54 protein-coding genes and 3 pseudogenes (1 of these 57 only partly in view) are annotated in these 57,671 nt (G+C 46.5%); 36 read left to right on the top strand and 21 right to left on the bottom strand.

Going from position 1 to position 57,671, the window contains the following annotated elements; all coding sequences use genetic code 11:
- Positions 1-325: 325 nt before the first annotated feature.
- Positions 326-448 carry a hypothetical protein gene (locus J07HQW2_RS18635; protein WP_021055744.1) on the top strand — a complete coding sequence of 41 codons (123 nt, stop codon included), beginning with the start codon at positions 326-328 and terminating at the stop codon, positions 446-448.
- Between the two features lie 237 nt (positions 449-685).
- Here J07HQW2_RS18635 and J07HQW2_RS11710 read toward each other — a convergent pair whose 3' ends face one another.
- Positions 686-1,207, bottom strand: coding sequence for an archaemetzincin family Zn-dependent metalloprotease (locus J07HQW2_RS11710; RefSeq protein ID WP_021055743.1), 522 nt, complete (start codon positions 1,205-1,207; stop codon positions 686-688).
- A gap of 39 nt (positions 1,208-1,246) precedes the next feature.
- Here J07HQW2_RS11710 and J07HQW2_RS11705 point away from each other — a divergent pair, with 39 nt between their 5' ends.
- Positions 1,247-1,681, top strand: a complete 435-nt coding sequence (locus J07HQW2_RS11705; RefSeq protein ID WP_021055742.1) for a UPF0146 family protein — start codon at positions 1,247-1,249, stop codon at positions 1,679-1,681.
- Positions 1,682-1,842: 161 nt separating this feature from the next.
- Positions 1,843-2,703: a TIGR01548 family HAD-type hydrolase gene (locus J07HQW2_RS11700; protein WP_021055741.1), complete on the top strand. Its 861-nt coding sequence runs from the start codon at positions 1,843-1,845 to the stop codon at positions 2,701-2,703.
- A gap of 295 nt (positions 2,704-2,998) precedes the next feature.
- On the opposite strand, the gene J07HQW2_RS11695 is transcribed toward J07HQW2_RS11700, so the two are convergent.
- Positions 2,999-3,634 carry an MBL fold metallo-hydrolase gene (locus J07HQW2_RS11695; RefSeq protein WP_021055740.1) on the bottom strand — a complete coding sequence of 212 codons (636 nt, stop codon included), beginning with the start codon at positions 3,632-3,634 and terminating at the stop codon, positions 2,999-3,001.
- A 173-nt stretch (positions 3,635-3,807) separates the two neighbouring features.
- On the opposite strand from J07HQW2_RS11695, the gene J07HQW2_RS11690 reads away from it, so the two are divergent.
- The 3 genes from J07HQW2_RS11690 to J07HQW2_RS11680 all read left to right on the top strand — a co-directional run bounded on the left by J07HQW2_RS11690 (position 3,808) and on the right by J07HQW2_RS11680 (position 5,626).
- On the top strand, positions 3,808-3,984 hold the full coding sequence (locus J07HQW2_RS11690) for a DUF5786 family protein (protein ID WP_021055739.1): 177 nt from the start codon (positions 3,808-3,810) through the stop codon (positions 3,982-3,984).
- 265 nt (positions 3,985-4,249) lie between these two features.
- Complete coding sequence (locus J07HQW2_RS11685) at positions 4,250-4,870, top strand: endonuclease dU (protein ID WP_021055738.1); 621 nt, start codon at positions 4,250-4,252, stop codon at positions 4,868-4,870.
- Between the two features lie 138 nt (positions 4,871-5,008).
- Positions 5,009-5,626, top strand: coding sequence for a uracil-DNA glycosylase (locus J07HQW2_RS11680; protein WP_048075660.1), 618 nt, complete (start codon positions 5,009-5,011; stop codon positions 5,624-5,626).
- 1 nt (position 5,627) lies between these two features.
- On the opposite strand, the gene J07HQW2_RS11675 is transcribed toward J07HQW2_RS11680, so the two are convergent.
- From J07HQW2_RS11675 to J07HQW2_RS11665, 3 genes are read right to left on the bottom strand one after another with little or no spacing between them, the layout of a single operon-like run.
- Entirely contained in the window at positions 5,628-6,629 is a 1,002-nt protein-coding gene (locus tag J07HQW2_RS11675) for a PhnE/PtxC family ABC transporter permease (protein ID WP_021055736.1), read from the bottom strand.
- Positions 6,626-7,498 (bottom strand): phosphonate ABC transporter ATP-binding protein, encoded by an 873-nt coding sequence (locus J07HQW2_RS11670; RefSeq protein ID WP_021055735.1) that lies wholly within the window; start codon positions 7,496-7,498, stop codon positions 6,626-6,628. The genes J07HQW2_RS11675 and J07HQW2_RS11670 overlap by 4 nt, the downstream gene beginning before the upstream one ends.
- Positions 7,499-7,532: 34 nt before the next feature.
- Positions 7,533-8,519 carry a phosphate/phosphite/phosphonate ABC transporter substrate-binding protein gene (locus J07HQW2_RS11665; protein ID WP_021055734.1) on the bottom strand — a complete coding sequence of 329 codons (987 nt, stop codon included), beginning with the start codon at positions 8,517-8,519 and terminating at the stop codon, positions 7,533-7,535.
- A 225-nt stretch (positions 8,520-8,744) separates the two neighbouring features.
- Here J07HQW2_RS11665 and hisH point away from each other — a divergent pair, with 225 nt between their 5' ends.
- Both hisH and pheA read left to right on the top strand, forming a co-directional pair.
- Complete coding sequence (gene hisH / locus J07HQW2_RS11660) at positions 8,745-9,380, top strand: imidazole glycerol phosphate synthase subunit HisH (protein WP_021055733.1); 636 nt, start codon at positions 8,745-8,747, stop codon at positions 9,378-9,380.
- 48 nt (positions 9,381-9,428) lie between these two features.
- Positions 9,429-10,235, top strand: a complete 807-nt coding sequence (gene pheA, locus J07HQW2_RS11655; RefSeq protein WP_021055732.1) for a prephenate dehydratase — start codon at positions 9,429-9,431, stop codon at positions 10,233-10,235.
- Between the two features lie 758 nt (positions 10,236-10,993).
- Here the strand turns inward: pheA and J07HQW2_RS11650 are convergent.
- Both J07HQW2_RS11650 and thsB read right to left on the bottom strand, forming a co-directional pair.
- Positions 10,994-12,004 (bottom strand): alanine dehydrogenase, encoded by a 1,011-nt coding sequence (locus J07HQW2_RS11650; RefSeq protein ID WP_021055730.1) that lies wholly within the window; start codon positions 12,002-12,004, stop codon positions 10,994-10,996.
- Between the two features lie 341 nt (positions 12,005-12,345).
- Positions 12,346-13,992: a thermosome subunit beta gene (gene thsB / locus J07HQW2_RS11645; protein WP_303704327.1), complete on the bottom strand. Its 1,647-nt coding sequence runs from the start codon at positions 13,990-13,992 to the stop codon at positions 12,346-12,348.
- 308 nt (positions 13,993-14,300) lie between these two features.
- On the opposite strand from thsB, the gene J07HQW2_RS11640 reads away from it, so the two are divergent.
- The 5 genes from J07HQW2_RS11640 to J07HQW2_RS11620 all read left to right on the top strand — a co-directional run bounded on the left by J07HQW2_RS11640 (position 14,301) and on the right by J07HQW2_RS11620 (position 17,483).
- On the top strand, positions 14,301-14,495 hold the full coding sequence (locus tag J07HQW2_RS11640) for a cold-shock protein (protein ID WP_014555275.1): 195 nt from the start codon (positions 14,301-14,303) through the stop codon (positions 14,493-14,495).
- A gap of 122 nt (positions 14,496-14,617) precedes the next feature.
- Positions 14,618-15,028: a VanZ family protein gene (locus J07HQW2_RS19605; protein WP_021055727.1), complete on the top strand. Its 411-nt coding sequence runs from the start codon at positions 14,618-14,620 to the stop codon at positions 15,026-15,028.
- Between the two features lie 7 nt (positions 15,029-15,035).
- Positions 15,036-15,749 carry an endonuclease NucS gene (gene nucS, locus J07HQW2_RS11630; protein WP_021055726.1) on the top strand — a complete coding sequence of 238 codons (714 nt, stop codon included), beginning with the start codon at positions 15,036-15,038 and terminating at the stop codon, positions 15,747-15,749.
- Positions 15,750-15,820: 71 nt separating this feature from the next.
- Positions 15,821-16,351: a 50S ribosomal protein L16 gene (locus tag J07HQW2_RS11625; protein ID WP_021055725.1), complete on the top strand. Its 531-nt coding sequence runs from the start codon at positions 15,821-15,823 to the stop codon at positions 16,349-16,351.
- A 262-nt stretch (positions 16,352-16,613) separates the two neighbouring features.
- Positions 16,614-17,483 carry an ATP-grasp domain-containing protein gene (locus tag J07HQW2_RS11620; RefSeq protein WP_048075659.1) on the top strand — a complete coding sequence of 290 codons (870 nt, stop codon included), beginning with the start codon at positions 16,614-16,616 and terminating at the stop codon, positions 17,481-17,483.
- 371 nt (positions 17,484-17,854) lie between these two features.
- Here J07HQW2_RS11620 and J07HQW2_RS11615 read toward each other — a convergent pair whose 3' ends face one another.
- On the bottom strand, positions 17,855-18,217 hold the full coding sequence (locus J07HQW2_RS11615) for an Hsp20/alpha crystallin family protein (RefSeq protein ID WP_021055723.1): 363 nt from the start codon (positions 18,215-18,217) through the stop codon (positions 17,855-17,857).
- Between the two features lie 214 nt (positions 18,218-18,431).
- On the opposite strand from J07HQW2_RS11615, the gene gap reads away from it, so the two are divergent.
- From gap to J07HQW2_RS11600, 3 genes are all read left to right on the top strand, one after another.
- A complete protein-coding gene (gene gap, locus J07HQW2_RS11610; protein WP_021055722.1) occupies positions 18,432-19,481 on the top strand; it encodes a type I glyceraldehyde-3-phosphate dehydrogenase in 1,050 nt (349 codons plus the stop codon).
- A 103-nt stretch (positions 19,482-19,584) separates the two neighbouring features.
- Complete coding sequence (locus J07HQW2_RS11605; protein ID WP_021055721.1) at positions 19,585-20,820, top strand: phosphoglycerate kinase; 1,236 nt, start codon at positions 19,585-19,587, stop codon at positions 20,818-20,820.
- Positions 20,821-20,982: 162 nt separating this feature from the next.
- Positions 20,983-21,612, top strand: a complete 630-nt coding sequence (locus tag J07HQW2_RS11600; RefSeq protein ID WP_021055720.1) for a riboflavin synthase — start codon at positions 20,983-20,985, stop codon at positions 21,610-21,612.
- Between the two features lie 85 nt (positions 21,613-21,697).
- On the opposite strand, the gene J07HQW2_RS11595 is transcribed toward J07HQW2_RS11600, so the two are convergent.
- Positions 21,698-22,702 (bottom strand): PrsW family intramembrane metalloprotease, encoded by a 1,005-nt coding sequence (locus J07HQW2_RS11595; protein WP_021055718.1) that lies wholly within the window; start codon positions 22,700-22,702, stop codon positions 21,698-21,700.
- Between the two features lie 436 nt (positions 22,703-23,138).
- On the opposite strand from J07HQW2_RS11595, the gene J07HQW2_RS11590 reads away from it, so the two are divergent.
- Positions 23,139-24,641 (top strand): ribonuclease FAU-1 family protein, encoded by a 1,503-nt coding sequence (locus J07HQW2_RS11590; RefSeq protein ID WP_021055717.1) that lies wholly within the window; start codon positions 23,139-23,141, stop codon positions 24,639-24,641.
- Between the two features lie 164 nt (positions 24,642-24,805).
- On the opposite strand, the gene J07HQW2_RS11585 is transcribed toward J07HQW2_RS11590, so the two are convergent.
- A complete protein-coding gene (locus J07HQW2_RS11585; protein ID WP_021055716.1) occupies positions 24,806-25,255 on the bottom strand; it encodes an acyl-CoA thioesterase in 450 nt (149 codons plus the stop codon).
- A gap of 285 nt (positions 25,256-25,540) precedes the next feature.
- Positions 25,541-25,702, bottom strand: coding sequence for a hypothetical protein (locus tag J07HQW2_RS18625; RefSeq protein WP_021055714.1), 162 nt, complete (start codon positions 25,700-25,702; stop codon positions 25,541-25,543).
- A 151-nt stretch (positions 25,703-25,853) separates the two neighbouring features.
- Here J07HQW2_RS18625 and J07HQW2_RS11580 point away from each other — a divergent pair, with 151 nt between their 5' ends.
- Complete coding sequence (locus tag J07HQW2_RS11580; RefSeq protein WP_303704101.1) at positions 25,854-26,165, top strand: hypothetical protein; 312 nt, start codon at positions 25,854-25,856, stop codon at positions 26,163-26,165.
- A 569-nt stretch (positions 26,166-26,734) separates the two neighbouring features.
- Here J07HQW2_RS11580 and J07HQW2_RS11575 read toward each other — a convergent pair.
- The gene (locus tag J07HQW2_RS11575; protein ID WP_021055712.1) at positions 26,735-26,950 is read right to left on the bottom strand and encodes a hypothetical protein; all 216 of its coding nucleotides are present in this window, start codon (positions 26,948-26,950) and stop codon (positions 26,735-26,737) included.
- 79 nt (positions 26,951-27,029) lie between these two features.
- Between J07HQW2_RS11575 and J07HQW2_RS11570 the strand changes: the two are divergent.
- A pseudogene (locus tag J07HQW2_RS11570) lies at positions 27,030-28,271 on the top strand (RNA-guided endonuclease InsQ/TnpB family protein).
- 261 nt (positions 28,272-28,532) lie between these two features.
- Here J07HQW2_RS11570 and J07HQW2_RS11565 read toward each other — a convergent pair.
- Positions 28,533-29,072 (bottom strand): annotated as a pseudogene (locus tag J07HQW2_RS11565) (MinD/ParA family protein).
- A 219-nt stretch (positions 29,073-29,291) separates the two neighbouring features.
- Between J07HQW2_RS11565 and J07HQW2_RS11560 the strand changes: the two are divergent.
- From J07HQW2_RS11560 to ftsZ, 3 genes are all read left to right on the top strand, one after another.
- Complete coding sequence (locus J07HQW2_RS11560; RefSeq protein ID WP_021055707.1) at positions 29,292-29,873, top strand: double zinc ribbon domain-containing protein; 582 nt, start codon at positions 29,292-29,294, stop codon at positions 29,871-29,873.
- Between the two features lie 207 nt (positions 29,874-30,080).
- On the top strand, positions 30,081-30,260 hold the full coding sequence (locus J07HQW2_RS11555; RefSeq protein WP_048075267.1) for a ribbon-helix-helix domain-containing protein: 180 nt from the start codon (positions 30,081-30,083) through the stop codon (positions 30,258-30,260).
- A 4-nt stretch (positions 30,261-30,264) separates the two neighbouring features.
- Positions 30,265-31,467, top strand: a complete 1,203-nt coding sequence (ftsZ, locus tag J07HQW2_RS11550; RefSeq protein ID WP_021055705.1) for a cell division protein FtsZ — start codon at positions 30,265-30,267, stop codon at positions 31,465-31,467.
- Positions 31,468-32,447: 980 nt separating this feature from the next.
- Here the strand turns inward: ftsZ and J07HQW2_RS11540 are convergent.
- The 3 genes from J07HQW2_RS11540 to J07HQW2_RS11530 form a co-directional block, all read right to left on the bottom strand.
- Positions 32,448-33,260: a class I SAM-dependent methyltransferase gene (locus J07HQW2_RS11540; RefSeq protein WP_048075658.1), complete on the bottom strand. Its 813-nt coding sequence runs from the start codon at positions 33,258-33,260 to the stop codon at positions 32,448-32,450.
- 7 nt (positions 33,261-33,267) lie between these two features.
- Complete coding sequence (locus J07HQW2_RS11535; protein WP_021055702.1) at positions 33,268-34,104, bottom strand: deoxyribonuclease IV; 837 nt, start codon at positions 34,102-34,104, stop codon at positions 33,268-33,270.
- Between the two features lie 209 nt (positions 34,105-34,313).
- Positions 34,314-35,675 carry an NAD-dependent succinate-semialdehyde dehydrogenase gene (locus J07HQW2_RS11530; RefSeq protein WP_021055701.1) on the bottom strand — a complete coding sequence of 454 codons (1,362 nt, stop codon included), beginning with the start codon at positions 35,673-35,675 and terminating at the stop codon, positions 34,314-34,316.
- Positions 35,676-36,019: 344 nt separating this feature from the next.
- On the opposite strand from J07HQW2_RS11530, the gene J07HQW2_RS11525 reads away from it, so the two are divergent.
- The 10 genes and pseudogenes from J07HQW2_RS11525 to kdgK1 all read left to right on the top strand — a co-directional run bounded on the left by J07HQW2_RS11525 (position 36,020) and on the right by kdgK1 (position 49,211).
- The gene (locus tag J07HQW2_RS11525) at positions 36,020-36,937 is read left to right on the top strand and encodes a serine/threonine-protein kinase RIO2 (RefSeq protein ID WP_021055700.1); all 918 of its coding nucleotides are present in this window, start codon (positions 36,020-36,022) and stop codon (positions 36,935-36,937) included.
- Positions 36,938-37,497: 560 nt separating this feature from the next.
- On the top strand, positions 37,498-38,088 hold the full coding sequence (locus J07HQW2_RS11515; RefSeq protein ID WP_021055699.1) for a 50S ribosomal protein L15e: 591 nt from the start codon (positions 37,498-37,500) through the stop codon (positions 38,086-38,088).
- Between the two features lie 67 nt (positions 38,089-38,155).
- Positions 38,156-39,043, top strand: coding sequence for an SAMP-activating enzyme E1 (locus J07HQW2_RS11510; RefSeq protein ID WP_021055698.1), 888 nt, complete (start codon positions 38,156-38,158; stop codon positions 39,041-39,043).
- 356 nt (positions 39,044-39,399) lie between these two features.
- Positions 39,400-40,383: an alpha/beta hydrolase gene (locus J07HQW2_RS11505; protein WP_021055697.1), complete on the top strand. Its 984-nt coding sequence runs from the start codon at positions 39,400-39,402 to the stop codon at positions 40,381-40,383.
- 204 nt (positions 40,384-40,587) lie between these two features.
- Positions 40,588-43,403, top strand: a pseudogene (gene mutS / locus J07HQW2_RS11500) (DNA mismatch repair protein MutS).
- 236 nt (positions 43,404-43,639) lie between these two features.
- Complete coding sequence (locus J07HQW2_RS11495; protein ID WP_021055694.1) at positions 43,640-43,915, top strand: hypothetical protein; 276 nt, start codon at positions 43,640-43,642, stop codon at positions 43,913-43,915.
- Positions 43,912-44,796 (top strand): hypothetical protein, encoded by an 885-nt coding sequence (locus J07HQW2_RS11490; RefSeq protein ID WP_021055693.1) that lies wholly within the window; start codon positions 43,912-43,914, stop codon positions 44,794-44,796. The genes J07HQW2_RS11495 and J07HQW2_RS11490 overlap by 4 nt, the downstream gene beginning before the upstream one ends.
- A gap of 427 nt (positions 44,797-45,223) precedes the next feature.
- Entirely contained in the window at positions 45,224-45,745 is a 522-nt protein-coding gene (locus J07HQW2_RS11485; RefSeq protein WP_021055692.1) for an NUDIX hydrolase, read from the top strand.
- The gene (gene mutL, locus J07HQW2_RS11480) at positions 45,738-48,056 is read left to right on the top strand and encodes a DNA mismatch repair endonuclease MutL (RefSeq protein WP_048075263.1); all 2,319 of its coding nucleotides are present in this window, start codon (positions 45,738-45,740) and stop codon (positions 48,054-48,056) included. The genes J07HQW2_RS11485 and mutL overlap by 8 nt, the downstream gene beginning before the upstream one ends.
- A gap of 75 nt (positions 48,057-48,131) precedes the next feature.
- Positions 48,132-49,211: a bifunctional 2-dehydro-3-deoxygluconokinase/2-dehydro-3-deoxygalactonokinase gene (gene kdgK1, locus J07HQW2_RS11475; RefSeq protein WP_021055690.1), complete on the top strand. Its 1,080-nt coding sequence runs from the start codon at positions 48,132-48,134 to the stop codon at positions 49,209-49,211.
- A gap of 36 nt (positions 49,212-49,247) precedes the next feature.
- On the opposite strand, the gene J07HQW2_RS11470 is transcribed toward kdgK1, so the two are convergent.
- Positions 49,248-49,736, bottom strand: coding sequence for a phosphate-starvation-inducible PsiE family protein (locus tag J07HQW2_RS11470; RefSeq protein ID WP_048075655.1), 489 nt, complete (start codon positions 49,734-49,736; stop codon positions 49,248-49,250).
- Between the two features lie 345 nt (positions 49,737-50,081).
- On the opposite strand from J07HQW2_RS11470, the gene J07HQW2_RS11465 reads away from it, so the two are divergent.
- On the top strand, positions 50,082-50,900 hold the full coding sequence (locus J07HQW2_RS11465) for a DUF6663 family protein (RefSeq protein WP_021055688.1): 819 nt from the start codon (positions 50,082-50,084) through the stop codon (positions 50,898-50,900).
- Positions 50,901-50,915: 15 nt separating this feature from the next.
- Here J07HQW2_RS11465 and J07HQW2_RS11460 read toward each other — a convergent pair whose 3' ends face one another.
- Positions 50,916-51,356: a zinc ribbon domain-containing protein gene (locus J07HQW2_RS11460; RefSeq protein WP_021055687.1), complete on the bottom strand. Its 441-nt coding sequence runs from the start codon at positions 51,354-51,356 to the stop codon at positions 50,916-50,918.
- A 108-nt stretch (positions 51,357-51,464) separates the two neighbouring features.
- Positions 51,465-53,273, bottom strand: coding sequence for a formate/nitrite transporter family protein (locus tag J07HQW2_RS11455; protein WP_021055686.1), 1,809 nt, complete (start codon positions 53,271-53,273; stop codon positions 51,465-51,467).
- Positions 53,274-53,906: 633 nt separating this feature from the next.
- Between J07HQW2_RS11455 and J07HQW2_RS11450 the strand changes: the two genes are divergently transcribed.
- From J07HQW2_RS11450 to J07HQW2_RS11440, 3 genes are read left to right on the top strand one after another with little or no spacing between them, the layout of a single operon-like run.
- Positions 53,907-54,197, top strand: coding sequence for a DUF5789 family protein (locus J07HQW2_RS11450; RefSeq protein WP_021055685.1), 291 nt, complete (start codon positions 53,907-53,909; stop codon positions 54,195-54,197).
- A gap of 12 nt (positions 54,198-54,209) precedes the next feature.
- The gene (locus J07HQW2_RS11445) at positions 54,210-54,764 is read left to right on the top strand and encodes an adenylate kinase (RefSeq protein WP_021055684.1); all 555 of its coding nucleotides are present in this window, start codon (positions 54,210-54,212) and stop codon (positions 54,762-54,764) included.
- An 11-nt stretch (positions 54,765-54,775) separates the two neighbouring features.
- Entirely contained in the window at positions 54,776-55,198 is a 423-nt protein-coding gene (locus J07HQW2_RS11440; protein WP_021055683.1) for a secondary thiamine-phosphate synthase enzyme YjbQ, read from the top strand.
- 141 nt (positions 55,199-55,339) lie between these two features.
- Here J07HQW2_RS11440 and J07HQW2_RS11435 read toward each other — a convergent pair whose 3' ends face one another.
- On the bottom strand, positions 55,340-55,738 hold the full coding sequence (locus tag J07HQW2_RS11435; protein ID WP_021055682.1) for a hypothetical protein: 399 nt from the start codon (positions 55,736-55,738) through the stop codon (positions 55,340-55,342).
- A gap of 320 nt (positions 55,739-56,058) precedes the next feature.
- Positions 56,059-57,671: the 3' portion of a cryptochrome/deoxyribodipyrimidine photo-lyase family protein gene (locus tag J07HQW2_RS11430; protein WP_021055680.1), read on the bottom strand. The gene runs 559 nt beyond the window's last position; 1,613 of the gene's 2,172 nt are visible here — the last part of the coding sequence; the start codon falls outside the window, past its right edge; its stop codon occupies positions 56,059-56,061.

Raw genomic sequence — 57,671 nt, 5'->3', positions numbered from 1 at the left:
TTGATATTGGATGCTGTGAGTCCTGGGGTGTGGGTAACATATCAGATACTAATTTACAGAAATGTCATGAGATCAGTGTGTGATCACAGGAATGAGTGCGACAGATGCAACAAGGGTAGCACAAGCGTCATTCGTAATTATTCGTTGCGTTTCGGAGTGAAGATATTATTAGACAGGCTGGTGGATCATCATTGATTGCACATGCCGTTAACCCACGTGTGCTTGTTGATGATGCTGAGAGTGTGGGAGCAGCCCCGACGAAACCGAAGTTGGTGAGCGGATATATACAGAGGGTATTACGGATGCTGAAGCGCGTGGAAAGTCAGTGTTAGCGGATGTAAAAGAAGAAGTTGATGTTGAAGATAATGTTGATATCGAAATAACACTACTGTACGGTGACCCGGTCGAGTGTATCAGCACTCATGTAACGGAGATTGCTGTTGACTGAATTATTGTCGGTCATCGATCACTTTCAGGTCGACTTGAAGGACTTGTTGGGATTGCTGCATAAGGACTCGTTGAACGTGCTTCCATGCGCCCGTTACTGTGGTGAGAGAATTAGTCGGTATCATATGAGTTGTGATTGATGAATATTCTCTGATAGGAGTGTTAAAGCTGATCTCTTAGGTGTCTTCGGTCAAGCTATCACAGAAAAAGAGTTCAGCTATATAAATGTAAGATAGACTCAGTATAGTAGGCGATTGCAACTGCCACAGAGGTTCTCTTCTTTCACGTCGACCTCACGGACAGTTGGTGAGAATGACATTACGCATTTATTATTATCACAATGTTCTAATCCAAATGTATGACCAATTTCATGCACAACCTCTTTTCGAACGCGGTCTGCGAACACTGCATCTGGTGATTTAGATTTGAGTCCACCATCAGATGAGGTCTGGAGTCGATATGTTGAGATAACCGACCCGTTACCATTCAGATATGCAAGTCCAAATACGTAATTCCGCCGTCGGTAATAAAGATCTTCAGCGGTAATTCCAATATTTTTTTTACCACTCCCGATACGACTCGCTAATTCAATGAACTGTTCAGCACGGTATTGGCTTCGACTATGGTCGAACGCGCCGTCAGGGATTGATTGCTCTTCATGCACCGTCACGTCGCACTCGTAGACACCTCGCAGCGCCGCGGATGCTTCCCGCTTCACCTGCGCCGGAAGGTCCCCGATCGGCACGATATCGACAAGCATAGAGATAAGTAGGTGCGGTGGTATAATAAATATCCCGCCGTGTGTTCACTGGCACAAGACGCTCTGGTTAAGCGATTTTCGCGGTATGAATCCGCTGTTGAAGTCGGTATTGGAAACCGACCGGCTGTCGCTGTAGAGCTTGCCTCACGTGGAATCGATATCGTAGCCACGGATATTGTCTCGTGTCCAGTCCCAGATTCAGTAACATTTGTTCGTGATGATATTGTCGCCACAAGTAAACAGCATGTGCCGAAGTCACTGTACGATGTTGAACTACTGTATGCATTGAACCTCCCACCAGAACTGCATCGACCGTTTCGGGATGTTGCAGATGCTGTCGGGGCAGATTGCCGACTCACAACACTTGGATATGACGTCCCAGTTATTTCCTGTCATCCGGTTTCACTTCCTGGTGGCGAGACTGTATATATTGTTGAATCTACAGATACAGAAGGTGAGTGCCTCGGGGCTTAAGCCCGGGGTACTTCACATCTAATCGCTAATCTGATGATCCACCTGATCAATAATGATTATATTTAGATAATGCTAACCGGAGTCGTATCTATTTCCAGAACTGTTTCTACCTGCACGTTGGAACAAACAGCGCTAAGTCTACTCCTCATACGAACTATAGTATGGATGTAGACGCGGTCGTCCTGGATATTGACGGCGTGCTCATTGACGTTTCACGATCGTATCGGCGAGCAATTGTTGATACCGTCGATCAATGTTATGATCAAACAATCGAACGAACAGATATACAGGATTTTAAAAACGCTGGTGGATTTAATAATGACTGGGATGTGACTGACGCCGTTGCTTTATATATTTTAACTGCACGTCACGAATCAGTTAGCATCGACCAATTCACTACGCAAATCGCTGCCCAAGGGGGTGGTCTTGAATCAGCAAAAGAAGTTGTTGCTAATTATCTGAGCACCACCGATTATGAAATCGTAATGCAGACATGGAATAGTGAGCGTCTCCGTGATGTATTCCAAGCACTTTATCTTGGAAGCGACCGGTATCGTGAACTCGAAGGTGGCGATCCACCTGTTCACAGAAAGGGATATATTGCCGATGAGCCTGTTCTCATCGACGATACAACGATACATATGCTGGTTGAAACCACCAAAATCGGTATTCTTACTGGTCGCCCAGCAGCTGAAGCCTCAATTGCTCTTGACCGTGTACAATTCTCAATTCCACCGTCACATCGATTCACTATGGATGATTGGAATGAAGGGAAGCCACATCCGCGAGCGTTGCAGATACTCGCAGACCGGCTTGAGGCAGATACAATTGTGTTTGCCGGAGACACCCTTGATGATGTAAAAACAGCTGTTAACGCCGATATGACCGATGATAATCGGACATATCACGGAGTCGGAGTTCTCACTGGCGGGCTTGACGGCGATGCTGGACGAGACGCATTTAATTCTGCTGGTGCACGTGCTGTCATCGATTCAATAAATGGCATCTCTGAGCTCATTTAACATGATTTGATACATGTAATATATTAGTACCAAATTCTGTCAATAACTGTTCTCTGATACTGAATTAGTCTGTATATGGATAATGACTATTTACCGTGGAGATTGGTCAGTGAGTATTATTGATATGAGCAAAGCCCGTTCACCGGATTTTGGCATTCGACGACATTTCATTCTAACATGTGTTCGGAGGTATAATTCGAGCAGTCTTATGCATCAGGTTCTGTATCAATAATAAGACTGCGAGTTGCAGTTCAGTTGCAGTGAGGATTCTTTCGCGTTAATATAGACGAAATCATCAATTATTGGAATATTTCGGCTCACGACGCTCAGCACGTGTGAGCGCGCGCTCAATAACAGTCTGAATACTGTCTGTGGTATCATCGTTGCTTAATCCGCGGTAGACATCACCATGTCCTGGATACAATCGTTCGACTGTCCGCGGAAGTCGTTCAAGAAGTCGGTGTAAGCTTTCAATAAGTTGTTCACGCGACTGACCAGTCATATCCGTTCGTCCAAAGCTCCCGTCGTTGAAAGCGCCATCATTATATACGACGACATCACCACTAAATATGCGTTTGTTACCGACAAGTGTGATATGGTCTGACGCATGACCAGGTGTATAAACCACCTCAAATGACTCATCTTCAATTTCAATAATATCACCGTCCGCAAGATTGCCATCTCGACGAGGATGGTCACCATACGCATACAGCTCTGCGTCAAACTTATTCAGAACAGCATCGAGTTCAGCAACATGATCAGTGTGTTGATGCGTTAAATAAACAGCCGCAAGATTGTCTACTGTCTCAGTAATAATATCGACGACACCTGGCATTGCACCAGCATCAATCAAGACCGGTCGATTGCCGGAAATAAGATATGCATTGCATGTGAATCCCTCAGCATCCGCTGTAACTTCATGCACGTTCATAATATATACTGCTTTGAGAGGAGATAGTGTTCAATTCTTCGCCCTGGTATCAGATCTTATCAGGAGTAAGCAGATTTTTCGTGTCCGTTGTCGCCAGTGTGTAGCTACATGCAAAAATCAGAGACTAGAGGTTGCAGTCCATTTTTATACCTTCATATTGTAGTACTTAATGTATGGGATTTGGGAGCTACGACGAGTCCGAGCAAGAAAATCAAGATTTTGAGACTGATCTCGAAGATGATGACGGTGTCTCGACCTCCCAATCAGATCATAGCGGTGAGGTCGAATATGAGATTGGTGCATCGAATGATGAGCTGCTCAATCGTCTTAAAGATATTAAAGACAGCTAACTGGCAGTCGGGAGCATAGACACACAGACCACGCTACGAAGATCCTGAGCACGATCCACTGTTTTTTATTTACAATCTGTATATTAAAATTAGTTGATAGTATGAATCATATGCGAGAGGATACATCATGTACTATATTTTATTGCATAATGTGCGTGCTCATAATTTCTCCGTAAGTATTCATTAACAAATATATTACATATAGCTAATCGGTATACCATTGTCAGTAAGTGCATAACAAACTGGATAATAAACGAGAAGAGAGATGACGGATATTAAACCCGGGACGCGTGCGCTCGGTATTGCTGAATCGACTGCTAAAGGTACCGGTGAGTGTACTATCTGTGGTGCAGTTGTTCGTCGAGACCGAGTTACAGATGGATTTGCATTTGCTACGGCAACAGTCGGAGGAATTGATGCGACATCAGCAATACAGACGGTAATTAATGATCTCTGTCGTCCGGATGTCCAGTATATATTAATTTCTGGGGTTGCTCCAGCGTGGTTTAATCTGATTGATATTTCCTCACTCGCACACACAGCAGAGCGTCCGGTGATTGCAGTCTCGTATGAACAGAGTGCTGGACTTGAATCGGCATTGCGAGAGCACTTTGCGGGCGATGCGTTGGAACAACGACTAACTCAATATCAGGAACTTCCAGATCGTGAACAGTTGATGATAGCAGCCGATGACTCTGCGGACGGCGACAACGGCGATGATAATACACTATTTTTTAGATCAGCCAGAGTTGATACGACAACTACTGAGACGATTATTCGGGCATACACACCAGTTGGAGGACGTCCCGAACCGGTCCGAGTTGCTCGACTTGCTGCCCGAGGTGCTCGTCAGTGGGACCAGCGAGTCGGCACAACTAACGGTTAATTATTTGATTGATCGTTTATTGACCGTTATGTGTAAGTTTCTACCGTTCACGTCTGTAGTATGACTGCTGATGATGGCAATCACGTTGCCAGCAATGATGATAATGAGGTAAGTAATATATCAGGACCAAGTTCAACGATGGATGGACTTGACGTCACTGCATGCAAACGATGTCAAAATCTTGTTGAATCACGTTCACAGATTGTCAACGGGGTCGGTCCTGCTGATGCCGAATTAGTATTTGTTGGCGAGGCGCCAGGTGCAAATGAAGATGAGCACGGTGAACCATTTGTTGGGCGTTCAGGAGACGTTCTTGATGATGCTCTCAATGAAGTTGGTGTCAGTCGAGATACAATCCGCATCACTAATTGTGTGCGATGTCGACCCCCGGAGAATCGAAATCCAAAGACTGAGGAACTATCGAACTGCCGCAGATATCTTGAACATGAGCTTTCGGTTATCGACCCAGCAGTAATCGTCACACTCGGAAAGGTCCCGTCAGAGCATTTACTTGACCGTCAGGTCGCCGTAACGACAGCTGCTGGTGATGTTGTTGATATTCGATTAGGCGATGAGTCACATCGAGTTATTATATCTGTTCACCCCGCAGCAACGCTGTATGACCAAAGCCACTCAGACACGTTTGTCAATACAATTAAGAGCGCAGCTTCACTGGCTGGTGTGCAGAGTGATACAGACAGTGCAAATAATGCAGAATCGGGAGGTCAGTCCCGACTTGGTGAGTATGAAGATTAATTCATTCCACTGTTCGTCCAAGCCACCGGTCAGGATCACCAAGTTCGCGAATTGACTGGAGCAGCCCCTTCGCATCATGTTCTGATGGACGAAGCCGAGCTCGGAGCCGTGATGATAGTAGTTCGATTGAGAGGACAAGCGCGAGGAGTGTTACAAGCCCAGCTCCAGCTCGGAATGAATTGAACAGATTGAGATTTTGCTGTATATACTGTCCAAGTCCACCGGCTCCAACAACACCTAATGAGATTGCGATTCGGGTATTGATCTCAAGAATGTACAGCGTCCAGGCGACAAACGATGATGACACCTGTGATAACATTCCAAAGTTTATTATCTGAACTCGTGAGGCGCCAGTGGACCGGATTGCCTCAATGGGACCGTCATCAATTTCTTCAAGTTCATCTGTAAAGAGCCGACCAAGATTACCGATTGTGTCTGTTGCGACTGCAAGCATCGCTGTTAATGGTGAAAGTGGTACAAGCGCTGCGTAAATAAACACCCAGACAAGTGCCGGAATGGCTCGAATCGCTGACATCACTCCTCGAAATATAAAATTGAGTGGGAATGGAGTGACACGTTCAGACCCAAGAACGCCAAAGAAAAGCGCAAATGGGAACCCAAGAACTGTTCCGACCGTACCAATTGTTACTGTCATCACGACCGCAGAGATAATCAGACTACTTCGGAGTGAAAGAACCGTCGTGATGATCGACTCAGGATGTGTTATACTCGCAATAATCGCATCGAAACCATTGATATCGTTATTCTGCGTATAAAACGTAAGATCGATAAAATTTGGTTGTGCATACTTGATAAATTCAGCAGCGAAGAACTCAAACTGCGCAAAGCGAATAATCTCAGGCACTGGACGAGCCCCAAGGAATCCAGTCCCAAAGTAAACAGCAGCGGCAGCGAGTGTCACTGCAATAACCCAGAGCATCCGACGAATGAGAACGACGCGTTCAATCCGAGAAAGAATTTCATCGACTGTATCCGTGCTCATAACTGCGCCTCTCCAGTATCAATATCGGTGTCAGCACTACTATCACGATCAGAGGTATTCTCGGCGTGGGGGGCTGTGCTGGTCTCACTCACTGCGGTCGATTCATCAGCCAGACTTTCCGCTTGTCCACGATTGAGAGGAGTATTTTCAGAATCGGTATAATATAGATCATCGATAATATCCATCGACAATTCTGCACGGGATCCATCAAATACAACCATCCCATCGCGGATGCCAATAAACCGATCTCCAAACTCCCGAGCAATATTGACCTGATGAAGACTTGCGATTGTCGTGAGATCACGCTCACGCGCTGCTTGTTTCATATATCTCATTACGTCCCGAGCTGCTTTCGGATCGAGACTTGAAACAGGCTCATCAGCTAACAGTAGCGATGGATTTTGGACGAGCGCCCGGGCAATCCCAACGCGCTGTTTCTGTCCCCCGGACATCGTTCCTGCCCGCTGTTCTGCGTCTGCAAGAAGTCCAACTGTATCAAGCGCACGAAGGGCAGCACGCTTGTCATCTGTTTGATTAAGCGTGAGAATGCTCTTTAGATTGGCTGTCCGGGCAAGTGCGCCCGTAAGTGCGTTCCGATATGCGGACAGCGACTCGATAAGATAATGCATCTGAAACACCATGCCGACATCGCTACCTGATTCTGAAACAGGAGCTTCGCCAATTTTCGCGGTCCCTGTTGATGGCTCCGTCAGCCCATTTAGAATCCGCAGCAACGTCGATTTTCCAGCGCCAGAGGGTCCAAGAATAACAACAAACTCACCTGCGGTAATCTCGATTGAGACGTCATCGAGTGCAACAGTATCTTTACCAAACACTTTCGTAACGTTCTGTAAGGAAACATGTGGCATAATGAATTAATCTAAGCTATCAGCCGTGATGATATCAGGAATCAAGAAGATCAGTCGTGACACCAAGTTCATTTGCCACATCAACGACTGGTTGGTATGTCTCATCATCTGCTTCACGAACATCACTGAACCAAAGATCATCATCGGTGTCCGGCTCACCATCTTCACCGACGTATATTGACTCATTGGCGGTGAGTAATGCATCTTTGATGGCTGTTTGCTCATCTGCTGAGAGTTCCGGACTCACGACAATTGGTGCTCGGGGAATACTAGTTGTTGTCTCAATATATTGAAATCCATTCTTCAGTTCACGGTTATCATCAAGCGTGATGAACTTTCCAACACCAGCAGCAGCAACTTGTCCTCGCTCCAAGGCAGCGAACGCCTCCGCATGACTAGAAAATTGTGCGGTGAATGATGTATCCCCGCTGTCGGTCGGGAGGTTCCCAATATTCAATCCTGCTTGCTTAAGCATGAACAACGGATACAGTGCACCAGAAGCTGATAGTCGATCTGCAAATGCAACTCGCTCGCCTTCAAGATCGGCGAGTGACTCTATTGAAGAATCCTCACGTGTGGCGATGACTGATGCATATGTCCATGACCCATACCCATACCGTTGTAGAATGATATTGCAGCGATTGTTATCGACGCCAAGTGCTGCAGCGAACGGTCCGGTCTCAGCAATATCTCCGGTCCCACCGGCAAGACTCTGCAGGACAGCACTATATCCGGCTGCATATCGGAGAGTTGCAGTTTCAACTGGGAGTTCACGCTGGAGAATAGTCTTCACTGGGGCATACTGTGCTTCCATCAATTGCTGTGGTTCACTTGGCGACATATAGAATGTCGCTCGATTGTCACCAAAAGGAACTGAGTCTGATGTCGCTATCGTTGTAGTGGCTGTTGTTTGGTCGCCACTTCCGGCATTACTACTGTCAGTTGACCCGGTACATCCTGCTAAAACACCGACTGTGCTGACTGCGCCGATACCTTGGAGGAATCTACGTCGAGATGACATCAGTATTGATCATTCGACAATACATATGATTAAATATGTCGGATGAATTACGGGACTGGCGGGTAAGATTCAGACAGTTTGCATCTCAATGGAATCATATATTATAGAATACAAGGAGAATACCCGCGTCTTCAGCTGCGGGAGGATGTCAATAATGAAGGCGTGATGATTGAATTCTATCGAGCTGTCAGAAACAATTTTAGCGGTGTGTGTAGACGTTTCTATATGAGTGTTCAGACGACCGCAGATATCATGCTCGTTGACTATGGGCTTGGAAATCTCCGGTCAGTGACACGAGGACTGGAGCGCGCTGGAGCATCGGTAACACTTTCAGCCGATCCAGAGAGCCTTGCTGATGCGGACGGGATTGTTCTTCCAGGTGTCGGAGCTTTTAGCGAAGGAATGGAAAATGCAGGTCCATTCCGGGAGTCACTTGCCGCTGCTGTTGATCGCGACCAACCAGTTTTTGGAATCTGTCTTGGAATGCAGATGCTTCTGACAAGCAGTCAAGAAGCCGACCACGCCGGTGAAGAGGATGTTAAGGGACTTGATTTTATTTCTGGACGGAATCGTCGGTTCGATGGTAATCAGAAGGTTCCGCATATGGGATGGAATGAACTCTCGATTACCCGGGAACATCCATTAGTTGACGGTGTCGATGGGCAGTATGCATATTTTGTGCATTCATACTACGCTGATCCTAATAACACAGATGCAGTTGTCGCAACAGCCGATTATGGAGATACATTTCCTGCAGTTATTGCTGATGAATCAGGATCCGTCTTTGGAACGCAGTTCCACCCTGAGAAATCTGGAGAAACAGGACTACAGATCCTGCAAAATTTCGTAGAATTTTGTTAAACTACGTGAGCCCGAGAATTTTTCTGACCCCCTCAAGTAGACGTTGCTATGCAAATAGTCACGCTGGGACCAGCAGGAACATATTCACACCGAGCTGCCAGCGCTATCGATGAAAATGTTGTATTTCAGGAATCGGTCTCTGCAATCGTCGCTGCTGTTGATACTGAAGAGTATGAACGAGGTGTCGTCCCGATTGAGAATAGTATTGAAGGAAGTGTCACTGAAACGCTTGATTCAATTGCTGACAGTGACGTAGCAGTCACACAAGAAATTGTTACGCCAATTCGACATGCACTCCTTGCACAGTCATCACAGTTTGATGTGATTGCGTCGCATTCACAGGCACTTGCGCAGTGTCGATCATATCTCGAAGATAATTATCCTGACGTGCGCGCTGAGGCAGTCGCAAGCACAGCGCGTGGTGTTGAGCGCGCTCGTGAGGATCCAACTGTTGCGGGAATTGGTCATCCGGACAATGCGGGTGATGTATTGACTGTTATTACAGAAGACATCCAAGATAGGTCATCAAATGCAACACGATTCTTTGTTGTCGCCCCTGAGAATGAACGCGTAACAGCTGGTGGGCGTTCCACAGTTGTTGTCTATCCGAATGCCAATTACCCAGGATTGTTGTTGGAGCTACTGGAGGCATTTGCTGACCGTAATATCAATCTCTCACGTATTGAGTCCCGACCAAGCGGGAATCGATTAGGCGATTATCTATTTCATATTGACTTTGAGGCTGGACTGTATGAATCGCGAGCTCAAGAGGCACTGAACGTAATTGAATCAATTGCAACTAATGGATGGGTCAAACGACTTGGGTCATATGATCGCCGACATGTCGTTAACTGATAATTTAATTATAGTAGGTTATGGAAAGTCGAGGAGAAAACCCGTCCTTTAGGACGGAGATGAATCCGACAGAGATATGATAATGGAGAAACATGGTACCGCAACCGAAGCGGTCTCCCCGCCTGTCCCGTGTAATCGGTCAATATCGGGGTCCCTGATTGCACGCAGAAACACCCTTCCTGTTCTGTGCTGACACTCAGGCTTGTCGTCAGCACAAGCACAGATAACTCCGAGTCCTCATGCCGAGGAGAGGAGTAACGGTTGGTTGGCACAGCCAGTCGCCGTCGATGTCGGACGGCGGCAAGCCACACTAACCCAACTCAACTCAACTCAACTCAACTCAACTCAACTCAACTCAACTCAACTCAACTCAACTCACTAACTCACTCAACTCAACTCAACTCAACTCAAGCGCAGCGACATGGTGTCGTGGGAATCCTCGCCGACGGGCGGGGGAGGATGTCAAACGTGCAACTTCAGCTATGAGTATGATCAACGAATGAACTTGATATAGTGAAGAATAGTCTCGTGTTCGACTGGAATATGAAAGGCTTCACTTGGACGGTGATTTTTGACCCTTCCAATATCATAGTATAATAGTGCTGAAATAAACGCTGCATAGTGCACACAATCATGATTGGACATTAGATACTGACTACCATACAAAAAGATATCTACAAGCGTTAAGATATGAAGGAGTCCACAGATTTGAGTTTTGTTACTGTATTACACACCATGCCTGATAGAAGCGCAGAAACTCAGTGTGTTTCCGCAAACCCAAGAAGATCAAAATCATATCCATTATTATTCGCACGTGCATGCTTATAGACGATATGCGCAGCCGCGACATCCTGAATTGCGAGACCAGTCGAGTCAAACACTGAAATACCCGTTTTGTCCTTTCTCCCTGAATGTTGATCAACTACCACCTCGCCGACTGAGGCGTTGATATCATTTTCATCTAACTGATTCGCCTGCCATGGGACGTTAATTTCACCCGAATGAGTCGTTTGCTCGTAATCATCGATAATAATCATCGCATCAGATAAAATCTCATCTGCAAGTTCATGTTTGCCTGGTGCGTCTGCTCCCATTGCATTGATATGCGTATCATCGCCGACTGCTTCTCGGGGAACAATCGGGTCCTCAACTGGTGTTACAGTCGAGAGAATATCACATCCAGCAGCATCACCGATTGATCCTGCATGGACATCAAATTCGGTTTCGGTATCAAATGTTTCAATAAATTTCGTAACACGTTTTTCATTACGATCAGCAACAAAAACCGTCTCAATCGGTCGAATCTGAGAAATCGCCTCCAACTGGGTATACGATTGAACACCAGCACCCACAATCCCGAGTGAGGATGCATCAGAAACGGCAAGATGATCGGTGGCAACAGCTGCAGCAGCACCGGTTCGCTGCATTGTCAACTCTCGTCCATCGAGTATCGCAAGTGGGAATGCAGTCTCAGGATCGGAGTATATCATTGTCCCGAGAACCGTTGGTAAATCAAACTGGTCATGATTATCTGGGTGGACATTCACCCATTTGATTCCCGCTGCATCCCAACTCCCAGCATCAAGATACGCTGGCATTGAGCGGAAATCACCATTATACTGTGGTAACTCGATATAAGATTTCGCTGGCATCTGTGCATCTCCGCGTTGGAAGGCAGCGAACGCGTCCTCAACAGCAGGAACAACCTCTGACATCGGAGCATTCTGCTTGACGTCCGTGGCATTCAATAAGAGGGTCTCACGTTGCATAATATATAATTTGCCGCTCAGGTGTATATACTGCCTGCTCGTTGTCTCTTCGGTACGCCGATTTAATTGGCAACAGGAGCTTTGAGACATCCATATTTGTTTTTGCGTATGTCAGAAACTAATCATTGAAGCAGAATTAATACTAATAAAAGTTCGGCGTTCGTCTTGATAGATAAGCTAATTCAACCGCAAATCATCGGTATCGTTGCTCATCGAACACGTGGGTTACTGCAAATAATTGACGTGAGTATAACGTGTTTATCTTGAATAGGTCATCAGAGTATGAACTCTCTCAGAGATATAAAGAGGCTCTGAGAGAATTATATTAACCTAATTGTGAGTTACATCGCACCGCCCATACCGCCCATGCCACCCATGCCGCCCATACCGCCGGCACCTGGGGCACCGCCTTCGTCATCATCGCCGCTGGTGCTCAGTTCATCAGCGGCGATAATATCGTCAATCTTGAGCACAAGATTTGCAGCTTCAGCGGCTGAAGCGATTGCCTGTTCTTTTGAGTGTGCTGGCTCAACGACACCAGCGTCGAATGAGTCCTCAACATCACTGCTGAATACATTCAGACCAGCGCCTGTGTCACCATTCTCATGAGCTTTTCGCAGATCGACGAGCGTATCTATCGAATCAAGCCCGGCATTCTCTGCAAGCACTCGGGGAACAAGTTCGAGTGCGTCTGCGAAGGCTTCAACGGCTAACTGTTCACGTCCGCTGACAGAGTCAGCATAATCACGAAGACGACGAGCGACCTCAACCTCGATAGCTCCACCACCAGCAACAACGCGACCATCTGAGACAGTTGTTGAAACGACATCAATAGCGTCGTTGATACCACGCTCAAGCTCATCAACGACGTGATCGGTTGACCCACGGAGCAATAGCGTTACGCCGTGAGTCTCTGAGCCGAGTCCTTCGACATAGAATAGCTCATCTTCACCATCGCGTCGAACCGACCCGTATCCAAGGTCATCTTCAGTAACACTGTCAAGATCGGAGACAACATTAGCCTCAAGAACGTTTTTCAAGAAACCAATGTCTGACTTCTTTGCTCGACGGACTGCGATGATATCTTCCTTCGCAAGATAGTGCTGTGCAAGGTCATCGATACCCTTCTGGCAGAACACAACGTCAGCACCAGAATCTGCGATTTTGTCAACCTTCTCCTTGAGTTGCTTTTCTTCTTGATCAAGGAACTGTTGTAGTTGATCCGGGGACTCGATGTTTACTTGCGTATCGACATCCGTTTCTTCAACCTCGATAGGCTCATTCAGCAGCAAGATATTTGCCTCCGCAGCAGCAGTCGGCATATCGTCATGAACTGGATCCTTATCAATCGCTGCCCCATTGAGCAACTCAGACTCAGACGCTGCTCGTCCGGTTTGAGTCTCAATATTGAGATTCTCAAGATCAACAACGTAGGAGCCATCGTTGGCTTCGACCGTGATTGCCTCAACCGTCTCAACGACTAATTCAGCCAAAATCTCTTTATCAAGTTCAGAACTTTTTCCGGTCATCGAGGTTTCAGCGACCTTCTGTAGAAGTTCTGTCTCGCCAGGTTCGACAGCCTGTGTTACCTCGTCAATTTCTGATCGTGCTTCTTCGCTTGCGAGATTAAATCCACGAATTGCGGCTGTTGGATGAATGTCCTGTTCAAGAAGCTCCTCGGCATTCTTCAGGAGTTCACCAGCAATAGCAACTGCAGTTGTTGTTCCGTCGCCAGCTTCATCTTCCTGTGTCTCGGCGACTTCAACGATCATTTCTGCTGTTGGGTTATCGATGTCCATCTCTTGTAGGATGGTTACACCATCGTTTGTGATTGTAACATCACCCATTGAGTCGACAAGCATCTTATCCATGCCTTTTGGTCCGAGTGTTGACTGTACAGCTTCAGATACGGCTCGCGCCGCCTGAATATTGTACTCTTGAGCATCTTGGTCCTTGACGCGCTGTGCGTCGTCGCCCATGATGATCATCGGCTGACCTTGCTGCATTCGCTGACTCATATTCACTCGGTGATTGTTTGCGATTCTATATAAATATTTTGTTGGCATTACACAGTGGCGTGTGATGTCTTATCACATAATTCGACTAAGAGTGGGTCAATGTCCTGATTTCGACAAAGTGAATCAAAAACTGTATCGACATATCAGCCCCTGATTTTCCTATCAATGTATGGGTTTATACGATATTAAGATTGTGTAGTGCGTAGACACAGATGTCTCGCCGTGGTATCACACATCGCACAACAGTTATGTGTAGCCAGGGAAATATTGTACTTGCAATGGCGCAAGGTACTGTCGACTTCTTTAACGACACAGGCGGTTACGGATTCATATCCACCGAGGATGCAGACGAGGATGTTTTCTTCCATATGGAAGATATTGGCGGTCCAGACCTCGAAGAAGGCCAAGATCTCGAGTTTGAAATTGTGCAAGCGGACAAGGGTCCGCGTGCGAAGAACGTCGAGCGCCTGTAACCCGGCATTGAAGTCGACACACACGTAGCGGACGGAGGCTGGCGGTCCGGCGGGCGGCAGAGTCCACTTCGGTTGCGACAGTTCTCTGAACCACTTTCTTCGATCAATAACCACGAATAGCCATGGGGTCGCCTCTGTGGATACTACAAACTAATCATCACAAGCAGTGGATAGCTCCTCTATGTTGTGCAGTTATTATCCTCATTGCATCTATTATTCCACTACGAGGTGGGGGTCATGCGGTCGGGATCGATACGATGTTTGAGATTCGCATGGATGTTGTTTTACATATAATTGGGTACGCCGTATTGGCATGGACAATTGTCAATACACAAAGATTCACTCCGAAAAACGGTCGAGATATGTTTATTGTGATCATTTTTGTAATCGCATACGGCATTGGAATAGAAGGACTCCAGATAATGATTCCGGCGCGGCAATTATCTTTCACTGATATACTTGCAAACACTGTGGGTGCTACCTCTATCTACACACGTTCGGTTTTTGATGTTGTAACACAACGATATCACTAGGTGGCCGATGTCCACAACAAGACTTTATCGACCCACACATCGAGATGCATTCGAGCTACTAGAGTCTGCATTCGAGAATGGACGTCTCCTAACAATGTTTGGTCGATGTGAGGTTCATTATGAGGGACGGGCAGCCTCGACATTAGGACCAGGACAACGACTTGTCATATACAAGCCTGATGGAACTGCACTTGTTCATACGAACGAGAGCCGTGAACCGGTCAATTGGCAACCCCCTGGGTCGACACACAATGCAAGTGTTCGTGACGGGCAACTTCAGATTCAAAGCACACGGAGTAATCCTACAGAGCAGCTTGATGTTTTATTTGAGCGCGTCGAGACAATATCTGCGTACGCGGTCACTGACCGAAGTGATCTTACATTAATTGGAAGTGAGGAGGATCTTCGACAGCGAATTCTAGATTCCCCAGATGTTATTGAAGACGGGTTTGATCCAATTGCGACTGAAAGACAGACAACAGCAGGTCCAATCGATATCTTTGGAAAAGATGCTGCTGGTCGACCTGTCGTTGTTGAATTAAAACGGCGGCGGGTTGGACCATCAGCTGCAAGCCAACTAAAACGATACGTCGAGGCAATCACAACAGAACTTTCGAATACTTCTACACGTGGAATACTCGTTGCCCCCTCAATTACTGATCGAACAGCTTCGCTACTTGATGAGTGGGACTTTGAGTACTGCTCGGTCGATATTGAATAATATGAGTGTCTCTCTTTGCTTCGAAGCGTTTTTAGCCTGTATAGCCGTGTGAGTATATAAGAACATACACAATGTCCGATAAGCCTGCCTCCATGTACCGGAAGCTCTCAAAGCCGTCTTACACGCGACGTGACTACGTCACTGGGATCCCCGGTTCGAAAATTGCACAGCACAATATGGGAAATCTTCAGACGGGACCACAAGATTACCCCGTCCAGATTAGTTTACGGATTGAAGAAGAATGTCAAATCCGTCACGGATCTCTTGAGTCTGCCCGCCTTTCAGCAAACCGAACGATGCTCAAACAGGTTGGGCAGGATAATTATAAGATGGTTCTTCGAAAATTCCCACATCAGATCCTCCGTGAGAACAAGCAAGCAACTGGTGCTGGCGCAGACCGAGTCTCAGATGGGATGCGACAAGCCTTCGGAAAGCCTGTCGGGACGGCTGCTCGTATTCAACAGAATGAGCGTGTATTCACTATTTATTGTGGGGTTGATGATGCCTCTGTTGCCAAGGATGGTCTTCGTCGAGCATATAATAAGATATCACCACCATGTCGAGTCGATGTTGAAAAAGGACAAAAACTGCTTATTTCCTAAGTTGATATCGTCAGCGACCGGGTTACAGTAAAAATTAATCATATCCCTACCCACAAATGCTGGAAGTTTTTATTTGTAATATATCTAAGTGCCTGTCAGCTCAAGGCTACTTCTTTCAGACCGTCTTTGTTACTCGAGGTGAGATCTGTATGTGGCGTTTTATTATACACAAAAGCGTCATCTAATAGCTATGATTTTCCCAGTTGTTGGCTCGTTCGAATTATTTATAGATGGTGTCACGCTTACTATACTGACATACGCGATGCTCACACTTGCTGTCACGACAGCTTCAACAACATTCACTCGAATGAAAGAGCCACTCGCTGATCGTGATATCACCGTTGAACACCTACAGGCGACTCAGCGAACAGTCGATCTTACGCAGTCACCAGCAGCTGAGTATGATGTTGGATTTGTGTATCCAGGGCGATTGATGGAAGGTGGGGTTATCTCGGCACGGCATAATATTCCATGGGTTAACGGTCGAGATGCAATAGTTACCTCGCGAAACAAAGCCGCTGTTCTCGCAACGCTTGCACAGACAAATATTCCAGTTCCTGAAACGCGCGTTATTTCAAACCCAATTGATCATGACGCAGTTATCGAAGCTGTTGATACGCTTTCATTTCCAGTTGTAATAAAGCCAAATTCAGCAACGCGTGGCATTGGGGTCACAACAGCGAGTGATATCGACTCATTGCTTGGTATCATCGACTATCTTGATCTTGTTCATGACTATCAAGCAACAGGTGATAAATCATATTTGATTCAAGAGTTTCTCCCAAATGCGCGAGATTATCGAGTGATGGTTGTCAACGGTAATGTCGTTGGTGGCGTTGAACGTCGGATATCCAATTCGCATGCTGATGTGGATAATGAACAGTGGAAACATAATGTTCACCGCGGAGCAACAGCTCATGGTGTTCAGATTCCAGATCAGTATCAAGAGTTAGCAATAAAAACCGCAGCAGTACTCGATATTAATTATCTTGGTGTTGATATTCTCGTCACTGACCAGCGAGCAGTTGTCTCTGAAACAAACGCACGACCAACAATCGATGATACAGAGAAATACGATGCTGATTTTTGGGATCAGCTCTCCACATTAATTCGTCAGACTGCGGAGGCATAAATTGATGATATCAATTCAGCATATCCCAACTGTTTCATTATACTTTACTTGAGACAATTGCCCAATCGCTACGCTGAGTCTCAGTATGGAGCCTAGCGGACTTGTCAATGATATTTCTATTCTGTATGTTTAACAGCTGCATACTACATGTCGATGTTTTTACACTGAGTTAGGACGTGTCGAACGATATTTTCATAGGTAGCATGCGAATTCACCCGGGGGGTTGTCATTGCGTGCGCAGACATACGCTTGGTGCATATCTTCGGTATAGTCCTACAGGAAGTTCAAGCTGATCACAACTAGTCAAAATTGATAACAGCGGAAGACAACCACCGAGAATTCAGAGGCAAAGAGTATGCTTCTTGTAGGAATTATTCGACATCAATTGCCGCTGAGTCATCTGATTTCTGAAATGATACCTGGAGAATACCATTATTGAACGACGCATCTGCGCTGTGTTCATCAACGCGTGTCGGCAGCTGAATTCGTTCATCATACTCACGACGATCACCCGCAGCTGAGATTGTCAATACGGTTCCATCGCATTGAAGCGTAATTGCGTCCTTTGTGACGCCTGGGAGATCAGCAACAACTCGAAGTTGATCATCGTCATTGTAAACATCAACGTGTGTCTCAGACGCAAATCCAGCAGCGCCATCGTCTGTCATCTCATTCATCATCCGCTCGATCCCATCGAAGAAGTCATCAAACGGATCGTCGGGGTCATCTCTCATTCATACGAATGTAAGTTATGTTCGATAAAAAGACTTCTCCTCAACTACATAGACTACGTGCTAAATTATTATTTACTTGTGATTCTAGCCGAAAATAACTGTGTATAATTGCTTGTCGAAGAGGTGGATTTCTATGAGCGTGAATGCTAGGTGTGGTTTAGTCACTATCATCGGAACATAGGGATTCAAGTATGTGTATGAAGTGTACTCACATATGAGTGAAAAATCAAATCTGTTCGCTGACCCCAGCAATGATGCCATTCGGGTTGGGTTAAACGGCTTTGGTCGAATCGGACGAAGCGTCCTCCGAGCAATCACTAACAACCCATCAATTGAGCTTGTCGGGATTAATGACGTTATGGAATTCGATGATATGGGTTATTTGGCAAAGTATGATACGGTTATGGGTCGGGGAGATGATATCTCACAAGATGGGGACGTGCTCACCATCGGCGATACGACTGTGCCATTATATAACATTCAAGATCCCACAGAATTGCCGTGGGATCAACTTGATGTCGATGTAACACTCGAGTGCACTGGCATTTTTCGAACTCGATCAGACGCTGCTGCACATCTAGAGGCAGGAGCAAATAAGGTGATTATTTCTGCACCACCAAAGGGTGATGAGCCAGTTAAGCAGATTGTGTATGGTGTCAATCATAACGAGTACGCCGGTGAGGATATCCTTTCGAATGCGTCCTGTACAACCAACTCTGTTACTCCAGTCGCAAAGGTCCTCAATGATGAATTTGGGATTGAGAGTGGTCTTTTGACGACCGTTCATGCATACACTGGAAGTCAGGCACTTATCGACAGTCCAATGTCAAAAACACGACGAGGACGGGCAGCCGCAGAGAACATTGTTCCGACCTCAACAGGAGCTGCACAGGCAACCACCGAGATACTTCCACAGCTTGATGGAAAACTCGATGGAATGGCAATGCGGGTTCCAGTACCGAATGGGTCAATTACAGAATTAGTTGTCGACTTATCGGCTGCACCAAGTGTCGAAGGTGTGAATAGTGCATTCCGCAATGCTGCTGACGACGGTCCACTTGCTGGTGTCTTAGGCTATACTGATGATGAGGTTGTTTCCTCAGATATCATTGGACTCCCATTTTCATCGATGGTTGATCTTAATTCGACTAATCAGGTGAACGCAGGAGGACTATACAAGATTTTAACCTGGTATGACAACGAGTTTGGATTCTCAAACCGGATGCTTGATCTTGCACAGTACATTACGAATACAAATACATAATTACGTACGTAATTGTGACCGTTAATCCGTCATGATATGACAGCACTTCAGTATCTTTCACCCAATAACCAACAGTCAATACCGAGAATTAACACTATCTTACATGTCTTCATTCGATACTATTGATACTCTCAATGCCGATACAGATATAGCCAGTGAAAAACGGGTTCTTGTCCGAGTTGACCTAAACTCACCTATCAGTGATGGCGCGGTTCAAGATAATCGTCGTTTTGAGCGTCATGCACAGACAGTGCAAGAATTATCGGACGCTGGATATCATGTTATTCTCCTCGCACATCAGGGTCGTCCTGGGGATGATGATTTTGTCTCACTTGAGGGACATGCATCAGTACTTGAAACATATCTTGACTGTGACGTCAAATTTATCGATGACACTTACGGCAGCCGGGTTGGCGAGTCAATCGGTGTAACTGAGCCTGGAGATGTATTATTACTAGAAAACACACGTATGTGTGAAGACGAACTCCCCGAGGCAGACCCAGAAACAAAAGCTGACACAACATTCGTGCAGTCATTGTCTGGTCATGTAGACGCATATGTAAATGACGCATACTCGGCTGCCCATCGCTCACATGCGTCTCTTGTTGGGTTTCCTAGCGTACTTCCCTCATATGCTGGTCGTGTGATGGAGACCGAATATGAAGCTAATACTGCTATTGCGAAGAAAGAATTTGATGGCACCGTCATCATGGCTGTTGGCGGGACGAAAGCGACTGACGTTATTGATGTAATAGATAATCTTGGCGAGAGTGTTGATTCATTTTTATTGGGTGGGGTTGTAGGTGAGTTATTCCTCCGTGCCTCAGATATTCCAGTTGGTTTTGATATTTCCTCTGAAACTGACCGGTATGATACACAGTGGGAACGCAATAGCGAGGTGATTAATTCAATCCTTACAGATCACGCTGATCAGATAACGCTTGCAAACGATCTTGCATATGATGATGCGGGTGAGCGTGCAGAGGTCGCCGTCGATTCAATCACTGATAAGAGTGTTTCCTTCATGGATATCGGAACTGCGACAGCAGAACTGTACGCCGATATGATTCGCGATGCTGATGCAGCCTTTGTCAAAGGTGCTCTTGGTGTGTTCGAAAATAAAGACTTTGCTGTTGGAACAGTGCAAGTATTGGAAGCGATTGCAGAGACTGAGTGTTTTTCTGTTGTCGGTGGAGGCGATACGTCTCGAGCGATTGAGATGTATGATATGAATAAAACAGACTTTGATCACGTTTCAATTGCCGGTGGAGCGTATATTCGTGCCCTGACTGGAGAACCCCTCGCTGGTATAGAAGCATTAGAATCTGAGACTGTGTGAGGTCTAACGTTCAGATTGTTTTTATTCTGAGTTCCCCTCTAGTTAGAGCGAGAGTGTTTCGGGGCTTGCCCCCGAGGTTGTTCACTGTAAGGTAATCTGGATAAGCCAGTCATCCATCCAGTGATTCGGGAGTTTTTTTCGCGTCCGTCCCAACCCTATTGTATGTTTACTGGTATTGTCGAAGGAACTGGGGTAGTCACCGCAGCAACGACAGATGAGGGTGGTCGACGGCTTCGTATTGAGCCGCCCACAGCGATTGATGCAGCACAGCTCCAACATGGGCAGTCTATTGCCGTGAGTGGTGCATGCCTCACCGTCGAGTCGTCTGAATCGGCGGCAGCAGATACGGACGGTTGGTTTGAGGTATTCCTTGCGGCTGAGACTGTCGATAAAACATACCTAGGTGAAGTCAATGTTGGTGATCGCGTGAATATTGAGCGCGCGCTCGCAGCCAATGATCGATTTGATGGACACCTTGTCCAAGGTCACGTTGACATGACGGCTCAGGTAACATCGATTGATCGTGTTGGTGATGATTGGACCTTTGGGTTTGATCTACCCACATCGATTGCGCCGTATGTTGTCCAGAAAGGATCAATCACTATCGATGGGATTAGTCTCACAATTGCTGAGCGTGACGCAGAAGAATTCAGTGTAGCAATTATTCCAACAACGTATGAGGTGACAACGCTTTCAGATAAGGCTGTAGGCGACCCTGTTCATCTTGAGGTCGATGTCGTTGCAAAATATGTTGAACAACTAACGAGCGGGTATCGTGAAGCCGATATATAACGATCCTTTATGTTCAATTTAATTGCACGGTCATGGCTTCCGATCCGTGGAGTCGGGGTGGATATGTATCATATAACTTCATCAGTTACTGAGTCACGTCGCTTTCATCTGGGGAAATCTCAGCTTCTCTATCTGTAGAATGCACACGCTGGTAGCTGTTGCAGTATCGCCGTATCTTAATAAATAACATTAGACCGAATACGCTATCGTAGGAAATAACATAAATAAGATATGGGATAATCCCGCTAAACCCGGTGACTGACGCGATAAGTCCAGATCCAACTCCAACAGTCGCGTTATACATTGCATGAATCACTGCTGCGAGCAATATTCCCTTCATGATGATTGGTCCTCGTTGACCAGGATTAAATTTTGCAAGACCAAGATAGTAACCAGCAATTGCTGAGTATATTACATGACCAGGACCAGCAAGTGCTCTAACAGCCGTTATGCCGCCACCAGCACCAATAAGCCCTAAACCAATGTCAAGTCCACTATTTGGTAGTTGTCGAGCAATATACAGTGCATTTTCGATAACCGCAAATCCTAATCCAGCCATCGCACCGTAAACGGCGCCATCAAGAACAGAATCAAACCGATCATCACTATATGCATACAGTCTGACAGCTAAAAGTTTAACAGATTCCTCAATTGGACCAACGACGACGAAGAAGAATATAATTGAGCTAATAAATCCAAGTCCAACGAAGTATGGTCTTAAAACTGTATTAAGAACAGCTGCAAAGTTTGCTGTAAGGACGCCAAGTAAAAATGTAGCAACAAGCAATGATATTGGTTCAGTTTCTGTGATGTCTGTCAGTGACACATACACAGCAAGTCCAACGGCTGGGATTGCTGATAGAGCGGTTAATATTCCTGTTTGTGGATCCGTGAGCGCAGCAAGACCACCAACAGCAAGCAACAGTATCAATGCTATGAGGATAATGACGACGCGGGCAGACCCTGCAAGAAGCCACCAAAGCACAGAGGCAACTCGATCAGTGTTGCTACGAACTTCCCATGTTGCAATGTCATAGAGGTCGAGTGAATCATCAGCCGCCTCCTCGATGGGGTCTTCAGGTTTGACCATCGTATACACGTCAATTATTACTAATTGAACATATCAGTTGTCGTGAGTCCTCTTGTGGTCGAGCCTGAGATATTCCTTGTGTCGCGTGAACGGTCCGTTACTCAACCCCAAAGAGCGCGAGTCCGTGTACTCATTCGATGAGCGAAACCAACTAGCTAGAAAGAGAGTACACCCAGGAAATCTGATTGAGTCCTTTTGATAAATGAGATTTCAGCATCTACGTGAGTCGAATCCATACAAAGGCTTAGCGATAGTATCAATGTTTATCAATTTTCATAATAGTTGAATTGGGTATGGTATTTGCTAAAAATTAATTATAGTCCTTAATTCTGTAAGCCAGTCATGGCTGATACTGACTGCATTCTGGTTAATTAAAAAGTCAGCAAAGCAAGTTAGGACCGATAGTATTCAAAATCGTCCATGCATATGTGCTGTTATGGGAACTGACGATCATACCGCTCGTGTTAGTGTACGTGGCATATACGCCACGGCGGTAACAAAGCGTCTTCTTGACGCTGATTACGACATAGTTCAGGCTTCATCAGTGATTCGGGAACGATTTGAGAATGACTTCGATGATGTATATCACACCGTAAGGGTCAGTACAACAGATGATTCTCAGGGGGTAGGTATACATGGGGCGGAGTCTGGGGTGAAATCGGTTACGGATGTGCTCACTGCATGCGGACGGGATTCGCTTGCGTGGGATGATATAACGCCACCAGGAACTGTGTTCACCGCGCAAATTACAGAAACACAAGGCTCTGGTGCGATCTGTGCACTCATCCCGAAAGCAGAAATTGACACTAACACTGACTTTGATGATGTAGACATAGCAGATGAGAGTATCGCCAAAGGGTATCTACCGTATGACAATACTGAAGAATACATTGAACAGGGTGAGGTAGTGACCGTTCAAGTTCATGATAGTATGCCACCATGGAATAAAACCGATTATGAGACAGATGCAGTAGTCGGAACAACATTACGAGCGGATGGTGGACTTGCAATGCTCATAAAGGGTCATGACGGTATTACAGTTGATTCATACGATAGTGAGGCAGCGCGGGAACTCGCTGGGATGGTTGAGCTTATAGATATTGATCTGCCGGAAGGATGGGGAGTTGAATGGACTCATGCGGCAACACAGGCATCACTCACAGCATTAGAGTCGGGACTTGAGCGAGCTATCGAACGTGCTGAGGCAGTATCCGAAAGAGTGGGGACTGAAGAAGCGACACCGACAGGGCGGTGGCTCTGGTTCGGTCGTGAATCGCGGTTTGCGTTGGATGAAATCAGACGAGATGTTCTGACCACAATGCAGGGTCATCATCGAATAAAGGCTGCAGGAGAAGCCGCAAGTGCTGGTGTCGACCTTGCTGAGGCGCTATGTGGGAGTGCTAAAGATATTAATTCAGGGAACGATAGTGAATTTCCGTTTGGAGTAGTGACGCAACAATTTGGACCAACAAAAGGGGAGCGAGTCGAACTCTACCATGGAAAGCCGGAGGGTCATGCATTCTCGTTGGGTGAAGGAGAAGTCACTGATTGGGACGCTGATGGGACTATCGAAGTAACACGAAGGATAACCGGGCATGGAAGTGGCACGTACGATGCACTTGGGACCCCTCGTGAATCCGGTGATACAGCCGTCACGAAAGTCCGAGAGGGGCGATGGTGGTATCCAACGGTGTACCGGAGTCGTGACGGTGATCATAAAGGAACGTATGTGAATATATGTACGCCTGTAGAGTGCTTTCCCGAGTCAGTCCGATATGTTGATCTTCATGTTGATGTCATTAAATATCCGGATGGAACGGTGGAACGTGTTGATGATAATGAACTTAATACAGCAGTTGCCGCAGGACACATTCCATCACCGCTCGCTGAAAAAACACGGAATGTTGCTAGCAGTCTCGAACGAGCACTTGAGAAATGACGACCGGTCAATTATGAGTTAGTTATTGAACAGACACCAACATATGAATAAGTGATATCGAGTGTTGCAAATATGAGGGCTTGTCATGAGTGATCTCATGAAGAGATAATAGGGACATTTGATATATCTAACAGTAATCTGAAACTTACGTACGGTGATTGCTCTTAGGAACTCATATCACGTTCGCCTTCAAGTGCATCTTCGCGGAGTTTACGACAGCGCTCTGATTCAACAGAGAGATCTGTGACCGTCGTTGGGTTCATATCCTCGTCGACAGCGACAAACACAAAATATGATTCGGTTGTTCGTTCGCGAGTGCCAGTCTGTGGATTTTCTCGGTATGCTCGAAGTCGAACACGAATTGAGGTCTCTCCGGTTGCGTACGCATATGACTCAATAATACAGGTATCACCTTGTGGAATTGGGCGTTCAAAATCCAATCGGTCGATACGAGCGGTGACACATGTATTGCCCGCATGGCGCATTGCTGACATCGCGCCGACCTCATCCATCCACTTGGCAACATTCCCTCCATGTGCGGTACCGTAATTATTTACATCGTCTGGTTGAACTCGCTCGCGATTTTCAATATATGTCGCAGTAACACTACTCATACGTACAATAGTTCATCATGACAATTGAGGGTTCTGACGGTGGAGATACTGTTTTAAACGTCAAGAAAGTGGATGCTTCGGGGATAAGCTCCGAGGTACTTCATCAGTAAGCCTGTCGGGTTCACTCATAGCAGTATTATAATAGTATAAAATACAGTTCAGTGATTTATATCAGCATATGAATATATGTATATTTGTAATGTATTCACTTGTTGGCAATGGGATCCTCAAAAAAGTGGTAGCTCTATGCGACGTGTGTCGCGTGCGACAGTCAACAGTATCCAGCTACTCGTCGTCGTCGCCGCCGTCAGTGACAATACGGACGTCTTCAGCTTCGTCCATATCGGCAAATGGCGACTCAGGTTCGTCTATCTCTTCTTTTGCTTCCTCATCTTCATTTGTTGACTCATACGCCCAATCGTCCGTGTAGTCACCAAAGTGGCACATTGTTGTAATCCAACTGAACGAAAGAAATCTAAACCTTTAAACTTTAATTATGTCCAAATATTTACACTACGTCATACACCGAAAGCACAGTCTCAGTTGCCGGGGCATACAAGTACGACAAGACCATATTGTGTTTCGTATGAAAAGTCCGATGTGCTCATCTGATGATAATGAATCGGAGGATAAGAATGCAAAGCGTGGAGCAAAATTTGGGAGTCAAGTTGGTGCTGCTGCAGGCGCTCGTGTCGGTCCATTTGTGACCGGACTTTCATCTGGACTTGGAGGCGCAGTTGGTTACCTCGTCGGTAGTGTCGTTGATGATGTTGCTGATACTGCAAAGCCGATGACTGATGGTGGACAGCAGCCATCGGACGATTATTCTCGCGAGGGGTCGTGCGCTGGTGAGGAAGTCACCATTCCAGTGCAGACAGAGACAACGAAATCAACAGACCAAAGTGACTGATTACAGTAATAACGACGGGTATGACATAATAATACCATCGGTACCGTATATTTGGATCACATTTGTCAAGTTTCTATGATTTGTCTTGCTCATGAATATGACATGCTATTCACCAGATGAACCACCCAAATCCGTCACAGGGTCGTCGCTGCTTGTTTCAGTATCAGGAGTTTTCAACTCAGACTCACTCTCGTGTGCATTGTTTGTCCTCTGTTGAGTGGCATTATTGACTGTCCGGTTTACACAGAGTGAACTACCCCGCTCACTCGCTCAGTTTGTTCGTTTCTTAACGAAGGGAGCTTAGTTCCCTAGTTTTCAATTAAATTATGTTTTTAGAGGTCTCAGATGAGCCTAATTGGTCAGTGAATCCCCACTCGGCTGCCCGTGCTTCCTTCATGATTGACTCAATTCGGTCGGTATCTGCGAGGAATGCCTCAGCCGCAGTCTGTATATCGATATCATCAACCCATGTTTGCGGAGCAGTATCACGAATCTAATCGATAATTGTGGCGTCATCAGTGAGTTGAGAAACCGGTGCCGTCGGAGTTACGGCGAATGAATTGGTTATATTATGATGAAGACTCATCAGAACCGTCGCAGGAAGTATACATATCAACATGAGGGGTAGCGCTATCTGATACGGCATCAATTGCATCAGAACCAACAACATGATTATAGAAAGACAAGGTGAATACACCCGCCTTACCGTGAGCAGAGAGTGTTCCGACAACCGTCGGAATCGAGTGACGAACAGGTGGGTGATGAAACCGATATGAGTGAGTCATATCCACACCATCGTAGTATGACCGAATATTCCACCGACGCTTTGTAATATGAAAACTCCATAACATGTTATGCAGCCTGATGCTGGACACAACCTGCACATACGTCGCCAAGATCACGAACCACCAACAGGTTCGGGACGATCTCGACGCTTGCGGGTTCTCCGCGTCGAAACTGTGGAACGTCGGACGCTACTATATCCAAGAGCAATGGGATGAGACGGGTGAAATTCCTGAAGAGGATGAGCTAAAATCGACATTGAAAAACCACGAACGCTATACTGACCTCCACTCACACTCAACTCAGCGAGAGTTCTTGAAGAACTTGCTGAGGCGTTCAGCGGATGGTACAATTCCGATGCCGATGACGGCAACAACCCACCGGGATACCGAAAACGTGGTGACGACCACCCACGCTCAACAGTCACATGGAAAAAAAGTATCAGACACGACGCAAAACACGGGCAGATCCGACTGTCTAAGGGGTTCTGAAGCATAGTCGATCAGATTTCATACTCGTTGAATACGAGACACGCCCCGATGTGACTGTTGAGAACATCCAGCAGGCACGGGCGGTTTGGAATGGCAACTGCTGGGAAATCCATCTTGTCTGTAATAATCAAATCTCCGTTGAGGATGCTCCCGGCGACAACACAGCTGAGATCGACCTCGGAATTAGTAACTACCTCGCTATTGACTATGAAGACGGTGCGAGCGAGTTGTACCCGGGGAATAAGCTCAAAGAAGACAAACACTATTTCACTCAAAATGAATACCAGACCGAAGGTGAGAACGGCCCTCAGACCGGGCACTGAAAGCCCGCCGAACACTCTCAGGTCGGAAAGACCACTTCCTGCATACACTGTCGAAACATATCGTTGAGCAGTGTGTCGCTAACGATATTGGCGAGATAGCTGTTGGTGATCTCAGTCTCAGTGATATTCGTGAGGACAGTGGTGAGTCCCGCAACCGGGGGCACGCAGGCAACAAGGAGTTACACGGTTGGGAGTTCGCACGATTCACCGATCTGTTGGAGTACAAGGCTGAAGAACACGGCATACTGGTGACACGGACTGATGAGGAACACACCAGTAAGACGTGCTCGTGTTGTGGTCAAATCAGCGATAGCAACCGTGTTGAGCGTGGGCTGTACGTCTGTGATTCGTGCGGTGTACCGATGAACGCAGATGTGAACGGTGCGGTGAATATCCGCCGAAAGATAACTCAGAGTCCCCCAACGAGGGATATGAGTAACGGCCGTTTGGCACGGCCCGGAGTCTTCCTGTTCGACCGCGAGAGCGGGTCGTTCAACACGAGAGAATAGGGAGTCTGCAAACCCTAATCTCCCACCGCTCGGGATTCACCCGTGTTTACGCGGGCGAGGATGTCAATAGTGTGATATGCAGTCATCGGGACTCCCTGCTCAAACGTAATCACTGCTCGGTCATCATCGGCAGTGAGGATTGAGCTCTGTGGTTCAAAAGCGATGTATCCAGTCAGCGATTGAGTAAGTGTCTCAGCAATATCTGCATCAGTGCTAGATTAACGCAGGTCACCAGTTGGAATCTGTTCATAAAGTGCCACTTTACGGACGCTCGGGGATTACAACATCTTGAAATCGGTCAGCAACGCCGATTGCATCATCATCAGCATCTCCATCACAGATATCAACTGCAACTGCTGCACGTTGGAAAGGGCTTGCCGCGGTCGTTTCTGGGGCATGTGCAAGAAGCGTTCTACCAGCCTGTCGAGTCATATACGGAGAGCATTGCTTTCAGGGACCATGACAAGTGTATTGACAGTAAAATATCGTGTTGCCTGTTCAGCAACCATCTCAATAGTTTCATTTGATTGAACTCAATTAAAAATGATACCACCGATTGTTGTTCCGTACGCCCGCGCATGTTCTTGATAGACCACCTGAGAATGACGGAACAGTTGGCTGCGGGATAATCACAAAACGATCTGCAAGGACGATCGGGAATACTGCGCATTTCGATTCCAATGGTGCTGAATCAAGAAGAATAATGTCGGTGTCAGCCGCGAGTGCCATCCCAAGTGCGAGTGTACTTGTTGTGTTTCCTGTGTCGCCTTTTCGGCTCGCAACGGCAAACGCTTCAACCATATCTCTCGCTCGCAGTGAGAAATAAAAAGTGTTTGAATTCAACACGGTGGTCAGATGATAGCTGAGTCTCGGTTATGTTGAGATATATCGGGGTACTCAGCTTATTTCATTTGTCGATTATCTAAGTTGTACAAGATTTTCTACAATATGTTTGAAACACGCATGACACACGTCAGACAAACACGAAGTATTAATTCAATCAAAAGCAACTTGTCGTTAATGAGCAAAATCACCTTTCGTGCCGACGATAATCTCGTCGAGCAACTCGAAGGGATCAAACAGTCAAAAAGTGAGGTGATGCGTGAGGCACTCCGGGCATATCTTGAGAATAGAAAAGCTGGATACGAAAACAAAAGTGAGACTGTTAATGATGAAATTGGTTCAGAGTTTTTATCACCAGATGAAAGAAGTGCTCAAAGTGCTGATCATCCTATGACAGAGAGTAAAAATCATACCGCACAGTCTATTGATCGGGAAGTAACTGTAAACATTGTCCTCGATGGTGAGCCGGAAGCTGTTTACACCGATAGACAAGAAGGTACAGCCGCGGAGCCAACTGAAGAGTTAGATATTGCTGTTGAGACTGAGGCAGATCGTAAGACATCACATAGCGAAGAGACATCAAAGTGTAATAAGTGTGGAAAGGTAATTACAGACAGTCAAGTGTACTGTCCAAATTGTGGCGAGAAGGCAACACACCGGGCTTTCTGTGAGTGTGGCGATGAGATCCAGTCAGACTGGGCGTTCTGTCCTAGCTGTGGTCGGCGGACATCTGCTGCGGATGTACTTGAATCATCGTAATGATTTACAGAGATTATGTGACTCTTTGATTGAATTTGTCTTACTTTGGTCGATAGATTTATAACTCATCGCTATATGTGTATGACTGCGTAAGACGGTGTATGACACACAGCACATTTGAGTGCAATATCGGTTCAGTACCGGTTGAAATTGTCTCTAAAAGCATTCACTGGAATGCGCGAGCCGTCTTACCGGGGGAATGTAACTATGGAGCGTGTGACACTACGAATTCCGAAGCAGCAGATAGAGGAAGTCGAACAAATGGTTGAAACGGGCGAGTTTCCGAATCGATCGGAAGCCATTCGTTCGGCGGTGCGTGAAATGATTAACGAACAACAAGACGATCATCACGAGTCGTCCGGTAAACATACGTGGGCAAAGGTGTAAGACGATGCAAGATATCGTTGAAGAGGCGATGAAGCGTGATGAAGAAGAGCGCGATGTTGGCGATCAAACTGGAGACGGTACAGAAGACTTCGGTAGCCCACGGATTGTGATCGTTGGTGCTGGTGGCGCAGGTAACAATACCGTCAACCGGTTGTATAACATCGGTGTTGACGGTGCTGATACAATCGCAATTAATACTGATAAACAACATCTGAAGATGATCGAAGCCGATACCAAGATCCTCGTTGGGAAGTCCTTGACGCAGGGACTTGGTGCCGGTGGCGACCCATCGATGGGCGAGCGGGCAACAGAAATGGCACAGGGGACTATTAAAGATGTCCTTGGTGAAGCTGATCTTGTCTTTGTTACCGCTGGAATGGGTGGCGGGACCGGAACAGGCGCTGCGCCTGTCATCTCAAAGATTGCGAAAGAACAAGGTGCAATCGTCGTCGGGATGGTTTCGACACCATTCAACGTTGAGCGTGCACGAACGGTGAAAGCTGAAGAAGGACTTGAAAAACTTCGTAATGAAGCTGACTCGATTATTGTCCTTGATAATAATCGGCTTCTTGATTACGTCCCGAATTTGCCTATTGGGAAAGCCTTCTCAGTGATGGATCAGATTATCGCTGAGACTGTTAAAGGAATCTCAGAAACAATTACGCAGCCATCATTGATTAATCTCGACTACGCAGATATGTCGACGATTATGGACCAGGGCGGTGTTGCAGTCATGCTCGTCGGTGAAACGCAAGATAAGAATAAGACACAAGAGGTTGTCAACGACGCAATGAATCATCCATTGTTAGATGTTGATTATCGTGGTGCATCAGGTGGGCTTGTTCATATAACCGGTGGTCCTGATCTAACGCTGAAAGAGGCAGAGGGCATTGCAGATAGCATCACCGAGCGACTTGAAGCAAGTGCAAATGTGATTTGGGGTGCACGAATTCAAGAAGAATACAAAGGAAAGGTCCGCGTGATGGCCATCATGACAGGTGTCCAGTCTGCACAGGTACTAGGACCATCAACGCAAAAACAAGCTGATGCTTCGCGTCGTAGTCTTGAAGATTCAGGGTCTGAATTCAACTCCACGCAGGGTAACACTGCAAATGGATCAACTTCAGACGCTGGATCGACCGGATGGCAGTCTGATGGAGGTCGTGCGCCGCGGGAGAAACAACACGGGCTTGATGTCATCCGCTGATTACGCGTAATCCTTTTTCCTAGACAAACTTGCATTGGCTGGTTCAATTATCTTATTATTGACTGTTCTGCTATTGTAATTATACAGAATCAAGGAGAATACCTGCGCCTTGAGCCGCAGGACAGGATAGGATAGGATGAAACCGACACCCGAGTAACAATCCACGGTGTGATAGCCAGCCCGAGATGTCACAATCCATCGTTTCAACTGGCAGGCAATCATCTTGAAGGATAGGAATTGAGCCAGAACAGAGTGATTCTGCTGAGTCCTCCGATGGCGGCCTGCCCGCCCCGCCCCGCCCCAAGCAACCCAACCAAGCAATAATCGAATCGAATCGGACCCAGTCGATAACCAGCGTATTCTCACAGAATACGACTCGACTGGACTTGACTCGACTGGAATCACTGACTCGACAGTTGACTGCTGTAAGCACAACTCACAGGAACTCCGAGTCCGTGTCCGTGTCCGTGTCCGTTGAGGTCTGCTGGAGTTCCCGAGGCAAACCCAACTCTGGGAGTCCGCATATGACGGAGGATAGGAGTGGAGTCCCGGGGACGGGGCTGGGGCTTGGCACTCCCATCGCCAGCAGTCCTGTCCCACTACACTCTACTCGCCACAGTCCACGAGCATCCCTTCAGATTCTTCCCGTCTGGATGCTCGGTGGGACTGCAACCCTGAAATCTCCAACACTAACGCTCACGCTCAGGATTCCTCCGCCTAAAAGCGGAGGATGTCAATGAAACTACAGATATGTGTAGTAGACGTCTGACGCCTTCTTACAGCCTCAGTTGTATTATTTCGTCTTATTATTTTGTAACCGATGGATATAATTAGAGCAGATTTGTTGCGCGTCACACAGAACAGAAATGATATTATCAGCAGCTGTTGCGTTAGTAATTTAATCATTATACAACCGGCGCAAGTCGGCGACTCGGCGTGAGTATGTTAATATGCTTGATATCAAGATAATTCGTAATACGCTATTGACCGGTTGAGGGTACACGACCAACAACAACATCAAATGGGATAATCTCTGTACGGCGATACGTTTTATTACGTATCTGATCGATAACTGCCCGTCCCATTGCACGCCAGTCACGTCGAAGGGTATCATACGCATCAGGTGAAAGCTCTCGACGGAGCTCAGTGTAGTGATTTCGTAATGCAGTACCGTGCGCTTTTCTGGCTGCTGCGGTCAAGGCAGTATCATCATATGGCGGTTCAGTTGTCCTGTGATGGTAATGTCGTCGGTGGAGAATGTTATTTAATCCTGCCTCATCAAATGCTGCTGTCAGACGATCACCAAGCGCAACATCGGTTTGAACGCCGGCAATATATGCCTCGCGTGCTTGACGTTCTATGTCAGCTTCAGTCTTGACGGTCGATGAAACGCTGACAGCAGCATTATCGGGTTCAACCGCAGCAACAAGTGCACATGAAACATGAGTAAATGTCTGAAGAATATCGATTGGATTTGGAAGATTGCTTAATAACGCTTGACAAGTCACAAGATCAACGGCATCAGACCGGATTGGGAGTTGAGTTGCATCACCTATAATCGTCGACAGACCAGTTTCTGAATGTGCAATGGAAAGTAATTCAGAGTCCAGATCAAGACAGATGACATCACCGGGAGATTCTGCATCAAGAACCTGTGCGAACTCACCTGTTCCCGCTCCAACGTCAAGAATACGAGTTCTATCTTCGAGTGAGAGCGGTTTCAGTGCCGCGCGCGAATCAGCCCACAGTCCGCGACGGGTATGTGTAAGATATTCGGATGAAAACTCTCGCACGAGACGATTAGGCAGGATCGTTCGCGAGGTCACGAACTCGGTTGATATTCCATTCAAACCCTTTGCCATCCTCGCTCGGGGTTTCTAATACGAGTGGAACCGGGTCAATCGCGGAGTGATTAATAAATGCCTCCATCCCAGATTCACCGATCTTACCCTTCCCAATGTGTGCATGTTCATCCTTGTTCGTTCCACAAGCATGTTTAGAGTCATTCAGATGGACACATGCAAGATTATCTAATCCAACGGTTGCATCAAACTGTGTGAATGTTGTATCGACAGCGGCCGGAGTTGAAAGATCGTACCCAGCCGCAAAGACATGTGCGGTATCAAGACACACTTCAAGTTCGTGGGTGCTCTCTTCAAGTATATATTCGAGATGATCAAATTTATTACCAAGTTTTGTTCCTGAACCAGCATCAGACTCGATTAAGATTGTAACACCGTCTGGGACGGTAAGCTCATCAAGTGCAGAAACTGCATTATCGAGCCCCTGTTGCTCGCCTGCTCCAGTGTGTGCGCCGAGATGAACGTTTACATATGGAATTGATAATTGCGCTGCAGCGTCAATCTCCTTTTGCATCGAATCAATCGATTTTGCTCGAAGACCATCCTTGGGGGTACAAAGGTTCACCAGATACGAGGAATGTATAACCCACGGACCAACGTCGTGTTTCTGTGAGCGGTCACGAAACGCTTCTGCGTCTGTGTCATCAATTGATGGATCCTGCCAGACCTGCGGAGAGTGAGTGAATATTTGTCCACAGTTACCACCATTTTCAAGTTGTCTATCAACGGCGTTTGCAACTCCACCAGCAATGGACTCATGTGCGCCAACGAGCATGTATATAAATACTATCTAGGTCAGTAAAGCCACTTCGAAATTAGATATGACCATATGAATGAGTATACGTCGATTACTTTCTCAATTTTTGTCAGTGATTGCGTTCAAGTTCGGATCAAAAACGAAGTTGATTGTAAGATATTCTTAGTCATGTTGTTCGTGTATATAATTGAGGGTTAACTGTGAATATCGGAAACTAGTCGAGAATATCATTCAACCCAGAGTGTCTTACGATTAATAAACTCTGTAATTCCAGCTTCAGCAAGTTCACGACCGTATCCGGATTTCGCAATCCCACCAAATGGCACACGAGGGTCAGATTTCACGAGTTGATTAACGTAGACACAACCGGCATCAATACGTCGACCGATTTCCCGTCCGCGGTCTCTATCAGCTGTCCAAACACTCGCTCCGAGACCAAATTCGGTATCGTTTGCTGTTTTTACAGCCATCTCCTCGTTCGAAACCTCAAAGACGGAAGCAACAGGACCGAATAGCTCTTCATTCGCGGCGGGACAGGATTCTGGAATATTAGTGAGGATTGTTGGAGGATAATACGACCCGTCACGATCAAGCGGTTCACCACCAATCTCAATTGTTGCGCCTGCCTCAACGGAGCGTTCGACTTGGGAATGTAGGTTCGCGCAGAGATCACTTCGAGCTTGCGGACCGATGTCTGTCGAATCATCAAGTGGATCACCAATTGTATAGGATTTCATCTCATCACGCAGTTGTTCAAGAAACCTGTCATACACATCTGAATGAACAATAAATCGCTTGGCGGCAATGCATGATTGTCCGTTGTTGAGAGTGCGAGCCCATGCACCGGCCTCAACCGCAGCAGTAATATCTGCATCATCAAGTACAATGAATGGGTCGCTCCCACCAAGTTCAAGAACAGTCTTTTTGAGATTCTCACCAGCTGTTGATGCAACAGCACGTCCAGCTGGACCACTGCCTGTTATGGTTACCGCTTTGATACGGTCATCTGCAATGACATCACTAACTTGATCTACCTCAATCAGGAGCGTTTCGAAGACACCATCAGGGTATCCAGCATCATCAAATACCTCCGCAATTGCCTCTGCGCAGCCAGGAACATTTTCAGCATGTTTTAAGATTCCAACATTACCGGCAGTCAGATATGGCGCTGCAAATCGAAATACCTGCCAGAAGGGGAAGTTCCAGGGCATAACCGCAAGAACAGGACCAAGTGGCTCATAAACGGTCTGTACGGAACTGCCAGGTGGACTTGGATGACCATCCGGCTGGAGGTGTGCACTCGCGTGGGTTGCGTAATACTCACACACTCGTATGCATTTTTTGATTTCAGCGCGAGCCTGTGCGATTGGCTTTCCCATTTCTGTTGTCATCAATTCAGCATACTCCTCAATACGGTCTTCAAGAATATCACCTGCAGCCGCGAGGAGTTCTTCACGATTACGAGTTGAGCGATCACGCCATGTCGCAAAGGTTGTCTGTGCTTGATTGAGTGTTGTCTCTACATCATTACTCGTATCGGTTTTATACTGGTCGATTCGTTCGTTGGTAGCAGGGTTAATTACGTCCATACGTGTGGTGGTATGATATGGTTGTATACGTCGGAGCAGTCATAAAAACACATCATGTAATGAATTCACTCGGAGTCAAGCCTTGAGGCACCTGCCTTACTCATCTGTAAAAACGCCGTCTAAGCCACTACCACTGATTGAGACCGCTCACATTGCAGATATCACAGCATAATAGTTGGGTAGACTGCTATCTGAAGCGGTGGTTACCGTTCAATCGCTCGAAACTATGCATTATAGCCTCAATAGACTCACAGGACAACAAATTTGATATAGCGATATTTGATATACAGAGCCCAGACGACCGAACTCACGATATTTTTAGGCGTTGCTGCCGTCAATTGGGTATGGTGCGGAATGTCGCCGGTGTGATGACCGAATTAGAGCCTGAAGATTTCTACTTACTCTCAGGTGTCGAGCAGGGCATGCGGTTCTCCGAGTGGGTTAATCGCGGGAAGTTGCCACAGTTATCAGGATTATCTCCCGAGGAAGTCAATTATCGTCTTGATCGGTGTGGAACTCGGGAATTAATTGAGCGAAAGACAATCCAATATGAAGGATACACACTCGCAGCTGAGGGATATGACGCACTTGCTCTCCGCACATTCAGTGAGCGTGAGACAGTTGAGGGAGTCGGCGCACCGCTTGGAGTCGGAAAAGAAAGCGATGTCCTAGAGGTAAAATCGTATAAACCGCTTGCATTAAAATTCCACAGAGAAGGATACACTAATTTCCGTGAGGTGATGCGCGAGCGTAATTACACGTCTGAGAATGACCACGTTTCATGGCTTTATACAGCCCGGAAAGCAGCCGAGCGCGAGCATGAAGTTCTTGAAGCGCTGTATCCCAGTGTTTCGGTACCGCAGCCGATTGATCATAATCGCCATGGGATCGTGATGGAAAAATTTGAAGCTACTGAGCTCAATCGCGCGCAGTTGCCACAGCAGCAGGCTGTTGGCGTGCTTGAATTGATCCTCATAGAAATGCAGCGCGCCTATGATAGTGGATACGTGCACGCTGATATGAGTGAATACAATGTTGCGGTGAGTAAAGATGGAGTAACAGTCTTTGACTGGCCACAAGCAGTCTCAACGGATCATGAAAACGCTCATGAGCGTCTGTGTCGTGATATTTCAAATCTATTAACATATTTTGAACGGAAATACCCGAATGCAACTGACCGGATTGACGCTGAATCAGATGTTGTTGCTATTGCGAACGCCATTTCTGCAGGGCAGTTTGAGTCAATCGATGGAGTCGCATAATTATTGAAGACCTGTTTATGGATTGCTATCAACGAGTTGCTACTAACCTACGCTGAGTGATGTTCATAAACGATATATTGCGATATCAAATCAGCGATAACGATGAATCGATTATAGAGGCTTGATGATTGCTCCCTGCGTGCGTTGAGGTGACCTGAGAGTATCATTACCACCACACGGCTGATCGTGTCAACTGTCGGGTTTGATATTTTAATCATCATAACACTGACCCAGTCGCCACGGGTAGATGTTGGCTCAACAGCTGAGTCAGATAATCGACGTATGTGGTGATATTGGAACATAATACAACATCACCGACCACCAATAGAAGAGTACGCGAAGAGCAGATGAGAATAGCAGAGGCGATGTCCAGTCGTAGTGTACACAGCAAAAATAGCAGGATAGGATCCCAACATCGAAGTCATTAAACGCAGACGCTTGATATCTTATGTAACTCGCTGGTCGAACGGGACGCCAGTGGGCACCCGAGTACTCGGGACGACATGTGGGAAGACGTCAATGACGTCTTCCCGAATCGCAAGCGCCCGTGGTGAAAACAGATGGCACGAAGTTTCTACTCACATATTAAAGAAGCATGGAAACAACCCGGCGATGGTAAACTCGCCGAGTTGCAGTGGCAACGAAAACAGGAGTGGCGAGACCAAGGTGCAATCGTCCGCATTGATCGTCCGACACGACTTGATAAGGCACGCGAACTTGGATATAAAGCCAAGCAGGGTATCATAGTCACCCGTGTCTCTGTGCGGAAGGGCGGTGCACGGAAGGAACGATTTACTGGCGGTCGACGAAGTAAGCGACAGGGAGTCAATCGCCTTGGTCGACGAACAAGTATTCAGCGCATTGCTGAAGAACGAGCTGCACGGAAATATCCGAATCTTCGGACATTAGCATCGTACTGGGTTGGTGAAGATGGGTCACAGAAATGGCATGAGATTATTCATGTCGACCCTGAGCATCCTGCAATTGAGAATGATGATGACCTGAATTGGATCTGTGATGATTCACACAGAGGTCGCGCCTTCCGAGGATTAACGAACGCTGGTCGTTCAAATCGAGGGCTTCAAAACCGTGGAAAGGGTGCCGAGCATACTCGTCCAAGCACCGGATCCAACAGTCGACGCGGAAAGTAATACTGACGCGAGAGCACAAGCGTGTACAACGCTCTGGTTTTTTCTTCACTGACCCACATAATCATCTATGTCACCGCCGCCGGCACCTCGACCAAACAGTAGGCCTGAAGCGGGATCGGATTCAGACAAACCTAAGAGAGACGGAGGTAGTTTATCACTTGATTCTACACAGCTTGATCGATACTCCCGGCATATAATTATGGACGAGATTGGACCGGAGGGACAAGCGCGATTGCTGGATACAAATGTTCTTATCGTTGGCGCCGGAGGATTGGGGTCACCAGTTATTCAGTATCTTGCAGCTGCTGGTATTGGCACTATTGGGGTGGTTGATAATGATGTTGTCGAGCGAAGTAATCTTCAACGTCAAGTTATTCATCGTGATGTGGATCTGGGTGATTCAAAAGTTAATAGCGCAGCTCGATTTATTGCTGATGTTAATCCTGATATCACGGTCAAGACACATCAGAGCCGAGTCGATAAACAATCTATCAGAGAAACTGTTCCTGAATATGATATTGTTGTTGATGCTTCGGATAATTTTCCCACGCGATATTTATTGAATGATTTCTGCCGATTTCGGGGAATACCAATCGCACACGGTGCCATATATAAATTTGAAGGACAGCTGACAACGCTCGTTCCCGATGGACCTTGTTATCGATGTCTATTCCCAGAAGCGCCTGAGCCAGGCACAGTTCCTGACTGTGCAGCAACCGGTGTCTTAGGGGTTCTTCCGGGAACAGTTGGGTGCCTGCAGGCAACAGAAGTAGTGAAACTTATTTTAGACACTGGGAATCCACTCATTGGTGAATTAGTATTTTATGATGCATTAGAGACAAGCTTTGAACAAATATCGTATCAGTCAGACCCTGCATGCCCAGTCTGCGGTGATGGGTCAATTCAGTCTATTGAGTCAGTGGAATATACTTCCGGATGTAACGTTGGTGAGTGAACTGAATTAACAGCCTCTAAATAATCCATTCTGTTTTGTTGAGATATCTGCAAATATAAACAGTGTACCCAAATGGAGCTAACTAGGGTGATTCAGCCCCTACAGATGTCGGAATTAGACTAATCTCGATTTTGCTTTGCAGCGAATGGTATTCATTGCAGCGTTTTCTTTCATTTGTCTCTTCAACAAGACGCTTCCCCTCGAATGCAGACGTGAACGGCCTCGGGGTCAAGCCCCGAGGCACTCGGTCTGTTCCGCCTGTAAACCCAGCGGCTGCTGAACATGAACTGTGCCCAGTCCAGTGTAGTCAGGTGATTATCCCGGGATTTATACTCAATACAACAGTATTTATATGCATGTCTCAAGCCGACGAGAGGCGGGCTGAGTCGCCCAGTAGTGAAGCAGAAGAAATGCTTTCAGCGCTTGAAGAAACGGGGGCACCGGACCTCGCGACGCTTTCTGTTGAACAAGCACGAGCACTTCTTGGAGATCTGTTCACACCAGACGTAGATCCCGAGCCAATTGAATCTGTCAGCGAACAGAAAATCCGAGCGTACGGTCGTGACATTCGGGTTCGGATTTACGACCCAGATCCAGATACGACTCTTCCAGCAGTTGTCTATTTCCACGGTGGAGGGTGGGTATGTGGTAATCTCGATACACACGATTCTGTCGGACGAGCGCTCGCAGCGCGTGGTAATACAGTTGTCGTCAGTGTTGATTATCGAAAAGCCCCTGAACACAAATTCCCAGCAGCGGTTGAGGATGCGTATGAAGCAACAAAATGGGTTGCAGCGAACGTTGACGACATTGGTGCGGGCGGTGGACTTGCAGTTGCTGGCGAATCAGCAGGTGGAAATCTTGCAACAGTAGTTGCACAGTTAGCTAACGACGCTGGAGTTGGGGCTCCAGAGATTGATCATCAACTGCTGCTTTATCCAGTGACCAATCACTCATACGATACACAGTCGTATGAAACGAATCGTGAGGGGTATTTCCTCACGCGACGAGCAATGGTGTGGTTTTGGAATCATTATCTGAGAGATGATGCACTTGGTGTTGACGGACAGAATCCACTCGCTTCACCGCTCCATGGTAATCTTGAGGGGCTCCCATCAACGACCATATTCACCAGTGGCTATGATCCACTGCGCGATGAAGGGTTCCAGTACGCCGAAGCGTTAGTTGAGGCAGGTGTCAACGTTGAGCACACGAATTATGAAAGCGCGATTCACGATTTTGCTAACATGGTCACGCTGGACGGTGCCCCCTCACTTGGAGAATTTAGCGAGCAGATTCTTGATGAAGCTGCTGAGGCTCTCCAACAAAAATTCGAATAACAAAACTTGCTCTCTATGAAGTGTTTTCTTTGGCTTGATCGAACCGTTTGTTGAATAATGTAATTCACCTCAAATGTAGGGATATAAAATGATACTGTTCATTCAACGTATATACCTAATTACATAACGGTCATGGGTGTACAGTAGCGTTGATGAGACAGATATACCATAGCGTTTTATCGCATCGGCGTCGGACAAGGCGGTATGGCCTCGCAGGGAATTGTAGACGAGTTCCTCTCACTCCGCGCTGAGACAGAAGCGGATCTATTGACGATGCAGTGTGGTGATTTCTATGAGTTCTTCGCTGAAGACGCTGAATTGGTGTCCACAGAGCTTGATCTCACAATCTCACAAAAGTCTGCACACGGAGCTTCGTATCCGATGGCTGGTGTGCCTATTGATGATTTGACCCCATATCTCAAATCACTTGTCGAGCGTGGATATCGGGTTGCAGTCGCAGATCAGCATGAATCTGACGATGGTGATCATTATCGACGTATCACTCGAGTTGTCACACCAGGAACGTTGTTATCAACTGATGATGCCGATGCGCGATATATTGCAGCTGTCGTTGGAGATCTTACATCGACTGAGAAAGATGAGACAGCGGTTGGAATTGCATTTGCGGAAGTCACGACTGGCTCATTTTTTATTGGCACTGTCGAGGATGCTGAGACCGCATATATAGAGCTTACTCGATTTGATCCAGTTGAAATTCTCCCTGGTCCGACCGTCCGAGATGTTGATGATTTCATGCGACGACTTCATGAGAACACTGAGGCGACGGTGTCATCGTTTGAAACAGCAGCCTTTGCGCCTGGACGGGCTCGTCATATTCTTGGCGAGCAGTTTGGCACAACAGCGATTGACAGTCTGAATATTGAAACTGAGGTTGCGATACAGGCTGCTGGTGCAATACTTGCGTATATCGATGAAACAGACACGGGTGTTCGTGCTGCAATAACGAGATTGCAGCCACTTGATTCAGATACTCATCTTGCACTGGACACGACGACACGACGGAATCTCGAATTGACCGAGACAATGCATGGCGATCGTGGCGGGGATGGAACGCTCCTCGGGACTATCGATCATACTGTAACAAGCGCAGGGCAACGACAACTTCGAGAGTGGATAATGCGACCACAACGAGAGCAAACAGAAATAACTCGTCGAGTTAATTGTGTCGAGGCACTTGTGGATGCACCGCTGGCTCGTGAGCGGATTAAAGAAGCACTTAGCGGAAGCTATGATCTCGAACGGCTCGCTGCGCGATGTATCTCCGAAAGTGCTGATGCCGCTGACCTGGATAGGATTCAACAGACGCTTGATATCCTTCCAGAATTAAATGAAGTCATTACAGAGTCGGCATTGTCTGAATCGCCTTTGATCGAGGTGGTCACTCGAGCAACCGAAGATACTGTCAAAACCGTTCGAGAGAAGCTCGCAACTGCGCTTGTTGACGATCCCCCAAAGACAATTCGAGAAGGTGGTCTATTTCAATATGGATATGATGACGAACTCGATTCCCTCCGAGAGCATCATGAGACCGCCCAAGAATGGATGGACACATTAGCTGAACGAGAGGCGAATGCACATGATCTGAATCACCTCAGTGTCGACCGAAACAAGACTGATGGACATTATATTCAGATTGGCAAGTCTGTTGCTGATCAGGCTCCAGAGCACTACCGTGAGATTAAGACCCTGAAGAATTCAAAACGATTCGAAACTGATCAACTCATTGAGCGTGAACGTGAGATTCTTCGATTAGAGGAATCTCGCGGTGAAATGGAGTATGAGCTATTCTGTGAACTTCGTAAAGAGATTGCCGATTATGCTGCTATGTTACAAACAGTCGGACAGGTTATCGCAGAGATAGATGCCGTTTATTCATTTGCAACGCATGCTGTGGAAAATGACTGGACACGTCCGACGCTATGTGCTGATCAAACAGTTGATATCGAAGCTGGTCGGCACCCAGTTGTCGAGCAAACAACAGAGTTTGTCCCAAATGGTCTTCAGCTGGGAAATGAGCGGAATTTTCTGCTTGTCACGGGACCAAATATGAGCGGAAAGTCTACATATCTTCGACAAGTAGCTCTTATAACCCTCCTTGCGCACGCGGGAAGTTTTGTTCCAGCAGCAGATGCCACCATTGGTTCCGTCGATGGATTTACACGCGTGTCGGTGCACTAGATGAGCTTGCGCAGGGTCGGTCGACATTCATGGTGGAGATGCAGGAGCTTTCGAAGATTCTTCACTCGGCATCTTCAGAGTCACTCGTTATTCTTGATGAGGTTGGTCGAGGAACCGCAACATATGATGGAATTTCAATTGCATGGGCTGCAACAGAGTATCTTTCGGCAGCGCAACCGACAGCACCGTCACCACGGGTTCTTTTTGCGACGCATTATCATGAACTCACAGAGTTAGCAGACCGAATTACAGGCGTTTCAAATGTACATGTCGCCGCAGAGGAACGTAATGGCGATGTGACGTTTCTCCGAACTATCAAATCAGGACCAGCAGATCGGTCTTATGGAATCCATGTGGCAGAACTTGCGGGTGTTCCAGACCCGGTTGTAACACGAGCTAGAGATGTGTTATCAACGCTTCGCGCCGATGAGGCAATTGAAGTTGAGACACAAAATGATACTGGTACACCCAAACCTGATCAAGAGGATGGCACGACGATTGGCAATGATACCCCAGAGACGACTCAACAGGTTGTGTTTGATGTCAATGCTGGTGATATTCGAGTCGCCGAAAAAAGTGAACACACAAAGAAGCAAACAACATCTACAGATCATAATAAAACATCTGACGTGCAGAATGGAGAGACACTAGAAAGTGCTGAAGAAAGTAGAATTGATGCAGAGATTGAGGAAGTAATTGATGAGCTCCAGGCACTCGATATCGAATCAACAGCACCGGTAGCGTTACTACAAACCGTCGAGCAATGGCAGGAGCAATTGATAGATGCAAATAATAAGGAAGAGCATACTGACGGTGAATAGTTGTATTTCTACGTTAATTGATAGTTTTTACGTATGCTTACATAGTTTTATACTATATTATGCCTGTAGAGCATCCTACACAGAAAGTCGAAACCATTCAATTTCACACCCAATAAATATCTTATATTGAATCTGTATCATCGGAATCAATTATGCATGTGATGACACTTTCCGTACCACTGCTTGTTGTGTTAGGATAATACCAATATCGTTCGGATAGCGGTCGTTTCCCCTCAATGACCGATAGTATAAGTGGTCGGCGTACCTCTGAGACACATATGAAATCGATGTTTACCAATATCAATCCGTTGACGAAGGTACAATATGGGCTGATGGTCGTATTCGGCACACTGACGGCTGCGGTCTCATTTGCACCACTTGGAGTGGAGCTACGAATTATGGGTGCTGGAACCCTATTTGGTGTCACAGTCGGATTATGGCTATCGCATCTGTTGACAATGACATATACCGCGACACAGACACTTCGACAGGGAACAGGTTCAAACGCATGAGTAGCGAGCAGCAGGGACCAGCACAGCAACTTATCGAAGAGGACGCCGGACCCAATTTTGCGGCGTTTTTATTAACTGTCGGTGGTGTCACCGTAGTTTTCATCGCGATTTTTATTTTTGCGTTTCCTGGAGCAATCGGTCGGTTCTTTGCAGCAGCCGTTGTTGCCGTCACTATTATTACCCTAATGTTAGGGATGGTGTTGGACCTACTCGGGTACTTCGGATCACGAGCTAGTATTCTCGTTGAATCAGAAGAAGAGCAGACAGCAAGCAGTGTCCCAGACAGCGTCTCACGAAAACCAAACAAACCCCTGCCGAAGCAGATTAATTTTGATAGCGAAATAACGACCCTACAGGAGTACTTTGATGGCGAGTTGCCCTCGCAGATGAATTCATTTCTCACCGAGTATGAAAAATTAAAAAAATCGACAAGTAACCGAAAAGTAACTGCAGGGAGCCTTCGTGCAGCCTTGAATCCAGTGCAGACAATCGTTGACAATAGCGAGATGGAAGAACTGGTCGAAGGTATGGGAGACCGACTGTTCAAATATATCAAATCTGACCCAGTCGATAATATTGTTGTCAGCGAGTATGCGTTCTATCAAAATGGAAACCAAACACCAATTGAATCGCTGCAAGCTGAAAAAGCGCGCATTAGAGCAACAGTTCATAATCAAGGAGAAGAAGCAAAGGCTGAGGTTGCCGTCCAGTTTAAAAATGTAGATGGTGTACCCGTCAAAACCGCATACCTGCCGGTCGGAAATCTTGTTCCTGAGGGACGAAAGGATCTCGATACAAATGTCTATATTCCATCATTAGCGACTGAAGCTGATGTGTTTGTCATCCGAGCAACTCCCGATACTGAAGTGCTGACAATGTGAATTATTATTTTCGACTCATATCTATATCTACATCTACGTCTACATCTACTCTAAATCGAGTAAGTAACAATCACGACGCGGTCAAGTATGGATTTATTTATGCCGCTGTGTAATGTGTCTGCTGATAATTGTATCAACAATAGTTAACCATATCAAAAATCGAACTATCGTATCTGATGAGCGTTGATTCCTCATCGCGCCGTGATATGCTAATAAGTGTGACAAATTGCGTAGATTTAGCACTAAATATGAGTATGTGTGATAATAAATGCCGATTCGTCACAACGCAAAAGTAGCGTAGAATGATCAAAGAGCAACTGCCGAAAAGGTTCTGATGGTCACAAGCGATTGGAATGACGAAGCATTATTTATGAGTCGAAGAATAGACTGTGGACTGTGATGATATGTTATCAATAATAATCAATATATGACTGAAGATCATCTAAAGGCGACCGTTAGTCTTCGAGGCGTAATTGTTGCCCCAGATGAAGAGGTGCTCATTGTGGCTCGTTCTAGTGACGGTGATTGGGAACTTCCAGGTGGACGATTAGGAACATGTGAGGATGCTATCGATGGCGTTCATCGCGAGATTGTTGAAGAGACTGGGCTTGATGCGACAGTTGGACAACCCATCCATGCCGTTGCATGGCGGAATGAAGCCGATTGTGGTCGGTTTGCCGTATATTATGATTGTACTGTCGATTCAAAGAAAGTGCAGTTGAGTCATGAACACACTGATGCACTGTGGCTTTCACCCACCGCAGCAAAAAATCGAGTGAGTGAGGATCAACGTACAGCCATCAATATCGTCACAAACGGACAAAATCAGTCCACAACAGTCAATACTGAGATACCATCTAGTATTGATGCAACAACAGAATCCAGATCAACGGGTGAATCGGATCCTGATATTAACATAGATTCAGACCATGAGCACTCCCATGAATAATAACGGGCATACGATCACGGCACTTGATGCGGAAACAGTTCGGCAGATTGCTGCCGGTGAGGTCGTTGAGCGTCCAGCATCAGTGGTAAAGGAACTTGTCGAGAACAGTCTTGATGCCGATGCGACACGTATCTCGGTTGCCGTCGAAGCAGGAGGAACAGCGGGGATCCGTGTTCGAGACGACGGTATTGGAATGGATAGAGAGGCTGTTCAGCGCGCAGTCAAGGAGCATACCACGAGCAAGATCACCGATATTGATGATCTTGCCTCTGGGGTTGGGACACTCGGATTTCGAGGCGAAGCATTGTATACAATCAGTGCAGTTTCGAGAATGACAGTCCGAACGAAGCCGCGGAATGTGGATCGCGGTACTGAACTTCGTGTCGAAGGTGGAACTGTTGTTGACGTTGAGTCTGCAGGTTGTCCAGAAGGAACAGCAATCGAAATAAGTGATCTGTTTTTCAACACGCCTGCACGACGGAAGTTTCTCAAAACAACCGCGACAGAGTTTGATCGTATTAATACGGTCGTTACCCATTATGCACTTGCGAATCCGGATATTGCTATTACGCTTGAGCATAGTGATCGTGAGGTCTTTTCGACGACCGGGCGAGGGAGTCTTGAATCGGCGATAATGTCTGTGTATGGTCGAGAGGTTGCAGAGTCGATGGTGTCGATTGATACTGAGGAGATCAAAACTGAGATTGAAACTAAAGCTGAGAGTATCACAGCAATTGAGGGATTGGTTTCACATCCAGAGACGACACGGAGCACACGACAGTATCTCTCAACATTTATCAATGGACGATATGTGGAAGCACGTGCATTACGAGAAGCGATTATTAACGCATACGGTGACCAGTTGGCTGCTGATCGATATCCATTCGCTGTTTTATTTCTTGATATTGATCCGGGATCGATTGATGTCAATGTCCATCCACGCAAGATGGAAGTACGATTTGGTGATGAGACTGGGGTTCGAAATGCTGTCACCAGTAGTGTACGTGAGACGCTGTTATCGGCTGGGCTTATTCGTTCGCGAGCACCTCGTGGACGGAGTGCACCTTCGGAGACTGAAATTACTCAATCATCGCCTGATGTAACAACAGAAACTACTGAGAGTGGAACTGATGCAGCAAACCTCGAGAAGGCTGAAAAATCAATCCAGGAGAACGCGGAGAGCCCAGACCCAACTGATAGTATCGAAACTGAAAATCAACCGCAATCAGACCGCATAAATAATAACACAGTCACAGCAAAGAGTGATACTGACGCTGAGAATCAGCAAGATGGGACCTCGGGTGACTCAGTGGCTGATACGACAGTAGACAGTATGGACACTGAAACAGCAGACCACGTTGACCCGACAAGCGATGCTGCATGGACGGTTGATACTAATCATCGTGATGATGATACGGACTCCAACTCATCAACAACACAGTCATCAGGGAACATCAAGACGTCCAATGCGGATACTAATCCGACTATTCAGAGTCAATCGACATCAAATAAAGATGATGATACAACTCGTGTAGACGCTGAGGAAGCCAATAACAGTGCAGTTCCAAATGAGGATGATGTTGAGAGACAAACACAAATTGATACATCAAGTGCTAATATCAATGAGCAATCGATACAGCATGATCTCACCGGAGATGTGGCAGCTCTTGAACCGGCTGTTGAGTCACTTCCGTCGCTGCGAATTCTTGGGCAGATTGATGAAACATATATCATTGCAGAATCAGACGATGGGCTCATACTAATTGATCAACACGCTGCTGATGAACGGATCAACTATGAACGGCTTCAGACAGCGCTTACTAACATAGTAACAACACAAGCGCTCGCCGAACCAGTTGAAGTTGAGCTTACTGCCGGTGAATCCGCTCAATTTAAATCATACGCCGACGCGCTTGAAACGCTCGGCTTCGGCGTTACGGACGCCGATGATAATAGTAATGCTATAATGGTCACTGCAGTTCCTACAGCCTTTGCATCAACACTTGATCCGACAGTTGTTCGTGATGTGCTTTCTGAGACAGCTGATTCTATCAATGATCACGATGGAAGTGGGATAATTAATACACTGACTGATAACATCCTTGCTGATCTTGCGTGCTATCCATCATTAACTGGAAACACAGCACTCACTGAGGGGTCAACAGTTGAGTTGCTTGAGAAGCTCGATGGATGTGAAAATCCGTATGCGTGTCCGCACGGTCGACCGGTTCTGATTGAAATTGACCGCGATGAACTTGATGTGCGGTTTGAGCGTGATTACCCAGGACATGATGGTCACCGATTGGAATGAGTATCAACAGATGATTTCACAGAGCGACATCATTGCAATGTCGCACTCTAAAAGAGAACTATAACCGAGTCTAATATGGGGAAGACAACAGATACAGATACAGATAGAGAAGATGAAGACGAAGACGTCGACGTCGACGTCAACGCGAACACAAGCACAGACACAGAGACGAACACCTCTGTTGATATTGTGACAATCGGCGAAACAATGCTTCGGTTGTCACCACCGGCAGGTGTTCGGATTACGCAGGCAGATGAATTTGCGGTCCATGTAGGCGGGGCAGAGAGCAATGTTGCTGTGATAGCTTCACAGCTTGGCTGCGAGACCAGTTGGATATCAAAACTCCCCGCCTCACCATTAGGACGTCGCATCATCACAACACTCCGAGGTCATGATGTTGAAGTCGATATCACATGGGATGAAAGCGATAATTCCCGAGTCGGAACCTATTATTTCGAACCAGGAGGAGAACCTCGAGGCGATTCGGTGCATTACGATCGAGCAGGATCATCAGTGACCACATTGAGTGCTGCAGAGATATCTCTCGAGACAGTTAGATCAGCATCAACATGTTATATGAGCGGGATTACACCAGCACTTTCTGAAACAGTACAGACAACGGTCGAGACAGTTCTACAGACAGCTCAATCGGCTGGGACACAAACTGCATTTGATCTTAATTATCGCTCAAAGTTATGGGACACCACCGCAGCAGCAAAAGCATACAGATCACTACTACCGCATATTGATATTCTCATTGGAGCAGAACGTGATGTTGAGGCATGCTTAGGATTAGACGCTGACCCAGAGTCAGTTGTTCGCGAACTCGCATCAACATTTGATCTTGAAACGGTTGTCCTGACGAGAGGAGAGAGCGGTGCAGTTGCTTTATATGATGACACGATTTTTGAACAACCAGTGTATAATGCTGAGACGATTGATGCGGTCGGAACAGGTGATGCCTTTGTTGGAGGGTTCCTCGCTCGAAGGCTCGATAATGATCATAGCAATCATAACGACATTGATGATGCATTAGCTACGGGTGCTGCGGCTGCAGCAGTAAAACGGACGATTAAGGGAGACACAGCCGCGATTACTCCCGCAGAAATAGCAGCCGTTCGTGACACAGACTCCTCAGGAAGTATTTCGCGGTGAAAATATGATGGATTATCTGAGGAATAATCAGTCTGGTTAGTCTTCGGTTCGATATTTTGAGGCTTCTGGAGTGCCTATGTCCGAGTTGGCTTTATCAATGCCGAGGGTGGCTATTCGGCGAATGGCATAGAACGCACCAATGAGGGCAACAAGTAACAGCGTAAATGATGCTGCAGCGATGAACGCTTGCTGTGTAGATTCATACTCTGATGGTCGATAACTAATTACCTTTCGTGCAATAGCAATAAGCCCGGCATTGATGACAATCCGGACAACCGGCTCACGTCGGCTTGATGCAACAACAGTCTCAAACACCTCAACGATAATCAATAAGACTAATACTGTATCAATAAGATCGATGAGGCTGTTTGGATCGGTAAACGTGCCTGAATTAATAAGCTCGTATAGCGAAACTCCAAGATCAAAAACGCCAATCGCAAAAAGCACGACAAGAAAATATGCCGCGCCGAGTTCAAGCCATTGCATCACTCGTTCTGATCGACTTGCCCAGGCGTCAATTGACACGTCAAGATAGTTGGGCGGCCGATATGTAGTCATTTCGGCGGATACTGTCACAAAAAGATTTCAGGAATATGGTATATATCTGGATAATCGCTTTAATATATACACACTATATGTAAATATTCCCCATGATTATACCGACTATAATTTGAAATTATTGAAGAGTATCATCTGACTGCGGTCGCAATATGAATACTCAAAATCACTGGTTTAGGATACCACTCTTTTTTGATTTCTGCTTGATGAGTTATTCTTGATGTTGTCGACTTCGCATTATTATCCATTGACTTTCATCTCATCACTGCTGGAATCCATGACCTCAAGATAATCCATGATGTACCTACTCGCATGGACGTGACGACGACAGCACAATATCGAGTTCTTGGCTACCCACATAAGCCAACTCAACTCGTCCTCATGGCATGTGATGAGACAAATGAGGAATTACAGGATCTAAACGCAGACACAAATCTGCATGATGTGGATGATGAGATGGGTGACGGAGATAACTGCAGTGGCGAAGACACAGCACGACGTGACATTGCATCACCGTCAATCGACAAGTTTGAACCGATATACATTGATATGACAGAATACGATACAGCAATTCAATCGAAAGTTGATACACTTGAGCTTGGATATCTTATTGAAGCAACTGTCAAATGGACGGCTGATGGTCTCCGACTCACTGTCGTTGATGTGATTGCTGAGACTAATTTTATTTTTTATAACGAGGTAACCGGGATTTTTGAAGCGGCGACGACAACATGGAAAGATGCAGTTGCTGAAGGTGAGGGGATGGGAAGTCGATTGACACGCGGAACCGACGCAAAACCGAACGGAGCGTTATATGTGTTTGCTAAGCAACAAGACGCTCGAGATCTCACCAGGGAATTTCAGACTGGGGTAACACCGCTTGAGCCACTCATCCGCCGAGTCGATGAGGAAGAGACTGCATCCGTGTCTGTATCGCCTGAGTCAACACAGCCACGCGCAGTTTTTGTTCTTAAGCCGGCAACTGAGCCGTTCATCATTGTGTATGTGGTATTTCGTCGCAATAGTATGCTCGCTGGAACTCTCCATTCAACATATGGAGAGAATAGTGATAATAATGTCGAGGGTAATCAACCTGGGAGCACCCCTTCGGGTCCGCTTCAGTTTGAGTAGTGCTGATAAAATATACTATTCAGTGTTAGAGTTCGCATCCGCTTTTACATCTGATGAAATCTTTGTTGTACACCATGGACAAAAGTCAATATCAGTATCAAGATCGCGGCTGCAGTTTGGACATGATGGCGGTCCATCAGCAACGTCTGAACTAGTTACGGACCCGGTTGTAGATGGGTCATCCCATGTGCGTTGGTCGTTTCGAGCGAGCACATACGCATCAGCCACGCTTGCAAGGGCAACGCCGATGGCAGGAGCAAATGTGCTGATATCGCTATTGGCGCTCCAAATTGTCTGAATCGCTTCTGGTGGAATAAGAAGCGCTGAGACGGCGATCGTTGCTGCGAACCAGCCAATTCCGCGAACCCATCGTCGGAGGTAAACGTGCCCAAGCCCGGTGGCAAGCATACTGAGAAGGAACACAACCCAGGGTCGTCTTGGACGTCTCTGTGTCATATCGGCTATCAATTGATACAACTCATTAGCTCTTATGAGTTCGGGAAAAGATACAGATTCAGCAAACGACTGATTCCATCCCAACTGAATGTTACGCGTGTTATTGGCTCATTGATTCCGTTGTCCGCTCCCGATAAGTCGCTGCGTAAGTGAGCGATCATGTGGACGTTCTGCAAGAACGACACTGGCGTCAACTCTATTTACGACCTCTAAATGTAGTGAATCCGAAAGCAACCGGGAGAGGATTCCCTGTTCAGTCGCTCCAAGCATCACCATTGTGCTATCCTCAGCTTCACGTTCGATTGCAGCCTCGACATCGCCGGTAACATCAACAATTCGTTCTGCATCACTGATGTCATGTGTCTCAGCCCACTCATCGAGGAACTGTTCACCTTCGCTTCGTTCCTCTGGGCTATCAACAACGGTCAGCAGTGACAGGGTTGATTTACCGGTTTCTTGAAGTGCACGTGCTGTCTCCGCGGCGAGTGCCGCATCAGGACCACCAACAGTCGGGAGAAGAACGTTAGAGCAATCAAGCCCGCGATCCTTCGCGATCAAAAAGTCACAGGGCAGTCGATTGGTAAGTTCGTCAATTGGTCGTTCCGCTCGCGCACTATTCCATAGTTTTTCTTCACCCCATCCCATGACTGCCATATCTGGGCGGGTTCGTGCTGCGAAATCAAATATTTCCTCAAATGATCGGGGTGAGACAATCGTAGAGGACTCAAATGCAGCATCGCTCTTATCGACAATCGATCCGATGTCATCAAGCAACTGCTCAGATTGCGCTGTAATTGCGTCTCGACGGTCGTGTTCATGATCGAGAACGAGATTTTTGTCCGCTTGGACGACATGGACAACATGAACACGCCCATTATCATGTACCGATGCAAGCCTAGCGGCAATCTCAACAAGTTCAGTCTCCGTTCGCGGGTTCGCGATTGGAACGAGCACACGAAAAGAACCAGGATCACGAGCGAAGTTTCCAAGTGTGTCAATGACAGGCACATAGGATCTTCCGGCAAGATTTCCAAGCAGCATCTCACGAGAGGAGAGTCGCCGGACATCAGTAAACTGATCAATTTCAAGCCGACGCTCACTTGTCTGATAATAATTAACCACGGTGACGAGAAGAACCCCACCAATGGTATTTCCAATGAGAACAGGGGCAACGAACTCAGCAAAGCCAGCAACGAGCCCCACATGCCCATGTGCAATGAGAAATACAGCTTCGGTAAATGAAACCACAACATGGAATAGATCGCCCATCGGAATAGCTAAGAACGCAACGTAGACGACGAAAAGTCGAGAAATAGTTTCTTGAGCGGCAAAATCAAGCCAGACAACGCCAGCAACAATGAATCCTGCAAACGCTGCTTTGAAAAATAATTGATCTGGAGGCGTTGAGATTCCTTTCTGTGCGATATCAACGGCAACTGCAGTCGTTTCAGGGCTAAAGACGCCACCATAAGCCAAAGCAAGTGCTCCAATACCGCCACCAAGAAAGTTCCCAGCCAATACCACAGTCCAGTGTCGGAGCAATGTCGGAATTGATGAGAGTCTTTCAAGCGTCAGCGCAACAGGTGGAAGCGTGTTTTCGGTGTATAGCTGATACCCACCGATAATGATGTAAATGAATCCCAGCGGGTATAATAGCGCCGCGACGAGGGGCGTCTCAGTTGTCGCTGACATTGATGCATATAGTAGGAAAGTAATCGTAATCGCAAATCCTGCTGCGAGAGCACTGAAAAACAGCTCACGAGCATTCGATGTAACCTCATGATCGGCATCAGCAACAATCCGTTGAAATACCTCATCTGAGGAAAACCGCTCAGGGACTACCTCACCCTGTTCTGGGATACCGTCATCGGTCTCATTGTTAATCTGTGATCGCGCGGTGGGGCGTGAGTCAGCCATGGTATACGTTCATAATTGATAAGATAGTCCTCGAGCGATGCTCAAAATTAATACGGATACTGTAAGATTATTGATGGGTGATTATCTATTATTCTTCGAATGTAATGAAGTTGACTTATTCATTGGAAGAGGATTTAGTTTATGATTATGCTGTACATCGACGCATTCCCCTAGAAACAATGAATAGGCTTTTTCGAATGAGATAGATTATTGCTAATTCACTATTACTCCTGGAGGTTGATTACTCTTTCAGTAGTGGTCTCAGCAGTTGCTCAGGATACGGTGATTCGATGCAGTCTAGCACATCTGGCGATATTCGAAACGAAATTATTGTGTGCTTTACACTGGGTAAGAAATCATATTATCGATAATATCAATATTATTCCCGTATTTTGAATCCTCTCTGATAGTAGATACACGTGTAAATCGTGATCAATAGATATAAGTGTCAATCATCGATTGTCGATATCATTAGTATCCACTAATGCGAATGACAGAAGGATTGAGATGGGTATGTCATAATACATACACATGTGTGCATGCAGTGGCATTCAATAAATTATATATACTAATGTTGATGAAGATGCAACCCGGTAATGCTTTACAATTGGGTGAGAGTAAATCGCGTATACGATGCGATTACCAGAAACTCGGGATCTTTTTGTTCGTGAATTAGACTTTCCGGCTTCTTCTGAAACAGTTATTAAATTAATTGGTGAACAGAAGCTCGAGGCACCGAATGGTGATGATGAGAGTATCGGAGATATTCTAGAGCGATCAGGGGTTGAGCAGTTCACACATGCAGATGAACTATACGATACACTATTGACTTGTGTTGGTGATGCCTTCATCGGACGCAAATACTACGATGATCGAAGCGGTATCTCCTCAAATACAGATGATGATGAAATTGTTCATTTCTAATTCGATTCAATTATGTCTATAACAATTATCGCAGGTGTGCCTGGGGTCGGACTGTCAACGCTTGTACGAACAGCACGTCGACAACTTACCGATGAGTATCAGTTAATCAACTTTGGTGATGTGATGCTTGAGCAGGCTGCTATGGATGACCTAGCAACAAGTCGAGCTGAACTCGGTGAGCTTGAGCGTCGAGAAACCCTGCGACTACAACGTCGTGCAAGTGAGTATGTTGCCGATGCAGCACAGGAGACGGCTGTTTTATTAACGACACACCTTGCTGTCCGAACTGACGCTGGGTACCTTCCGGGACTTCCTGATGACGTGCTTCGTGAATTAGCTCCGGATCAGTTTGTACTGGTTGAAGCACAAGTAGAGACAATACAAACTCGTCGTGACAAAAGCGATCGTGGGTACGGATCAACAAGTGATGTGACAGTTGCATTTGAGCAGGATCTCAATCGAACAGCTGGAATGCAGTATGCAAGTTCGGTGAATGTTCCAATCCATCTTGTTGAGAATGAAGCTGACGTCGATGAGGCTGCGACAGAACTTATCAAAGTGCTATAATTATAACTACAATGCAGCACTCACAGGCACAGACACGATTTGAGATATCAACAAACAACCGGCTATCGGTCAGGGACATCACAGAACAGGTTTGTGACGCGATACCGGACGAAGCAACAGGCATAGCAACAGTATTCATTGAACATACAACTGCTGCAGTGACGGTGAATGAGGCTGAAAATCGACTACAGAACGACTTTGAGACAGCACTTGACGAGCTAATCGATAATACCGGTTGGCAACATGATGAGCTCGATGGAAACGCTGATTCGCATATTCGTGCAATGCTCATTGGAGCAAGTGCAACTATTCCGGTAACCGACGGCAGACTCACAACAGGCACATGGCAGTCGGTTTTACTGATTGAGTGTGATGGACCCCGAACGCGGACAGTGAGTGTCACAGTTACCCCGACTGTGAGTAATCGTAATTAGTTGATGCGTTTTTGATCTCAGTATGAGTGTGCGGCGTGAAAAAATGTATATTTTTGATTACTGTGTAGTCATGTAGAGTGTCTGGACTGTATCATAATAGAGTCACTTCCACTTCGATTGAATTTCACCCGAGTTATATCTTCAGTTGCGGGAGACGGTCAATCTAGAAAGTGGGTTCTCACCCGTGATGATCACGACAATAAGTAATACCAGATACGCGAGCAGCCCCCATAGAAGTGCAGCGAATACCCAATGTATATTACTCATTAGTGTGAGTCCGCTTACTGTGACGACAGTCATAATGCTACTAAATTGAATAGAGCGACGATTCCAGATTGTCTGTGTCCGGTCTGAATCGTATAGACACATCAATTCAATAGCAACCATACCGAATATTCCTATAGCAGCGGGCCGCACGGTAAAAATAGTTTTAGCCAATTCAATATTTGTGTCTAATTCGGTGTTGAATATAGCTACCGTTCCAATAAGTGCCCCACCGGTTATTATCGCAAGAAGCCCATCTCGGTACTTAGAATCCACTATTATCAGTTATTAATTATCTGAAAAGCTGACAAAACATACGTGCATATAAACACTGAGTCATGACTGAGCAGAGAATATCATTTATGAATGGTTTTCAGAGGTCATAAAATAGGTATCTGACTGAACTGTCCCAGAGATTTCAGCGATATCTCCATTCTGACAGTCATGACAGCGAGACGGCTCTGTTGGAACAGCCATCACAGTTTCACAGATATTACACGCAAAGAATCTGAGCCCAAGCATATCAGATATGTAATATAACACTGCTAGCTATATAAAGGGTCAAACTCGCCTGGTATTTAGGCGGACAAAACCGGTTATTCAAAGGTTCCAATAGTAGTTTGTTCATCTGTCTGGGTATCGGTCTCGGTCTCCACTTTTAGGTTATCATCACCGGAGGAATCGGTCGTGTCAGCTGTTGATCTGTGAAATGTATCTGAAACAGCTTCACGATCGTCCGGAGAGGGCTCACCAGCAGAGTCACCAGTGCCTGTTGGAACGGATATAGCTGACTCATTTAGTATCATTGATGAATCAGGAGTCGTGTTGTCTGTGGTATCTAGTTCATTAACCGCAGGATTAATATCGTCGCTGGAGGTGTTGTTCGTATTTGTAGTCGTGATTTCAGAAAATGATAGCTGTATATCATCGGAGTCATTGTTCGAATCGTCCACATCATAGCGTTTTGCAATAGCTCGTGCAGCATCATAGCCACCAGAGAAAGATGCTCGCTTTGCGATTTTCGGGCGAGCGAGTTCACGTGCTGCTTCCGAACGTCGTCGCTCATATCGCGACCAGAATGTTTCACGACGGGCATCAAACTCAACAATCGGCTGTGGATAATCATCACCGATGGTCACACTACACTCAGATTGAACTGCGAGTGGTGTCCGCTCGGGTCGAGGGAGATACTGTGTGGGGAGATCAGACAACTCAGGAACCCATTTTGTAATCCACTCTCCATCAGGGTCATGATCACGGACTTGTTTTCGGGGATTATACACTCGTTGAGATGGCTTGCCAATAAGACCCGCCTGACTCTGCCACTGTGTGTAATTAATACCGACATCGCTGTCAATGAGATGATGATGATACCAGTCAGCACCGATCCACCACGGCTGCTGCAGGATATGTGTGAAAATGGATACACACATTGCACGCATTCTGAAATTCAACCAGCCAGTTTCGCGGAGACACCGCATAGAGGCATCGACCATCGGGAACCCGGTTTGTCCGTGTTTCCACGCGTCTACTAACGCCGGATTATGACGGTCTGCATTGAATTCTTCGAATGCAGGATTGACTGCGCGATCAGTCCATCCTGCCCAATCAGCAAGTTTTTGATTATAGTGACAGTTCCAGATTAGTCGACTCATAAACATTCGTCGACCGCGGCACTCAGGCGCGTTATCGACCACGTATTGATACACTTGCCGAATTGAGAGTAATCCAAAATTAAGATACGGCGAAAGCCCGCTCGTCCCTGTTCGAGCGTCCTGTGGTGCAGAAATATTGTTTGGATACGATCCAATTTGGTCAACGAATCCTCGTAATTGCGTTGTTGCAGCGCGATGTGTTCCGGTTGGGACCATTGTCTTTTGTGGATTGATGTCATGTGTCGTTTCGATAACAGATGGTGTAATACCGGTTGGGACCGTGAGTTGTAATGTATCTGCACTCCACTCAGGAACGTGCTGTTCAGCCCCCAGCCACTCAGTAATATGATCCTGCCAATTTACTCGTGACCACTCTGTATCGCGTATGAGTCCATCACCAGAAATAAACCTCAAAGCATCACCACAAACCGATTGAGCGCGGTTATCACGACGTTTCCCGTACCGACTGGTCGGTGTTGCCATTGTCAGTATCGACCATCCACGATCAGCGAAGTGTGAGAGGATATCTACTGGATCGCCATATCCAATCGTAA

Source organism: Haloquadratum walsbyi J07HQW2, assembly GCF_000415985.1.
Classification (GTDB): Archaea; Halobacteriota; Halobacteria; order Halobacteriales; family Haloferacaceae; genus Haloquadratum; species Haloquadratum walsbyi_B.
Note: the sequence above shows the minus strand (reverse complement) of the source record. Positions and strands in the feature narration are given on the sequence as shown.

Excerpts from the sequence above, each read along its gene's own strand:
- J07HQW2_RS11710 (WP_021055743.1), bottom strand. The coding sequence starts at position 1,207 with ATGCTTGTCGATATCGTGCCGATCGGGGACCTTCCGGCGCAGGTGAAG.
- J07HQW2_RS11700 (WP_021055741.1), top strand. The coding sequence starts at position 1,843 with ATGGATGTAGACGCGGTCGTCCTGGATATTGACGGCGTGCTCATTGAC.
- J07HQW2_RS11695 (WP_021055740.1), bottom strand. The coding sequence starts at position 3,634 with ATGAACGTGCATGAAGTTACAGCGGATGCTGAGGGATTCACATGCAAT.
- J07HQW2_RS11690 (WP_021055739.1), top strand. The coding sequence starts at position 3,808 with ATGGGATTTGGGAGCTACGACGAGTCCGAGCAAGAAAATCAAGATTTT.
- J07HQW2_RS11685 (WP_021055738.1), top strand. The coding sequence starts at position 4,250 with ATGACGGATATTAAACCCGGGACGCGTGCGCTCGGTATTGCTGAATCG.
- J07HQW2_RS11680 (WP_048075660.1), top strand. The coding sequence starts at position 5,009 with ATGGATGGACTTGACGTCACTGCATGCAAACGATGTCAAAATCTTGTT.
- J07HQW2_RS11675 (WP_021055736.1), bottom strand. The coding sequence starts at position 6,629 with ATGAGCACGGATACAGTCGATGAAATTCTTTCTCGGATTGAACGCGTC.
- J07HQW2_RS11670 (WP_021055735.1), bottom strand. The coding sequence starts at position 7,498 with ATGCCACATGTTTCCTTACAGAACGTTACGAAAGTGTTTGGTAAAGAT.
- J07HQW2_RS11665 (WP_021055734.1), bottom strand. The coding sequence starts at position 8,519 with ATGTCATCTCGACGTAGATTCCTCCAAGGTATCGGCGCAGTCAGCACA.
- hisH (WP_021055733.1), top strand. The coding sequence starts at position 8,745 with ATGAGTGTTCAGACGACCGCAGATATCATGCTCGTTGACTATGGGCTT.
- pheA (WP_021055732.1), top strand. The coding sequence starts at position 9,429 with ATGCAAATAGTCACGCTGGGACCAGCAGGAACATATTCACACCGAGCT.
- J07HQW2_RS11650 (WP_021055730.1), bottom strand. The coding sequence starts at position 12,004 with ATGCAACGTGAGACCCTCTTATTGAATGCCACGGACGTCAAGCAGAAT.
- thsB (WP_303704327.1), bottom strand. The coding sequence starts at position 13,992 with ATGATCATCATGGGCGACGACGCACAGCGCGTCAAGGACCAAGATGCT.
- J07HQW2_RS11640 (WP_014555275.1), top strand. The coding sequence starts at position 14,301 with ATGGCGCAAGGTACTGTCGACTTCTTTAACGACACAGGCGGTTACGGA.
- J07HQW2_RS19605 (WP_021055727.1), top strand. The coding sequence starts at position 14,618 with ATGGGGTCGCCTCTGTGGATACTACAAACTAATCATCACAAGCAGTGG.
- nucS (WP_021055726.1), top strand. The coding sequence starts at position 15,036 with ATGTCCACAACAAGACTTTATCGACCCACACATCGAGATGCATTCGAG.
- J07HQW2_RS11625 (WP_021055725.1), top strand. The coding sequence starts at position 15,821 with ATGTCCGATAAGCCTGCCTCCATGTACCGGAAGCTCTCAAAGCCGTCT.
- J07HQW2_RS11620 (WP_048075659.1), top strand. The coding sequence starts at position 16,614 with ATGCTCACACTTGCTGTCACGACAGCTTCAACAACATTCACTCGAATG.
- J07HQW2_RS11615 (WP_021055723.1), bottom strand. The coding sequence starts at position 18,217 with ATGAGAGATGACCCCGACGATCCGTTTGATGACTTCTTCGATGGGATC.
- gap (WP_021055722.1), top strand. The coding sequence starts at position 18,432 with ATGAGTGAAAAATCAAATCTGTTCGCTGACCCCAGCAATGATGCCATT.
- J07HQW2_RS11605 (WP_021055721.1), top strand. The coding sequence starts at position 19,585 with ATGTCTTCATTCGATACTATTGATACTCTCAATGCCGATACAGATATA.
- J07HQW2_RS11600 (WP_021055720.1), top strand. The coding sequence starts at position 20,983 with ATGTTTACTGGTATTGTCGAAGGAACTGGGGTAGTCACCGCAGCAACG.
- J07HQW2_RS11595 (WP_021055718.1), bottom strand. The coding sequence starts at position 22,702 with ATGGTCAAACCTGAAGACCCCATCGAGGAGGCGGCTGATGATTCACTC.
- J07HQW2_RS11590 (WP_021055717.1), top strand. The coding sequence starts at position 23,139 with ATGGGAACTGACGATCATACCGCTCGTGTTAGTGTACGTGGCATATAC.
- J07HQW2_RS11585 (WP_021055716.1), bottom strand. The coding sequence starts at position 25,255 with ATGAGTAGTGTTACTGCGACATATATTGAAAATCGCGAGCGAGTTCAA.
- J07HQW2_RS18625 (WP_021055714.1), bottom strand. The coding sequence starts at position 25,702 with ATGTGCCACTTTGGTGACTACACGGACGATTGGGCGTATGAGTCAACA.
- J07HQW2_RS11580 (WP_303704101.1), top strand. The coding sequence starts at position 25,854 with ATGTGCTCATCTGATGATAATGAATCGGAGGATAAGAATGCAAAGCGT.
- J07HQW2_RS11575 (WP_021055712.1), bottom strand. The coding sequence starts at position 26,950 with ATGACTCACTCATATCGGTTTCATCACCCACCTGTTCGTCACTCGATT.
- J07HQW2_RS11560 (WP_021055707.1), top strand. The coding sequence starts at position 29,292 with ATGAGCAAAATCACCTTTCGTGCCGACGATAATCTCGTCGAGCAACTC.
- J07HQW2_RS11555 (WP_048075267.1), top strand. The coding sequence starts at position 30,081 with ATGGAGCGTGTGACACTACGAATTCCGAAGCAGCAGATAGAGGAAGTC.
- ftsZ (WP_021055705.1), top strand. The coding sequence starts at position 30,265 with ATGCAAGATATCGTTGAAGAGGCGATGAAGCGTGATGAAGAAGAGCGC.
- J07HQW2_RS11535 (WP_021055702.1), bottom strand. The coding sequence starts at position 34,104 with ATGCTCGTTGGCGCACATGAGTCCATTGCTGGTGGAGTTGCAAACGCC.
- J07HQW2_RS11530 (WP_021055701.1), bottom strand. The coding sequence starts at position 35,675 with ATGGACGTAATTAACCCTGCTACCAACGAACGAATCGACCAGTATAAA.
- J07HQW2_RS11525 (WP_021055700.1), top strand. The coding sequence starts at position 36,020 with ATGGTGCGGAATGTCGCCGGTGTGATGACCGAATTAGAGCCTGAAGAT.
- J07HQW2_RS11515 (WP_021055699.1), top strand. The coding sequence starts at position 37,498 with ATGGCACGAAGTTTCTACTCACATATTAAAGAAGCATGGAAACAACCC.
- J07HQW2_RS11510 (WP_021055698.1), top strand. The coding sequence starts at position 38,156 with ATGTCACCGCCGCCGGCACCTCGACCAAACAGTAGGCCTGAAGCGGGA.
- J07HQW2_RS11505 (WP_021055697.1), top strand. The coding sequence starts at position 39,400 with ATGTCTCAAGCCGACGAGAGGCGGGCTGAGTCGCCCAGTAGTGAAGCA.
- J07HQW2_RS11495 (WP_021055694.1), top strand. The coding sequence starts at position 43,640 with ATGACCGATAGTATAAGTGGTCGGCGTACCTCTGAGACACATATGAAA.
- J07HQW2_RS11490 (WP_021055693.1), top strand. The coding sequence starts at position 43,912 with ATGAGTAGCGAGCAGCAGGGACCAGCACAGCAACTTATCGAAGAGGAC.
- J07HQW2_RS11485 (WP_021055692.1), top strand. The coding sequence starts at position 45,224 with ATGACTGAAGATCATCTAAAGGCGACCGTTAGTCTTCGAGGCGTAATT.
- mutL (WP_048075263.1), top strand. The coding sequence starts at position 45,738 with ATGAATAATAACGGGCATACGATCACGGCACTTGATGCGGAAACAGTT.
- kdgK1 (WP_021055690.1), top strand. The coding sequence starts at position 48,132 with ATGGGGAAGACAACAGATACAGATACAGATAGAGAAGATGAAGACGAA.
- J07HQW2_RS11465 (WP_021055688.1), top strand. The coding sequence starts at position 50,082 with ATGGACGTGACGACGACAGCACAATATCGAGTTCTTGGCTACCCACAT.
- J07HQW2_RS11460 (WP_021055687.1), bottom strand. The coding sequence starts at position 51,356 with ATGACACAGAGACGTCCAAGACGACCCTGGGTTGTGTTCCTTCTCAGT.
- J07HQW2_RS11455 (WP_021055686.1), bottom strand. The coding sequence starts at position 53,273 with ATGGCTGACTCACGCCCCACCGCGCGATCACAGATTAACAATGAGACC.
- J07HQW2_RS11450 (WP_021055685.1), top strand. The coding sequence starts at position 53,907 with ATGCGATTACCAGAAACTCGGGATCTTTTTGTTCGTGAATTAGACTTT.
- J07HQW2_RS11445 (WP_021055684.1), top strand. The coding sequence starts at position 54,210 with ATGTCTATAACAATTATCGCAGGTGTGCCTGGGGTCGGACTGTCAACG.
- J07HQW2_RS11440 (WP_021055683.1), top strand. The coding sequence starts at position 54,776 with ATGCAGCACTCACAGGCACAGACACGATTTGAGATATCAACAAACAAC.